The organism is Kitasatospora sp. NPDC048194, from assembly GCF_043202455.1.
GTDB lineage: Bacteria > Actinomycetota > Actinomycetes > Streptomycetales > Streptomycetaceae > Kitasatospora.
The window spans coordinates 178,533-234,431 of record NZ_JBIDAK010000008.1; the positions used below are offsets into that span (position 1 = coordinate 178,533).

The 55,899-nt window shown below is 73.6% G+C and carries 55 protein-coding genes (1 of these 55 cut by a window edge); 27 read left to right on the forward strand and 28 right to left on the reverse strand.

Annotated elements, in window-relative coordinates; translation table 11 throughout:
* Positions 1-135 precede the first annotated feature (135 nt).
* From ACGF07_RS13375 to ACGF07_RS13385, 3 genes are all read right to left on the reverse strand, one after another.
* Positions 136-1,731 (reverse strand): hypothetical protein, encoded by a 1,596-nt coding sequence (locus tag ACGF07_RS13375; RefSeq protein ID WP_392898123.1) that lies wholly within the window; start codon positions 1,729-1,731, stop codon positions 136-138.
* Positions 1,732-1,818: 87 nt separating this feature from the next.
* Positions 1,819-2,595 (reverse strand): leucyl/phenylalanyl-tRNA--protein transferase, encoded by a 777-nt coding sequence (locus ACGF07_RS13380; RefSeq protein ID WP_392898125.1) that lies wholly within the window; start codon positions 2,593-2,595, stop codon positions 1,819-1,821.
* Positions 2,592-6,065 carry an amino acid adenylation domain-containing protein gene (locus ACGF07_RS13385; RefSeq protein WP_392898127.1) on the reverse strand — a complete coding sequence of 1,158 codons (3,474 nt, stop codon included), beginning with the start codon at positions 6,063-6,065 and terminating at the stop codon, positions 2,592-2,594. The genes ACGF07_RS13380 and ACGF07_RS13385 overlap by 4 nt, the downstream gene beginning before the upstream one ends.
* Positions 6,066-6,369: 304 nt before the next feature.
* On the opposite strand from ACGF07_RS13385, the gene ACGF07_RS13390 reads away from it, so the two are divergent.
* The 6 genes from ACGF07_RS13390 (at position 6,370) to ACGF07_RS13415 (ending at position 12,071) form a co-directional block, all read left to right on the forward strand.
* Entirely contained in the window at positions 6,370-9,741 is a 3,372-nt protein-coding gene (locus ACGF07_RS13390; RefSeq protein ID WP_392898130.1) for a putative bifunctional diguanylate cyclase/phosphodiesterase, read from the forward strand.
* Between the two features lie 258 nt (positions 9,742-9,999).
* Positions 10,000-10,191, forward strand: a complete 192-nt coding sequence (locus ACGF07_RS13395; protein ID WP_392898132.1) for a hypothetical protein — start codon at positions 10,000-10,002, stop codon at positions 10,189-10,191.
* 159 nt (positions 10,192-10,350) lie between these two features.
* On the forward strand, positions 10,351-10,830 hold the full coding sequence (locus ACGF07_RS13400) for a hypothetical protein (RefSeq protein ID WP_392898135.1): 480 nt from the start codon (positions 10,351-10,353) through the stop codon (positions 10,828-10,830).
* Positions 10,831-10,874: 44 nt separating this feature from the next.
* Positions 10,875-11,186 carry a hypothetical protein gene (locus ACGF07_RS13405; protein WP_392898138.1) on the forward strand — a complete coding sequence of 104 codons (312 nt, stop codon included), beginning with the start codon at positions 10,875-10,877 and terminating at the stop codon, positions 11,184-11,186.
* 70 nt (positions 11,187-11,256) lie between these two features.
* Positions 11,257-11,622 (forward strand): hypothetical protein, encoded by a 366-nt coding sequence (locus tag ACGF07_RS13410; protein ID WP_392898141.1) that lies wholly within the window; start codon positions 11,257-11,259, stop codon positions 11,620-11,622.
* A gap of 41 nt (positions 11,623-11,663) precedes the next feature.
* A complete protein-coding gene (locus ACGF07_RS13415) occupies positions 11,664-12,071 on the forward strand; it encodes a hypothetical protein (RefSeq protein WP_392898144.1) in 408 nt (135 codons plus the stop codon).
* A gap of 111 nt (positions 12,072-12,182) precedes the next feature.
* Here the strand turns inward: ACGF07_RS13415 and ACGF07_RS13420 are convergent, their stop codons facing one another.
* The gene (locus ACGF07_RS13420; RefSeq protein WP_392898147.1) at positions 12,183-12,494 is read right to left on the reverse strand and encodes an ArsR/SmtB family transcription factor; all 312 of its coding nucleotides are present in this window, start codon (positions 12,492-12,494) and stop codon (positions 12,183-12,185) included.
* 130 nt (positions 12,495-12,624) lie between these two features.
* On the opposite strand from ACGF07_RS13420, the gene ACGF07_RS13425 reads away from it, so the two are divergent.
* Positions 12,625-14,205 carry an MFS transporter gene (locus tag ACGF07_RS13425; RefSeq protein WP_392898149.1) on the forward strand — a complete coding sequence of 527 codons (1,581 nt, stop codon included), beginning with the start codon at positions 12,625-12,627 and terminating at the stop codon, positions 14,203-14,205.
* 130 nt (positions 14,206-14,335) lie between these two features.
* Entirely contained in the window at positions 14,336-14,698 is a 363-nt protein-coding gene (locus ACGF07_RS13430; RefSeq protein WP_350746539.1) for a hypothetical protein, read from the forward strand.
* Positions 14,699-14,823: 125 nt separating this feature from the next.
* Here the strand turns inward: ACGF07_RS13430 and ACGF07_RS13435 are convergent, their stop codons facing one another.
* Positions 14,824-15,099 carry an AAA family ATPase gene (locus tag ACGF07_RS13435; RefSeq protein WP_392898152.1) on the reverse strand — a complete coding sequence of 92 codons (276 nt, stop codon included), beginning with the start codon at positions 15,097-15,099 and terminating at the stop codon, positions 14,824-14,826.
* Between the two features lie 44 nt (positions 15,100-15,143).
* A complete protein-coding gene (locus ACGF07_RS13440) occupies positions 15,144-15,326 on the reverse strand; it encodes an AAA family ATPase (protein WP_392898155.1) in 183 nt (60 codons plus the stop codon).
* A gap of 133 nt (positions 15,327-15,459) precedes the next feature.
* On the opposite strand from ACGF07_RS13440, the gene ACGF07_RS13445 reads away from it, so the two are divergent.
* A complete protein-coding gene (locus ACGF07_RS13445; protein WP_392898158.1) occupies positions 15,460-16,737 on the forward strand; it encodes an alpha/beta hydrolase family protein in 1,278 nt (425 codons plus the stop codon).
* A 72-nt stretch (positions 16,738-16,809) separates the two neighbouring features.
* On the opposite strand, the gene ACGF07_RS13450 is transcribed toward ACGF07_RS13445, so the two are convergent.
* Positions 16,810-17,544, reverse strand: coding sequence for a hypothetical protein (locus ACGF07_RS13450; protein ID WP_392898160.1), 735 nt, complete (start codon positions 17,542-17,544; stop codon positions 16,810-16,812).
* 294 nt (positions 17,545-17,838) lie between these two features.
* The gene (locus ACGF07_RS13455; RefSeq protein ID WP_392898162.1) at positions 17,839-19,881 is read right to left on the reverse strand and encodes an FAD-dependent oxidoreductase; all 2,043 of its coding nucleotides are present in this window, start codon (positions 19,879-19,881) and stop codon (positions 17,839-17,841) included.
* 360 nt (positions 19,882-20,241) lie between these two features.
* On the opposite strand from ACGF07_RS13455, the gene ACGF07_RS13460 reads away from it, so the two are divergent.
* Complete coding sequence (locus ACGF07_RS13460; RefSeq protein WP_392898164.1) at positions 20,242-21,534, forward strand: monooxygenase; 1,293 nt, start codon at positions 20,242-20,244, stop codon at positions 21,532-21,534.
* 123 nt (positions 21,535-21,657) lie between these two features.
* Here ACGF07_RS13460 and ACGF07_RS13465 read toward each other — a convergent pair whose 3' ends face one another.
* Positions 21,658-22,233 (reverse strand): TerD family protein, encoded by a 576-nt coding sequence (locus tag ACGF07_RS13465; protein ID WP_350746556.1) that lies wholly within the window; start codon positions 22,231-22,233, stop codon positions 21,658-21,660.
* 289 nt (positions 22,234-22,522) lie between these two features.
* Here ACGF07_RS13465 and ACGF07_RS13470 point away from each other — a divergent pair, with 289 nt between their 5' ends.
* The 3 genes from ACGF07_RS13470 to ACGF07_RS13480 all read left to right on the forward strand — a co-directional run bounded on the left by ACGF07_RS13470 (position 22,523) and on the right by ACGF07_RS13480 (position 23,474).
* Entirely contained in the window at positions 22,523-22,816 is a 294-nt protein-coding gene (locus tag ACGF07_RS13470; protein WP_350746559.1) for a hypothetical protein, read from the forward strand.
* Positions 22,817-22,933: 117 nt separating this feature from the next.
* On the forward strand, positions 22,934-23,122 hold the full coding sequence (locus tag ACGF07_RS13475) for a CopG family transcriptional regulator (protein WP_392898168.1): 189 nt from the start codon (positions 22,934-22,936) through the stop codon (positions 23,120-23,122).
* Between the two features lies 1 nt (position 23,123).
* Entirely contained in the window at positions 23,124-23,474 is a 351-nt protein-coding gene (locus ACGF07_RS13480; protein WP_392898171.1) for a VOC family protein, read from the forward strand.
* A gap of 121 nt (positions 23,475-23,595) precedes the next feature.
* Here ACGF07_RS13480 and ACGF07_RS13485 read toward each other — a convergent pair whose 3' ends face one another.
* Together ACGF07_RS13485 and ACGF07_RS13490 are read right to left on the reverse strand one after the other, a co-directional pair.
* On the reverse strand, positions 23,596-25,269 hold the full coding sequence (locus tag ACGF07_RS13485) for a glycerol-3-phosphate dehydrogenase/oxidase (protein WP_392898174.1): 1,674 nt from the start codon (positions 25,267-25,269) through the stop codon (positions 23,596-23,598).
* Complete coding sequence (locus tag ACGF07_RS13490; protein ID WP_350746000.1) at positions 25,266-25,865, reverse strand: helix-turn-helix domain-containing protein; 600 nt, start codon at positions 25,863-25,865, stop codon at positions 25,266-25,268. The genes ACGF07_RS13485 and ACGF07_RS13490 overlap by 4 nt, the downstream gene beginning before the upstream one ends.
* 20 nt (positions 25,866-25,885) lie before the next feature.
* On the opposite strand from ACGF07_RS13490, the gene ACGF07_RS13495 reads away from it, so the two are divergent.
* From ACGF07_RS13495 to ACGF07_RS13505, 3 genes are all read left to right on the forward strand, one after another.
* Positions 25,886-27,508 carry an FAD-binding oxidoreductase gene (locus ACGF07_RS13495; protein ID WP_392898177.1) on the forward strand — a complete coding sequence of 541 codons (1,623 nt, stop codon included), beginning with the start codon at positions 25,886-25,888 and terminating at the stop codon, positions 27,506-27,508.
* Positions 27,505-28,413, forward strand: a complete 909-nt coding sequence (locus ACGF07_RS13500) for a diacylglycerol kinase (RefSeq protein ID WP_392898180.1) — start codon at positions 27,505-27,507, stop codon at positions 28,411-28,413. Before ACGF07_RS13495 ends, ACGF07_RS13500 begins: the two co-directional genes overlap by 4 nt.
* A gap of 400 nt (positions 28,414-28,813) precedes the next feature.
* Positions 28,814-29,284 carry a hypothetical protein gene (locus ACGF07_RS13505; protein WP_392898183.1) on the forward strand — a complete coding sequence of 157 codons (471 nt, stop codon included), beginning with the start codon at positions 28,814-28,816 and terminating at the stop codon, positions 29,282-29,284.
* On the opposite strand, the gene ACGF07_RS13510 is transcribed toward ACGF07_RS13505, so the two are convergent.
* Entirely contained in the window at positions 29,253-30,005 is a 753-nt protein-coding gene (locus tag ACGF07_RS13510; RefSeq protein WP_392898185.1) for a helix-turn-helix domain-containing protein, read from the reverse strand. The two genes, ACGF07_RS13505 and ACGF07_RS13510, sit on opposite strands and share 32 nt — an antisense overlap.
* Before the next feature lie 86 nt (positions 30,006-30,091).
* Here ACGF07_RS13510 and ACGF07_RS13515 point away from each other — a divergent pair, with 86 nt between their 5' ends.
* Positions 30,092-31,063: an LLM class flavin-dependent oxidoreductase gene (locus tag ACGF07_RS13515; protein ID WP_392898187.1), complete on the forward strand. Its 972-nt coding sequence runs from the start codon at positions 30,092-30,094 to the stop codon at positions 31,061-31,063.
* 63 nt (positions 31,064-31,126) lie between these two features.
* Here ACGF07_RS13515 and ACGF07_RS13520 read toward each other — a convergent pair whose 3' ends face one another.
* The 4 genes from ACGF07_RS13520 to ACGF07_RS13535 all read right to left on the reverse strand — a co-directional run bounded on the left by ACGF07_RS13520 (position 31,127) and on the right by ACGF07_RS13535 (position 34,503).
* Positions 31,127-31,579 (reverse strand): DUF2252 family protein, encoded by a 453-nt coding sequence (locus ACGF07_RS13520; RefSeq protein ID WP_392898190.1) that lies wholly within the window; start codon positions 31,577-31,579, stop codon positions 31,127-31,129.
* A gap of 69 nt (positions 31,580-31,648) precedes the next feature.
* Positions 31,649-32,437 (reverse strand): aminotransferase class IV, encoded by a 789-nt coding sequence (locus tag ACGF07_RS13525; protein ID WP_392898192.1) that lies wholly within the window; start codon positions 32,435-32,437, stop codon positions 31,649-31,651.
* A complete protein-coding gene (locus tag ACGF07_RS13530; RefSeq protein WP_392898194.1) occupies positions 32,430-33,371 on the reverse strand; it encodes a GNAT family N-acetyltransferase in 942 nt (313 codons plus the stop codon). The genes ACGF07_RS13525 and ACGF07_RS13530 overlap by 8 nt, the downstream gene beginning before the upstream one ends.
* A gap of 91 nt (positions 33,372-33,462) precedes the next feature.
* Positions 33,463-34,503, reverse strand: coding sequence for a DMT family transporter (locus ACGF07_RS13535; protein WP_392898196.1), 1,041 nt, complete (start codon positions 34,501-34,503; stop codon positions 33,463-33,465).
* Positions 34,504-34,642: 139 nt separating this feature from the next.
* Between ACGF07_RS13535 and ACGF07_RS13540 the strand changes: the two genes are divergently transcribed.
* From ACGF07_RS13540 to ACGF07_RS13550, 3 genes are all read left to right on the forward strand, one after another.
* Positions 34,643-35,533, forward strand: a complete 891-nt coding sequence (locus ACGF07_RS13540; protein WP_392898198.1) for a LysR family transcriptional regulator — start codon at positions 34,643-34,645, stop codon at positions 35,531-35,533.
* Positions 35,534-35,752: 219 nt separating this feature from the next.
* Complete coding sequence (locus tag ACGF07_RS13545) at positions 35,753-37,069, forward strand: carbohydrate-binding protein (RefSeq protein WP_392898201.1); 1,317 nt, start codon at positions 35,753-35,755, stop codon at positions 37,067-37,069.
* A 159-nt stretch (positions 37,070-37,228) separates the two neighbouring features.
* Complete coding sequence (locus tag ACGF07_RS13550; RefSeq protein ID WP_392898204.1) at positions 37,229-37,537, forward strand: hypothetical protein; 309 nt, start codon at positions 37,229-37,231, stop codon at positions 37,535-37,537.
* Positions 37,538-37,544: 7 nt separating this feature from the next.
* Here ACGF07_RS13550 and ACGF07_RS13555 read toward each other — a convergent pair whose 3' ends face one another.
* The gene (locus ACGF07_RS13555; protein WP_392898207.1) at positions 37,545-38,387 is read right to left on the reverse strand and encodes a hypothetical protein; all 843 of its coding nucleotides are present in this window, start codon (positions 38,385-38,387) and stop codon (positions 37,545-37,547) included.
* A gap of 194 nt (positions 38,388-38,581) precedes the next feature.
* Positions 38,582-40,024 carry a glyceraldehyde-3-phosphate dehydrogenase gene (locus tag ACGF07_RS13560; RefSeq protein ID WP_392898210.1) on the reverse strand — a complete coding sequence of 481 codons (1,443 nt, stop codon included), beginning with the start codon at positions 40,022-40,024 and terminating at the stop codon, positions 38,582-38,584.
* 341 nt (positions 40,025-40,365) lie between these two features.
* On the opposite strand from ACGF07_RS13560, the gene ACGF07_RS13565 reads away from it, so the two are divergent.
* Both ACGF07_RS13565 and fdhD read left to right on the forward strand, forming a co-directional pair.
* Positions 40,366-40,833 (forward strand): GreA/GreB family elongation factor, encoded by a 468-nt coding sequence (locus tag ACGF07_RS13565; protein WP_392898212.1) that lies wholly within the window; start codon positions 40,366-40,368, stop codon positions 40,831-40,833.
* Between the two features lie 121 nt (positions 40,834-40,954).
* Positions 40,955-41,779, forward strand: coding sequence for a formate dehydrogenase accessory sulfurtransferase FdhD (gene fdhD / locus ACGF07_RS13570; protein ID WP_392898215.1), 825 nt, complete (start codon positions 40,955-40,957; stop codon positions 41,777-41,779).
* Between the two features lie 161 nt (positions 41,780-41,940).
* Here fdhD and ACGF07_RS13575 read toward each other — a convergent pair whose 3' ends face one another.
* From ACGF07_RS13575 to ACGF07_RS13605, 7 genes are all read right to left on the reverse strand, one after another.
* Positions 41,941-43,242: a YhgE/Pip domain-containing protein gene (locus tag ACGF07_RS13575; RefSeq protein WP_392898218.1), complete on the reverse strand. Its 1,302-nt coding sequence runs from the start codon at positions 43,240-43,242 to the stop codon at positions 41,941-41,943.
* A gap of 181 nt (positions 43,243-43,423) precedes the next feature.
* Positions 43,424-44,080, reverse strand: coding sequence for a LuxR C-terminal-related transcriptional regulator (locus ACGF07_RS13580; protein ID WP_392898221.1), 657 nt, complete (start codon positions 44,078-44,080; stop codon positions 43,424-43,426).
* Positions 44,044-45,387: a sensor histidine kinase gene (locus ACGF07_RS13585; RefSeq protein WP_392898224.1), complete on the reverse strand. Its 1,344-nt coding sequence runs from the start codon at positions 45,385-45,387 to the stop codon at positions 44,044-44,046. Before ACGF07_RS13585 ends, ACGF07_RS13580 begins: the two co-directional genes overlap by 37 nt.
* Positions 45,388-45,730: 343 nt before the next feature.
* A complete protein-coding gene (locus ACGF07_RS13590) occupies positions 45,731-46,198 on the reverse strand; it encodes a protease inhibitor I42 family protein (protein WP_392898226.1) in 468 nt (155 codons plus the stop codon).
* Positions 46,195-46,566, reverse strand: a complete 372-nt coding sequence (locus ACGF07_RS13595; protein WP_392898229.1) for a hypothetical protein — start codon at positions 46,564-46,566, stop codon at positions 46,195-46,197. The genes ACGF07_RS13590 and ACGF07_RS13595 overlap by 4 nt, the downstream gene beginning before the upstream one ends.
* A gap of 31 nt (positions 46,567-46,597) precedes the next feature.
* Positions 46,598-48,175, reverse strand: a complete 1,578-nt coding sequence (locus ACGF07_RS13600; RefSeq protein WP_350747767.1) for a hypothetical protein — start codon at positions 48,173-48,175, stop codon at positions 46,598-46,600.
* 2 nt (positions 48,176-48,177) lie between these two features.
* Positions 48,178-48,438, reverse strand: coding sequence for a hypothetical protein (locus ACGF07_RS13605; protein WP_350747765.1), 261 nt, complete (start codon positions 48,436-48,438; stop codon positions 48,178-48,180).
* Positions 48,439-48,871: 433 nt separating this feature from the next.
* Between ACGF07_RS13605 and ACGF07_RS13610 the strand changes: the two genes are divergently transcribed.
* Positions 48,872-49,084 (forward strand): DUF6269 family protein, encoded by a 213-nt coding sequence (locus tag ACGF07_RS13610; protein WP_392898233.1) that lies wholly within the window; start codon positions 48,872-48,874, stop codon positions 49,082-49,084.
* A gap of 66 nt (positions 49,085-49,150) precedes the next feature.
* Here ACGF07_RS13610 and ACGF07_RS13615 read toward each other — a convergent pair whose 3' ends face one another.
* A complete protein-coding gene (locus ACGF07_RS13615; protein WP_350747760.1) occupies positions 49,151-49,915 on the reverse strand; it encodes a TrmB family transcriptional regulator sugar-binding domain-containing protein in 765 nt (254 codons plus the stop codon).
* A gap of 78 nt (positions 49,916-49,993) precedes the next feature.
* On the reverse strand, positions 49,994-50,743 hold the full coding sequence (locus tag ACGF07_RS13620) for a LuxR C-terminal-related transcriptional regulator (RefSeq protein ID WP_350747757.1): 750 nt from the start codon (positions 50,741-50,743) through the stop codon (positions 49,994-49,996).
* 583 nt (positions 50,744-51,326) lie between these two features.
* On the opposite strand from ACGF07_RS13620, the gene ACGF07_RS13625 reads away from it, so the two are divergent.
* The 4 genes from ACGF07_RS13625 (at position 51,327) to ACGF07_RS13640 (ending at position 55,829) form a co-directional block, all read left to right on the forward strand.
* On the forward strand, positions 51,327-54,098 hold the full coding sequence (locus tag ACGF07_RS13625; protein WP_392898236.1) for an AMP-binding protein: 2,772 nt from the start codon (positions 51,327-51,329) through the stop codon (positions 54,096-54,098).
* Complete coding sequence (locus tag ACGF07_RS13630) at positions 54,095-55,066, forward strand: NAD-dependent epimerase/dehydratase family protein (protein WP_392898239.1); 972 nt, start codon at positions 54,095-54,097, stop codon at positions 55,064-55,066. Before ACGF07_RS13625 ends, ACGF07_RS13630 begins: the two co-directional genes overlap by 4 nt.
* Positions 55,063-55,467 (forward strand): nuclear transport factor 2 family protein, encoded by a 405-nt coding sequence (locus ACGF07_RS13635; RefSeq protein WP_392898242.1) that lies wholly within the window; start codon positions 55,063-55,065, stop codon positions 55,465-55,467. The genes ACGF07_RS13630 and ACGF07_RS13635 overlap by 4 nt, the downstream gene beginning before the upstream one ends.
* A 206-nt stretch (positions 55,468-55,673) precedes the next feature.
* Positions 55,674-55,829 carry a hypothetical protein gene (locus ACGF07_RS13640; protein ID WP_350750145.1) on the forward strand — a complete coding sequence of 52 codons (156 nt, stop codon included), beginning with the start codon at positions 55,674-55,676 and terminating at the stop codon, positions 55,827-55,829.
* Positions 55,830-55,876: 47 nt separating this feature from the next.
* Here the strand turns inward: ACGF07_RS13640 and ACGF07_RS13645 are convergent, their stop codons facing one another.
* Positions 55,877-55,899, reverse strand: the final stretch of a protein-coding gene (locus ACGF07_RS13645; RefSeq protein ID WP_392898245.1) for a BTAD domain-containing putative transcriptional regulator. The gene runs 1,906 nt beyond the window's last position; the window shows 23 of its 1,929 coding nt (coding positions 1,907-1,929); the start codon falls outside the window, past its right edge; it ends in the stop codon at positions 55,877-55,879.

The following is a 55,899-nucleotide window of genomic DNA, read 5'->3' on the forward strand; positions in this document are numbered from 1 at the left end:
GCCGCCGGGCTTATCCACGAGTTGTGCCCCCCGTTCTACCGGGCGTTGGTGGACTCACCCCGGCGGGGGAGATACGGTATGGGGGGGGGTATGGCGGCCCCGCCGACTTCCCACTCCTCGCGTGTCCTTCTTCGATCAGCTGCTGCTCGGGCGCGGGGACGGCAGCGACGCCGAACCGCTCAGCAGCGGCCATTCGCGGTGGAACGGCGGCAGCGGGAGCCTGCCCTCGATGACCGGGGTGCCGAACACCTTGAGGTGCGCGGTCAGCGCGCCGTTCAGGTCGATGCCGCCGAGCAGCGCCCAGGTGCCCTGCACCTGCGGGCCCTTGCCGGGGACGTCGACGGCGAGGGAGCCCTCCACCTTGGCGCTCAGGTACGGGGCGACGGTGGTCTCGACGCCGACGGTGTCGTACAGGCCGAGGCTGATCTCGGCGCCGAGGGCGGCGCGCACGCCGGCCTTGCCGTTGAGACGGACGTGGACCGGGGAGACCTTGGTGTCGGCGTCGGTGGCCGAGGTCCAGCCCTTCCCGCCGGTGTAGTCGGCGCGGACGGCCCAGGTGCCGGTGGCGTCCTGCTCGGTCTCCAGGTGGACCTGGCCGTCCGCGCTGACCTCCAGGTAGCAGGTGAGCCCGAGGTTGACCACCACGGGCAGGCCCGCGACGGTCAGCACCGGGCTGGCCTGCAGCTTGGCGAAGGGCACCCGGATCGGCGCGGCGCCGGTGGTGCGGGTGACGTCCCCGGTGACCTTCCACTGCGCGTGGGCGCCCAGGTCGAAGCCGATGGAGGCGGTGCGCGGGCTGGTGGCCTGGGCGCCGTGGTAGGCGAAGTGGACGGCGGGGTGCAGCTGGAGGGAGCCGGAGGCGTCCAGGCTCGCGCCCTCGGGCAGCGGCACGGGGGCCTTGACGTCGACCTCCAGCGTGCCGGAGGCGTCGGCCTTCACGCCGTTGAGGTCGGCGCCGACGGACGCCGTGAGGTCCTTGACCAGCGGCGTCACGGTGATGCCGTGGACGTCGACCGGGACCTGGCCGTCCGCCTCGGTGCCGCCGAGGAGTTCGGCGAGGGTGGCCGGACGGGTGGTCAGGTTGACGGTGTTGCCCGCGCCCGGGTGGACGCCGGTGACGGCGACCAGTGCGCCCTGCGGCGCGGCGGCGGTGGGCGGGCTGGCGAGCAGCTGGCCGGGCTGGACGGCGGCCGCCGCCGCGGTGGCGCTCGCACCGGGCGTGGCGCCGGCGGTGGGAGTGGCCGTGGGAGCGGCGGTGGCCGTTGCGGTGGGCGTTGCGGTCGGCGTGGCGCCCGGGGACGTACCGGGACCCGGCGCGGCGAGCACGGCGGTGCCCTTCGCCGGGTCGTAGGCGGCGAGTTGGAGGGCCTTGGTCGCGGCCGTGACCGCGCCGCCGTCCTTGCCGGGGCTTCCGATGGCGGCCAGCTTGTCGCCGGCCGGCGCGACGGTGACCGGTGCGCCGGCACCGGTGGCGGCGGGGCTGCTCGGGGCGGCCGCTCCGGCCCGGGCCCGCGGGGCGCCGCCGGCCGCTGCGGCTGCCGCCGGGCTGCCCCCGGCGGCGGACGCACCGGTGCCGACGGCGGTTCCGGCCGCGGTTCCGGTGGCGGCGGCCGGTTCGACGGCGGCCTGCGGGGCACTGCCGGGGCCGGTCGGTCCGCAGGCGGCCGTTCCGGCGAGGATCAGGGTGAGCAGGGCGACGGGTGCGGCCCTGCCTATCGAGGGTTTGAACACGCGGCGCAATGTTACTGACGGGGAATTAATTTGTCGAAGACAGGCCAAGGGCGCACGAAGCCGCAGCTCAGGCCGGGTCGGAGCGGCTCAGGTCAGGTCAGGGAGGACCAGCCGCGCGACGGGCAGCCGCTCGCCCGGCAGGGCGCCCGTCGGGGCGGCCCCGGCCAGTTCCGCGAGGTAGCGGGAGCGTTCCATCGGCACCGCCCCGAGGCTGCGGATGTACGGCCCGTCCCACTGCGCGTCCAGCAGCCGTCCGCCCGCCGCGCCGAACCGGGAACCGAGGTCGGCCACGGCGACCCGGGCGGCGTCCGGGCGGCGGTGGAACATCGAATCCAGGCTCAGCACCGGCCCGACGGCGACGCCGAACACCCCGCCGACCAGTTCCCCGCCCTCCCAGACCTCCCCGCTGTGAGCCGCGCCCCTGGCGTGCAGCTCCAGCAGAGCGGCCGCCAACTCGTGCGTCAACCAGGCCGGTTGGCGCCCCTCGGCGCAGCCGGCGAGCACCTCGCCGAAGGCCCGGTCGACGGTGGTCGACCACGGCGCGCGCCGCAGCCGCCGGGCGAGCCTGCGGGGCAGCCGTACGGCGTCCGGGCGCAGCACCGGCCGGGGGTCCGGTGACCACCACGCGAGCGCGTACGGGTCCTCGCCGCCCGGCAGCACCGGCAGTTCGCCGGACTCGACCGCCTCCCCGTACAGCGCCTCGTTGTAGGCGCCGGCGTACAGGTCCGCCGCCGGCATCGGGAACAGGCCGCGCCGGTAGGCGGCCAGCAGTTCGTCCGGCCCGAGGGCGCCGCCGAGGGCCACCGGCCGGTCGCCGGGGCCGAGTCGGGCTCCCAGCCGGTCGAAGGGACTCGCCGACGTCACAGGAACCCCTCCGCCTCCAGCCGGTCCAGGTAGTGGTCCAGCAGCCCGGCGTCGACGTCCGGCAGCTCGATCCCGCTGCCCTCCAGCGCGTCCTCGGTGTTCGCCCGGTCGAACCGCGGGAACAGGGGCTGGAAGTACAGCTCGCTGATGGACAGTTCCGTCCCCGGCGCGCGGTCGACGAACAGCGGCACGAAGGGCGTGATCGGGTGGGTCGGGTGCGCGGCGGCGAACCGGACCAGGCGCTGCACCCATTCCCGGTACGGGAGTCGGACGATCCGGTGGCCGCGCGCCCGGAGCCGGTCGGCGAGGTCGGCGAGCCCGGCCGGGCGGGGCGAGGTGAGGTGGTAGACCTCCCCGTCGGCGGGCGCGTGGGCGGCGATGTGGGCGATCGCGCGGCTGAAGCGGTCGGCGGGCACGAAGTCCAGCGGGAGTTGTGCGTCCGGGTACGTCCCGCTGTCGGCGAAGTACTTGATCAGTGCGCAGAGTTCGGTGCCGGTGTTCATCACCCCGGCCTCGAGGTCGCCCGTGACGTCGTTGGTGCGCAGCACGGTGACCGGCAGTCCGCTCGCCGCCGCGTTGTGCAGCAGCTGTTCGGCGACCCACTTGCTCTCGACGTAGCCGACGCCGAGCCGCTCGGGGTGGGCGAGCGGCGTGCGTTCGCTGACCTCCCGGACTCCGGCGGAGCCGAACCCGGCGAGGACCGCGAGGGTGGAGAGGTAGTGCACGGGAACGCCCCGGCTGTGCCCGGCGAGCCGCACCACCTCCCGGGTGCCGCCGACGTTGGGTGCGCGCAACTGGTGGTAGGGGTAGAGGAAGTTGACCAGACCCCCGAGGTGGTGGATGGCATCCAGGTGCTCGGCCAGCCAGTCGAACTGACTGCCCGTCATCCCTAGGTTCGGTGCGGCGAGGTCGCCGACCAGCGGCACCACCCGGGCGTCCACGAGGTCGTGCCGCAGGAAGCGCTGCTGGGTGGCGCGCAGCCGCTCCATCGCGTGTTCGGCGTCCGGGGCGCGGACCAGGCAGTGGATGCGCGCCCCGGTGGTGGCGAGCAGGGCGTGCAGCAGGTGGGCGCCGCAGAAGCCGGTGGCGCCGGTGAGCAGGATCTCGGCGGGCTCCGCCCGACTGGGGGCCGGGCTCCACGACTGCCCCACCGGGTGGGTGAGTCGGGCCTCGGCGTACCAGTCGACGGCGGTTTCGCCCGGAGCGGCCCCACCGGTACGGGCGGACTGCAGCGCTGCCGTGAAGTCGCGCAGCACGGGCGAGCGCAGCAGCGCCCGGGTGAGGGTGCGGACGTGGCTGACGTCCAGGCCGAACATCAGCCGGGCCCGGGCGAGCAACTCCATGGCGAGCAGGGAGGTGCCGCCGAGGGCGAAGAAGTCGTCCTCCGGACCGATGAGCCGGGCGCCGAGCAGTTCGGCCCAGAGGTGGCCCACGGCGGCTTCCACGGGGTTCGGCTCGCCGGTGGCGGCCGGCGCGCCGGGCGGGGCGGCGCCGGGGGGCGCGGCTTCGGGCGCGGCGGCGCCGCCGGGCGGTGGGGCGTCGGGCGGTGGGGCGCCGGGCGGTGCGGCGCCGGGCGTTCCGGCCTCGGGGCGCGCGGGGCGGACCGTCCGCACCGGGGCGTCCGGCAGCCGGCGGCGGTCGACCTTCCCGGCCGCCGTCAGCGGCATCGCCTCCAACGGCACGAACGCGGCCGGCACCAGGTACTCCGGCAGCCGGTCGGCGAGGAACGCCCGGATCGCCTCCGGCCGCACCGCCGGGTCGCCGGACGTGTAGTAGGCGGTGAGCGTCCGGCCGCCGTCCGGCGAGGTGCCGGCGGCCGCGACCCTGGCCTGCCGAACGGCCGGGTGGGCGGCGAGGACCGCCTCGATCTCGGCCGGGTCGACCCGGTGCCCGCGCACCTTCACCTGGTCGTCGAAGCGGCCGAGGATCTCCAGCTGCCCGTCCGCGCGCCAGCGCCCGGCGTCGCCGGTGCGGTACATCCGCTCGCCGGGCATCGGGGCGTACGGGTCGGGCAGGAAGCATTCCGCGGTGAGCCCGGGGCTGCGCCAGTAGCCGCGGGCCAGGCCGGGCCCGCCGAGGTGGATCTCGCCCCGCTCGCCGGGCCGGACCGGTCGCAGCCGTTCGTCCAGCACGTGCACCCGGACGCCGGGCAGCGGCCGTCCGATCGGCACCGGCGCGGCCGGGGCGTCGAGCAGGTCCGGGCCGACCTCGCAGAGCAGGGAGGTCACGGCGGCCTCGGTGACGCCGTACGCGTTGAGCAGCCGGACGCCCGGCAAGCGCCGCAGGCAGGCGCGGCAGTCGTCGGCGTGCACCACGTCCCCGCCGACGACCACCAACCGCAGGCCCTGCGGGGCGGGGCCGTCGGGCGGCAGCAGGTCGAGCAGGTGGTGCCAGTACGCGGGCGTGAAGTCGGCGACGGTCAGGCCCAGCTCCGGCAGCCGCTGCACCAGCTCGGTGGGTGCCCAGGTGCCGCCGTCACCACCGAGGACGACCGTGGCCCCGGCGAGCAGCGCGGAGAACACCTGCTCCAACGCGGTGTCCGAGCCGAGCGCGGCCAGCTGCAGCACCCGGTCGCCGGGCGCCAGCCCGTAGGCGTGGACCACCCGGTCGAGGGTGAACACCAGCGCACGGTGGGTGACCGCCACGCCCTTGGGGCGGCCGGTGGTACCGGAGGTGTAGATCAGGTAGGCGAGGTCGTCGGGCGCGGCGTCGGCGCCTGGGCGGGCGGGGTCGTCTCCCGCGTAAACGGCATCGGCGCGTGCGTGGGCGGGGTCGTCTCCCGCGTACGGGGCGTCGCCGGCTGATCGCCCGGCGGGACCGTCGGCGTCCGCCGGCAGCGACTCCACGCCGTCGAAGGAGCGCCCGTCCGCGACCGCCACCCGCGCCCCGCAGTCCGCCACCAGTCCGGCGAGCCGCCGTTGCGGGTGCGCCGGGTCCAGCGGCAGGAACGCCCCACCCGACTTGAGGACCCCGAGCCAGGCCACCACCAGCGGCACTCCGCGCCCCAGGCAGACCGGCACCACCTGCTCCGGCCCCACCCCGCGAGCCCGCAGCGCGGCCGCCAGCCGGTCGCTGCGTTCGTCCAACTCGCGGTAGGTCAGGGTGACTCCGCCGCCCAGGACGGCGACCGCGTCCGGGTCGTGCGCCGCCCGCGCCCGGAACAGCCCGTGCGCCGTCTGCGCGAATCCTGCGCGGGCCGGCGGGGTGCCCGGCCCGGGCCAGTGCCGTTCCACCCAGGCCCGGCAGTCGGCCCGGTCCGCCGGGCCGTACACCGGCTGCCAACCGCCCGGCACGGTCAGGCCCCAGGGCCAGATCGCATACTGACCGTCATCGTTGCGCACCACGGCGTGATGTCCGAAGCTCACATCCGCTCGTACGCCCCGTGCGCTGTCGGCTGCGTCATCCACCGGCTTGACCTCTTGCTGAAGCGGCAGAATGCTGGGAGGTGCGACAATTCCGACTATACGCACTCATGGCACACCGTGAACGTCCGTCGCGGACATCGCCGGACGCCGTTGGCTCGTGGGCGGATTCGCCCGGGTCGACAGCCGGTCGACGCCGGTCCTCCCCTGTGGTCCCCGCCGCCCCTGTCGACGTCCCTGGAGGTCCTGTCCAACCCGAGCCCCGGCCCGACAACGATCCGCCCGGCGATCCACCTCCGCCCGACTCCCGCTCAACTCGAGCCCGACCCCGACCGATCCGCCCCGCACCGCCCGCCCTCGCCCGCACTCCCCCGCCCGACCGGCGGGTGATGCCGTGGAGGAGGTAGCCTCGTTGACTCACCGGCGCCGACGCCTGATGGTCTGTTACCTGATCTGGATGGTGCTGTTCACCGGCATCTACTTCGCCGACCCCGGGCTGCGGATCATCTGGTGGACGGGCATGGGCCTCGGCGGCGTGGCCGCCATCGTGGTCGGCGTCCGGCTCAACCGCCCCCGGCACCCGCTGTTCTGGTACCTGCTGGCGCTCGCCAACCTGTGCTTCACCACCGGTGAGGCGGTGCAGGCCCTCCAACTGGACATCCTGCACCTCAACAACCCGTTCCCGTCCGTCGGGGACGGCTTCTACCTCGCCGAGTTCGTGCTCTACGCGGTCGGCCTGCTCGGCTTCATCCGCTGGCGCACGGCCCGTCAGGACCGCGCCGGAATGCTGGACGCGCTGATCATCACGCTCGGCCTGGCCCTGCTCGTCTGGATCTACCTGATCCTCCCGTACGCCCGGAACCCGGACCTCACCTGGCTCCAGAAGGCCGTCTCGATCGCCTACCCGCTCGGCGACGTGGTCGTGCTGGCCCTGCTGCTGCGCCTGTTGACCCCGCGCGGCGGCAAGTCCCGCTCGCTGCAACTGCTCACCGTCGGCGCACTCGGCCTGCTCACCTCGGACATCCTCTACGGGCTCATCCAACTGCACGGCACCTGGCGGATCGGCACCGGCGTGGAGCTCGGCTGGGCGGCCTTCTACGCCGCCTGGGGCGCGGCCGCGCTGCACCCCTCGATGGTCGAGCTGACCCGGCCCGTGCCCACCCAGCACCCGGACCTGTCCGCCGGCCGGCTCGTCCTGCTCACCCTGGCCTCGCTGATCGCCCCCGTCATCCTGATCATCGAGTCGCTGGCCGGGAACACCGACAACGCGGGAGTGATCGGCGCCTTCTCCGGCCTGCTCTACCTGCTCGTCCTGGCCCGGCTGGCCGTCGTCGTGGTCGCCCGGCGCCAGGCGGTGGCCCGGGAACGCACGCTGCGCGAGGCGGGGGCCCGGCTGACCGCGGCCGTCACCGTCTCGGAGGTCGCGGACGCCGTCCAGGCCGCCGCCTCCCTGCTGATGCCGGCCGAGCGCGGTCACGTCGCCCTGCTCGCGGTCGCGGAGTCCGGCGGCGAGCAGAGCGGCGCCGGGGCGGGGGGAGGTGCGGGGGGAGGTGCTGGGGCTGGGGCTACTACAGGCAGAGGTGCGTCGCCGGGAGGCGTCGCAGCGGGAGGCGCCACGGCGGAGGGTGCTGCGCCGGGCGGCCCTTCGGCCGGCAGCCCTTCGGCGGACGGCGCTGCGGCCGACGGCGCTGCGCCGGGCAGCGCCGCGCCGGGCAGCGCCGCGTCGTCCGGGCCGGGCGTGCTGCACGTCCGGCGCGCCGGCCAGGGTGCGGCGCACCCCCACCCGGCTCCGACGGGGGCCGACGACGAGGTGCTCGCCCTCGCGGCCGACCGGGAGACCAGGCTGCTGCCCGTCGGGTCCATCAGCCTGCCCGACCACCTGGGCCGGATGCCGTGCGCCCTGGTCTGCCCGCTCACCCTCTCCGAACGCCCCTCCGGCGACCCGGCGATCGGCGTCCTGGTGGTCACCGGCACCGAACAGGAGCTGACCAGCCTCTGGGGCTCGCTGGAGATCCTGGCCGCCCAGGCGGCACTGGCCGTGGAACGGGTGGTGCTGAGCCAGGAGGTCACCCGGCGCAACAGCGAACTGTACTTCCGCACCCTGGTGCAGAACGCCAGCGACGTCATCCTGATCATCGACGCGGACGACTGCGTGCGCTACGCCTCCTCCTCCGCCGAGCGGGTGCTCGGCTACCCCGAGCTGAACGGCACGCTGCTCACCGACCTCGTGCCGACCGAGGACAGCCGGGCGGTCGGCAAGGCGCTGGCCCGGATGCGCGGCCCGGCCGACCCGCCGCGGGGCGACCAGCCGCGCGAGCACTGGCGGCTGCTGCGCCAGGACCGCACCCCGATCGAGGTCGAGGTCCGCTCCACCGACCTGCGCGACGACCCCACGGTCGGCGGCCTGGTGCTCACCCTGCGCGACGTGACCGAGCAGCGCCAGATGGAGCGCGAGCTGACCCACCGGGCGTTCCACGACTCGCTGACCGGGCTCGCCAACCGGGTGCTGTTCCAGGACCGGGTCGGCCACGCGCTCTCCCGCAGCGAGCGCAGCGGGGCCGTCACCGGGGTGCTCTTCATCGACCTGGACGACTTCAAGATGGTCAACGACACCCAGGGGCACGCGGTCGGCGACGAACTGCTGGTCGCCGTCTCCCTGCGGATCTCCACCGCACTGCGCAGCTCGGACACGGCCGCCCGGCTCGGCGGCGACGAGTTCGCGGTGCTGGTCGAGGACGCGCTCCGCCCCGGCGACGTCGACACCATCGCGGGCAACGTGCTGGCGGTGTTCGCCGAGCCGTTCAAGCTGAGCGCGGGCGCCGTCCGGGTCAGCGCCAGCATCGGCGTGGCGACCACCGAGGACAGCGTGGACGCCGCCGAACTGCTCACCCACGCGGACCTCGCCCTCTACTCGGCGAAGGCGGCGGGGCGCCGGCAGTGGTGCCACTACCGGCCGGCCCTGCAGGCCGGGCTGGTGGAGCGGCACGAGCTCAACGAGAACCTGGACCTGGCGATCGCCGAATCGGCGTTCCAGCTGTACTACCAGCCGATCGTCGACCTGCGCACGGGCGACCTGGTCGGCTTCGAGGCCCTGGTGCGCTGGCCGCGCGACCGGCGCGGCATGGTGCTGCCCGACGAGTTCATCGCCCTCGCCGAGGAGAGCGGCCAGATCGTCCCGCTCGGCGCCTGGGTCCTCGAACGCGCCGCGCAGGAGGCCGCCGTCTGGCACGCCGCCAGCTCCGCGGCCCGCGCCGCCGCCGGACGCCCACCGCTGCGCGTCAACGTGAACGTCTCCGCCCGCCAGTTCCGCGACGCCGGCTTCATGGAGGTCGTCCGCCACGCCCTGGACACCTCGGGCATCGACCCCCGCACCCTGGTCCTGGAGCTCACCGAGTCCGTCCTGATGCGCCACGACGACCGCCTGCGCGCCGACATGGCCACCCTCGGCAACCTCGGCGTCGGCCTCGCCATCGACGACTTCGGCACCGGCTACTCGTCCCTGTCCTACCTGCGCGAGTTCCCGATCTCCATCCTCAAGATCGACAAGTCCTTCATCGACGGCCTCGGCCACTCCGCCCAGCAGTACGCCCTGGTCGAGGGCATCACCCGGATCGCCGACACCCTCGACGTCCAGGTCATCGCCGAAGGCATCGAACACCCCGACCAGCGCGACCTCCTCGCCGCGATGGGCTGCCCACTGGGCCAGGGCTACCTGTTCGCCCACCCGATGGACGGCACGCAGGCCCGGGCGCTGGTCCGCAGCACGACGTTCGAGGCGGCCTGAGCCGAGGGCCGCATGTGGCAATGCCGCGGAAAAGTCACGGCAATACGACCGCATTCCACCGAGCTGGATCCGCACAGTCCTGAGCGCTGGTGATGGCCGCCCTTTTGCCGTCGCTGACCAGGGAGAAGTCCGGCTCGGCTTGCCGATTCGGCCCCGACCATCCACCAGCCTGACGTACGGGTTGGCCCGGGTACACTGCACCGCTGAGTACCCACAGGTGGATGAAATGAATTTCGAACGAGACGTCAGCTTCGGCGAGTGGACCGACCCCGCCAAGCCTCCGCGCGACGGCGCGTCCGGAAGACCGTCCACGGCGAGTCCTCCGGCGCCCCCGCGACCGTGTACGGACGGGACTCACTGCTGCCGAGCCGCCGGATCGTCACCGTCGCGACGACGACCGGGACGATCCGCTTCCGGACCCATCGGTTCGCGGTCCTGCAGTTCGTCTGACTCGGCCTCCCACACCGAGCCACGCACCGCAGCCCGCCATTCAGCCGTCGGAGCCGGTATTCGGCGGATACACCGTCGCCACCACCGTCCCTGCGGCGCTGAACTCGCCGGGTCGCCGTCCGATCTCCGGACGGCGACCCGATGCCCAACGAAACTGGGGTGACCATGCAGAAGCAGCGCAGTCCCTGGGCAGTCGTCCATCTCGTGATCGGACTGGTCCTGGTACTGGTCTCCGTCTCGTCCGCGGCCTTCGCCAGCAGGGTGGACGACCTCATTCCCATCGTCCTCACCGGTATTCCGGGGCTGGTGCTGGTGGTCCGAGCCCCGATGTTCGGCGTCTCCTTCGGAGCGGCCGGCGTCATGTACTCCGGCCTCCTGCGAGCGCGGTCCTACACCTGGCAGGAGGTCGAGGCAGTGCGATCAGCCACCGTGTCCGGGACGCTCTTCTCGTCCGACGTACCAGAGCTGGTGCTGACCGACGGAAACTCCGACCAACTCTCGTTGCTCGCCGGATACGGCCGGGGGGGGAGAAGGTCAACGAGCGGGTGCGATCCCTCGTCGCTGACCTGGAGAAGGCCCGGACCGCAGCGCTGCCCTCCTGACACCCGTCGATTCAGGGGCGCGGCATCGAAGACATGACGGAGAGGGCCGGTCCCCGTCCTCTCCCACCCAGGAAGGGAACCATGGGCGACAGGGCGCTCTGCAGTACAACGGAGCACGTCATCGTAGAGGCGGATCAGCGGGAGGCCAGATCAGGCCACGTCTCCATCCTCAGGACGCTCCGTCAGGCGGGCCTGGGCATGGCCGCCCTGGCGGCGCTCTCAGCCGTTCTCTTCGTACTCGTCGGCCCTGTTCCGGGAGCCGGTCTGCTCGCCGCCGCAGCCGCCGTGGTGCTCGCTGCTTCCTGCTGCTTCGCATTCGCCGGGCACTCACCGATGTGCGCAGGAAAGAAGGCGCTGATCCTGGTCTTCGGATGGGTCGAATACGCCTTCTGAACCGCACATCACCCCGCACTGGTCCAAGCCGTGTAGCCGGCCATCGGCGCAAGTACCAGGAGACCGAGACATGGGGCTTTCCATCCAACTCGTGGACACGACGCTCACTGCGGACACGAACCACCAGGCGAGACAGAAACGGAGATCCGGCCGGAGCGCCGTTTCCGACATCGTCGCCTTCCTCCTCGAGGACGGAGAACTCGCAGCCGCGATCACCGCGGTCGGCCGAGACGCCCTTCCCACGTTGGCGCGGGTCGATCCCCACCGCGACTCCGAGTTCGACCACTACTTCTGCGCGTTGGCCCTTGCCGAGTTGGACCGGACCGCCGGTCACCCCGCCTCGGCGGCCCAGCGGGACTTCCTCGACGAACTTCGCGCGCTGCTCCAGCGTGCCTTGGCGGAGCCCGCGTACATCGTTCGCTTCATCGGGGACTGACCCGTTTCGCCGATCTGTGGAACGGACCGTGGAGGTAGTGGATGGCCCAGAATGAAGTGCCCCGTACGGTGTCGGCGGAGGAGATTGTGGCGGCGGCCGGCAGCTCCGGCGTCTTCTCCTCGATCACGGTGGAGGAGGTCGCCGACGATCCGCGACTCGTCGACATCCGGTTGGAGAGCCCGGTCGGGCACACGTACCTCGTGATGCTGAGGGAGGATCTCGGCGAGGCCAGGGTGCTCTTCGCGGACTATATGTTCGACGACGTTCCCGCCCACCGGCTCCTGCGCTTCGTCGAGCTCCTGGAGCGGGGGGAAGTCCACCTCTCGTTCAGCAAGTTCGGGAGGCACCTGGTCTTGCAGGTCCCTCTCCCCGAAGGGACGTGGCTTGATCGGCGCAGCACCGCCAACGGCGACCTCTCGGATTGGGCGGAGGGTGTGCTCAGGCGCTGACCGCCCAGGAGGAATGCCTCGCTCGCAGGAGGCACTTCGAACGGGGGAACGGACGCGGTGAAGCGGCGGTCGAGGGTTCTCGGCCGCCGCTTCGGTGTTCTCCGGCGGGCCTCAGGGGTTGGCGCGGAGCAGGTCGAGGAGGCCGGGGAAGCGGGTGTCGAGGTCGGTGTGGCGGAGGGTGGCGGCGCGGGAGTTGCCGCGGTCGACCTGACGGACGAGGCCGGCTTCGCGCAGGACGCGGAAGTGGTGGGTGAGGGTGGATTTGGAGACGGGGAGGTTGAAGGAGGCGCAGGTGCGGGCGGTGTCGGCGGGTTCGCGGAGCAGCGCGGTGACGACTCCGTAGCGGAGGGGGTCGGCGAGGGCACTCATGACGGTGCGCAGGTCGAGTTCGTCGACGGCCGGGTGGCCTTCTTCGTCGGGCATCGGTGCCGGTCCTCCCTGGGCGGGGCAGAGGTATGGGTTGCATCGTACCTCGGGGGCATGGCAGCTTAAGGTTCGATCAAATCCGTACCTGGCCACACCGTGGCCGGTTCGAGCCTGGAGTGCTGCCCTGATGAGCCCAGCAACCACGATCCCGTCCACCGCACCGGACGCGCCGCCGCGTTCCCGCCGCCCGCTCACCCTCGTGGCCGTGCTGCTGGCGGTGTTCGTCGTACCGATGTCGATCTCCGGCACCGCCGTCGCGCTGCCCGACATCGGCGCCGACACCCACGCCGGGCTGGCCCCGCTGCAGTGGGTGGTGAACGCCTTCAACGTGGCGTTCGCCTGCTTCACCCTGGTGTGGGGATCGGTCGCGGACGTCGTCGGGCGGGTGAAGGCCTTCGCCGCCGGGGTCACGCTCTACGCCGCCGGCTCGCTGGCCAGTGCCGTGGCCGGCGACGCGCTCCTGCTGGACGCCGCCCGAGCGCTGACCGGGATCGGCGGAGCGGCGATCTTCTCCTGCGGGGCGGCCATCCTGTCCACCGTCTTCGAAGGACCCGCCCGGGCCAGGGCCTTCGCGCTGTTCGGCACGGTCGCGGGCGTCGGCGTCGCCGTCGGGCCGTCGCTGGCGGGCGCGTTGGTGCAGGGCCTCGGTTGGCGCTGGGTCTTCGCCGCTCATGCGGTGGCTCTCCTGCTGGTGCTGCCGGTGGTTCCGGCGATCGCCCGGGCGGTGCCCGTCCACGGGGGCGGCGGGCGGATCGACGTGCCCGGCAGCGCACTGTTCGTGGTCGCCATGGTGCTGCTGACCACCGCCATCGTGCAGGGCTCGCAGTGGGGTTGGGGCAGCCCGGGGGTGCTCGGGCTGCTGGCCGGCGCGCTCGCGGCGCTCGCCGTCTTCGTCGCCGTCGAGCGGCGCAGCGCCCATCCGATGCTCGACCTGGGCGTGCTGCGCGAGCGCCGCTTCCTCGGCCTGTGCCTGGTGCCGGTGGCCGCCTCCTTCGGCTTCGTCACCCTGCTCACCTACCTGCCGAGTTACCTGACCGCCGTCACCGGCCGGGACGCCGGCACGGCCGGCCTGCTGATGCTGTTGCTGACGGCGCCGGTGCTGGTCTGCCCGATGGTCGCCGCCAGGCTGGTCGGTCGCGGTGTCCGCCCGCTCACGCTGATCGGACTGAGCCTGGTCTGCCTGGTGCTCGGCGACCTGGCGCTCACCCTGCTCTCCCCGTCGGCCGGGGTGCTGGTCCTGGCCGCCCCGATGCTGGTGACCGGCGCCGGGATGGGGCTCTCGGCCGGGCTGGTGGACGGGCAGGCGCTGGCGCTGGTCGACCCGGCCAAGGCGGGCATGGCGGCGGGCTTCCTCAACACCCTGCGCCTGGGCAGCGAGGCGGTGGCCGTGGCGGTGTACGGCTCGGCGCTGGCGACCGTGCTCGGACGGCGGGTGAGCGACGGCATCGGCGGTGGCGGGTACCCGGTGGCCGGCAACGCCGCGCGGGTCGCCGAGCAGGCGGCCGGGGGCGACCTCGCCGGTGCCGCGGCACTCTCGGGGGCGACCGACCGGACGGGCTTCGCCGGGTTCCTCACCCGCGCCTACGACTCCGCGTTCCACTCGGTGCTGTGGGGGCTGGTGGCCGTCGGCCTGGTGCTGGCCGTGGTGATCGCGGCGCTGCTGCGCGGAGGCCGGGACACGGAGGGAGTGGTCGGAGCGAGTCGCTAACTAGGCCGTGAAGCAGGGGACTTGCGGGCCCAGCGTCACCCGTGTGAGTGATTGCGGACGATCTGTACACTGACCGAAACTCGGATTGTTCGGAGAGCTCCTGACTCTCCCGGCGCAAGGAGTTGCCGCCATGACCGCAACCGGGTCCTCCGCCTCCGAGATCCCGCAGATCGCGCTCCAGTCCCAGCCCGCCCTCCACGGACAGAACCTCGCGGACGTCGCCGGCAACGTCGGCTCCGTGTGGCGGTCCTGGTGGACCTGGACCCCGGCGCACGGCATCTTCAACCTCCAGATCCACTGGAACGTCATCGGCATCGACTCGACCGTCGTCATCACCGCCTCCGAGATCGACTCCAACGGGAACCGGTTCGTCGGCGCCGCCGCCCTCCAGGTGTCGAGCATCGCCCCCGGCAACGGCGTGGTGACCTTCAAGATCAACATCGACTGGGGCAGCTCGCTGCCGATGCGCACCGACGTCCTCGTCTTCAACTGACCCTCAGGAGAAGGACGGAGAGTCATCCGACCGGCGAGGCCCGGGCCTGCGGCACCCGCCGCGCGCCCGGGCCTTCCTCGCGCACCCGGCCGGGCACCGGCGGGCCGTGCAGCGCCCTTGGCCGGCTACCCCGCGGACGGCAGGACGACCCGCTCGCCCTCCCCCACCGGTTCCTCGAACTTGGCGACGTAGCCGGCGAGCAGCTGCTCGTCCACGGTCACGGCGTCGGCTCCGCACTGTTCGTTCCGCACCGCGAGACGGGCTTCGAGGGTCGCGCGGTCGACCTTGAGGTGGACCAGTTCCCAACGACCGCCGTTGCTCTCGACCAGCGCCTTGTAGTCGTCCCGGGCGGCGCGGCTCCAGAAGCTGTAGTCCACCACGACGTCCCGCCCGGCACGCACCGACTCGACGAGCCGGCGGCGCTGTTCGGCCCGGATCTCGTCCTTCAGCCGCTCGAACGCATCCGGCTCAGCACCCGGCCGGCGTCGCGCTGCCCCAGGCGCCGCCACACCACCTCGTCGATGGAGAGCCGCACGTAGCCGCGCCGCACCAGTGCCCTGGCGTAGGTGGTCTTGCCCGCACCCGGGAGGCCGCACATCAGCACCACGGTACTCGATCCGTTCGTCATGTCCGCAGGGCCGGTCCCGGGGTCTGATGGTGCATCAGCCCGGGGATGTAAACCCGTGGGCCAATGCGCGCGGCCGGGAGATCAACCGGTGGACGGATGCCCGACGTTCGCGCCGCGTGACACCGTTCCGCGCATGGACACCACGCCGTTCACCGGCTCCCACGGACTGACCCGCCGCCGCATGCTCGGCTCTGCCATGGCGCTGGGCGCGGCTGCCCCGCTCGGCCTGGCCTCCACCGCCCGGGCCGCAGCCTCCAGCGCCCGGGCCGCGGCCCCCAGCGCCCGGGCCGAGTCCTCCACCACCCGGGCCGAGTCCCCCGCCGCTCCGGGCAGTTCGCCGCAACGGCTCACCCTGCCGCCGCCCACCGGCCCGTACGCCGTCGGCACGGTCGCCCTCCACCTGCGCGACACCTCCCGGCCGGACCCGGCCGCCGGGCCCGGGCGGTACCGCGAGCTGATGGCGAGCGTCTGGTACCCGGCCCGGCAGGCGGACGCCTTCCCGCTCGCCCCCTGGCTCGCCGAGGCCCCGCTGCGGCTCTTCCTGGACGACGTCGGCTTCCCGCTCCCGCTCTCCGTCGCCCCGCTGACCGCCGGGCACGTGGGCGCGCCCGTGCACCGCACCGGCCGCCGGCTGCCCGTCGTCATGTACGCCCACGGCGCGCACAGCCACCGGGGCGACCACACGGTCATCGTCCAGGAGCTCGCCAGCCACGGCTACGCCGTCATCACCGTCGACCTCCCCCACGACGCCTTCACCCAGTTCCCCGGCGGCCCGGCCACCGCCCCGTCCCAGGACCCGGACGTCGACACGGGCGTGCGCGCCTACCTGCCGGACTTCCGCTTCGTCCTGGACTGCGTCGAGGCCCTCGCCGCCGGCCGCAACCCGGACGCCGACCGGCGCGAGCTGCCCGAGGGCCTGCTCGGCGCCCTCGACCCGCAGCGCATCGGCATGTTCGGCTGGTCCAAGGGCGGCAGCGTCACCGCCCAGACCGCGGTCGCCGACCCCCGCGTGCGCGCCGGCCTCAGCCTCGACGGGCCGATGATCCCGGCCATCACCACCGACCTCGCCCGGCCGTTCCTGGTGATGACCGCCGACTGGCCCCGCACCCCGGATTCCGCCGTCGAGACCTTCTGGACCCACCTGCGCGGCTGGCGCCGTACCCTCCGGGTCGAGGGCGCCGTCCACTCCTCCTACGGCGACAACATGACGCTGATCCCCCAGGCGGGCAAGCTGCTCGGCATGACCGAGCAGCAGATCCAGGAGCAGGTCGGCACCCTCGACCCCCGGCGCGGCATCCTCATCCAGCAGGCCTACCCGCTCGCCTTCTTCGACCTCCACCTCCGGCACCGCGGCAGCGCCCTGTTCGACGGCCCGTCGCCGCGCTTCCCGGAGGTCACGTACCTGCCGTGACGCGGCAACCGGGCGGGTGCCACGGGGGTGCGGCCGCCCGGGCCCGGTCGGGTGCGCGCGAGGCCCGCGCTGTCAGACCGACAGGCCCTGGGTGGGGGTGGCCGTGGGCGGGGTGGTGCTGCCGGCGGTGGTGCCGAGGGTGCGTTCGACCTTGGCGACGGCGGTGCGGTACTGCATCGAGGCGGTCTGGGAGTCGGCGCCCTGGCGTTGGAAGTAGCCGAAGGCCATGCCGACGGTGCCGAAGCGCTCGACCCCGATGAAGGCGTTGAGTTGGACGCCGGCGAGGGTGCCGTCGAGGCGGACGGCGGGGGCGTCCTGGCGGTCGCCGAGGGTGACGGGGGTGACGGTGAAGGTCACCGTGTCCGTGTCGCCCGCGGTGAAGGTGATGGTGTGGCAGGTCTTGAAGGCGTCGGTGACGGTGTTGAGGTCGGTGGTGAGCTTGCCGGGGTCCTCGGCGGTGAGGGCCTCGGTCACCATCGGGTTGCCGTCGTCGGGGCCGTCCAGTTCGGTCTCGGCGTGCGGGGTCGCGGGGCTGGACTGACCGGTGTGCATGGTGACCAGGGCGCTGAGCGCGTCACAGCCCGTGACGGGGGTGGGGTTGTCGCTCGGGCCGGGGCTCTCGGTGCTGGCGGGTGCCTCGGTGTAGCCGGGGCCGACGTCGTCCGCGGTGAGCAGCGCCGCCTTCAGCTGGTCGGCGGAGGGCAGGTCCTGGGCCGGTGCCGCCGACGCCAGTCGGGCCGGCCCCAGGACGGCCGTCACGACGACGACCGCGGTGGTGAGGGCGTGGAGAGGCCTCGGGAGGGACATGGCTGGCCCCCGGTCGGGAGTGAGGACAGGGACAAGTCACCAGTGTCCCACCGGGCGCCGGGCGGGGCGCGCGGGCGGGGATCCGCGCAGGTCAGGGGTGGTGGCGGCGCTGCCGGGCGACCATGGGGAGAGCGTCAGGCGGCCCAGGGCGCGCGCCGGGCGATCCCGGGCGAGCGTCAGGCGTCCTCCCGCCGGCCCCAGGAGCCCCGGGCGCCCCGGGCGGCGCAGCGTGATGCGGAGCGGCGCCGGGCGCCGGGCCCGTACCGGGGACCGGCGCCCGGCGGCCACGGGTGGTCAGATGTGCGCGGCCAGCTCCGTGCCCTGCTTGATGGCCCGCTTGGCGTCGAGCTCAGCCGCCACGTCCGCGCCGCCGATCAGGTGGGCGGCCACGCCGCGCTCGCGCAGCGCCTCGTACAGGTCGCGGCGCGGCTCCTGGCCGGTGCAGAGCACCACGGTGTCCACCGGGAGGAGTTGGCGCTCGCCGTCGACGGTGAGGTGCAGTCCGGCGTCGTCGATGAGGTCGTACGCGGCGCCGGCGACCATGGTGACGCCGCGGTGCTTGAGTTCGGTGCGGTGGATCCAGCCGGTGGTCTTGCCGAGGCCGGCGCCGACCTTGCTGGTCTTGCGCTGCAGCAGGTGGAGGGTGCGCGGCGGCTTCGGCCGCTCGGGGGCACGCAGCCCCCCGCGCTCGCGGTACTCCGGGTCGATGCCCCACTTGGCTTGGAAGACGGGCGGGTTGAGGCTGGCCTGGTCGCCCTGGTCGGTGAGGAACTCGGCCACGTCGAAGCCGATCCCGCCCGCGCCGAGGATGGCGACCCGTTCGCCGACGGCCGCGCCGTCGCGCAGCACGTCCAGGTAGCCGAGCACGCTGGGGTGGTCGATTCCCGGGATGTCCGCCGGGGTCCGGGGGGTGACGCCGGTCGCGAGGACGATCTCGTCGAAGCCCTCGGCGGTGAGCTGCTCGGCGGTCACGAGCGCGCCGAGGCGCTGGGTGACGGCCAACTCGGCCAGCCGGGTGCGGAAGTAGCGCAGCGTCTCGTCGAACTCCTCCTTGCCCGGGATCCGGCGGGCGATGTTCAGCTGCCCGCCGATCTCCTCGGCGGCGTCGAACAGGGTGACGTCGTGGCCGCGTTCGGCGGCGGCGACGGTGAACGCGAGCCCGGCCGGGCCGGCGCCGACCACGCCGATGCGCTTGCGCCGCTTGGTGGGTGAGAGCACGAGTTCGGTCTCGTGGCAGGCCCGCGGGTTCACCAGGCAAGAGGTGATCTGCAGGTTGAAGGTGTGGTCCAGGCAGGCCTGGTTGCAGCCGATGCAGGTGTTGATGGCGTCGGCCCGGCCGTCCCGCGCCTTGGTGACGAAGTCGGCGTCGGCGAGCAGCGGGCGGGCCATCGAGACCAGGTCGGCGCAGCCGTCGGCGAGCAACTGCTCGGCGATCTCGGGGGTGTTGATGCGGTTGGTGGTGACCAGCGGGATGCCGACCTTGCCCATCACCCGCTTGGTGACCCAGGCGAAGGCTCCGCGCGGCACGGAGGTCGCGATGGTGGGGATGCGGGCCTCGTGCCAGCCGATGCCGGTGTTGATGATGGTCGCGCCGGCCGCCTCGACGGCCTGGGCGAGCTGGACCACCTCGTCCAGGGTGGAGCCCCCGGGCACCAGGTCGAGCATGGACAGCCGGTAGACGATGATGAAGTCCTCGCCGACCCGCTCGCGGACCCGGCGGACGATCTCCACCGGGAAGCGCATCCGGCGCTCGTACGGGCCGCCCCACTCGTCCTCGCGGCGGTTGGTGGCGGCGACGATGAACTCGTTGATCAGGTAGCCCTCGGAGCCCATGATCTCGACGCCGTCGTAGCCGGCCCGGCGGGCGAGTTCGGCGCAGCGGGCGAAGTCCTCGATGGTCTGCTCGACCTGCTCGGCGGTGAGTTCGTTGGGCACGAAGGGGCTGATCGGGGCCTGGAGGGCGCTGGGGGCGACCAGGTCGCGGTGGTAGGCGTAGCGACCGAAGTGCAGGATCTGCAGCGCTATCCGGCCACCGGCGGCGTGCACGGCGTCGGTGACGACCCGGTGCTGCTCGGCCTCCTCCTCGGTGGTGAGCATCGCGCCGCCCTCCCAGGGCCGACCGGCCTCGTTGGGGGCGATGCCGCCGGTGACGATCAGGCCGACGCCGCCGCGGGCGCGCTCGGCGTAGAAGGCGGCCATCCGCTGGTAGCCGTCGGGGGCCTCCTCCAGGCCGACGTGCATCGAGCCCATGATCACGCGGTTGGGCAGGGTGGTGAAGCCGAGGTCGAGCGGGCTGAGCAGGTGGGGGTAGCTGCTGCTGCCGGGCGTGGAGCTCATCGACGTCTCCTGAAGGGGCGGCGGTGGGACGGGGTCACGAGGCTTTGTTACCGAAGGGTAGGGGACGGCCGGAGCGCTATGCAACTAGTTGCATAGCGGGCTGCGGATGTCCACCCGCGCCCCGGCCCGACGGCGTATCGTCCTGTGGCGGACATCCGGACACCCGGACATCCGGACACCCGGACACCCGGAGACCCGGACGGCCGGACATCCAGACGGCCGGACGACCGGACACCCGGAGACCCGGAGACCCGGCATCCGGACACCTGGACTCCCGGAGTCCTGGACATCCGGTCATCCGGTTCCGGTCGTCGGGACACTTGGTCATCCGGGCGTCGGGGCTCATGGGAGGGGGCGGCCGTGCGCGGTGGCTCGGTGGCGGTGGTCGGGGGCAGCATCGCCGGAAGCGCGTTCGCCGGGGCGGCCGCCCGGCTGGGGGCGGAGCGGGTCGTGGTGCTGGAGCGCAGCCCCGGCCGGCTGGAGGACCGCGGCCTGGGCATCTGCACCCACAACGACCGCTTCGCCGAACTGGTCGACGCCGGGCATCTGGCGCCGGAGACCCGCCGCCACCGCCTCACCGTGCGCAGCTGGCTCACCCGGGGGCCGACCGGAGGACGGCCCGGCGGAGGCGATGGCCCGGACGGGCGCGGGCGGCTGCTGTGGGCCCAGCCCTTCCCGTTCCACTCCCACCACTGGGCGGTGCTCTGGCAGGCCCTGCGCGAGCGGACCCCCGACACCGTGGAGTACCGGCTGGGCACGACCGTCGCAGCGGTCGGCGGCGGTGACGGCGATGCGAGCGGCAACGGTGGCGCCGGCGACGACGGCGGGTGGGTCGAATCGGCCGACGGCACCCGTACGCCGTACGACGTGGTGATCGGCGCGGACGGCTACCGGTCGGTGGTCCGCGCGGCCGTCTGCCCGCAGGCCGTCCCCGAGTACGCCGGGTACGTGTGCTGGCGCGGCAGCTACGACTCCGCGCTGCTGGCCGAACTCCCCGGCGGGGCCGGGGTCTGGCCGGAGGAGGAGTGCGTCACCGTCTGCTACCGGGGCGGCCAGGTCGTGCTCTACCGCATCCCCGGACTGACCCCCGGGAGCACCCAGGTCAACTGGGTCTTCTACAGCCCGGCCCCGGCCTGGCTGCGACTGGACGGCCCGACCGCCGTCGCCGCGGGCGCCCTCGACGACAGCCAGCTGGATGGGCTCCGGGAGTTCGCGGAGCGTCACCTGCCGCCGTACTGGGCGGGCGTGGTCGCGCTGACTCCGCGCGAACGCACCCTGCTCCAGCCCGTCTACGACCTGGCGGCCCCGCGCCGCACGGCCGGCCGGCTGCTGATCGGTGGGGACGCGGCGACGATCGTCCGCCCGCACAACACCAGCGGCGCGGTGAAGGCCCTGCAGGACGCGCACGCCTTCGAGCTGGCGGGACGACGGCTGGGCGGTGGCCCCTGGTCCGCCGTGCTCGCCGAGTACGACCGGGAGACCAGCGCGGCCGGGCGGGCGTTGGTGGACCTGGGCCGCCGACTGGGGCGGGCCCAGGTCACCGAGGCGCCGGACTGGCCGGGCATGGACGAGCCGGCGATGGCCGCCTGGTGGCGGGACCAGGTCACCGGCGGCGGAGGGTTCGGCGGACACGCGCTCGGGCGGTCCGGCTGAGCGGGCTCCCGGCCCATCGACCCGTCAGCCCGGCAGCCGCCGATCCTCCGCCACATCTCTCGAGGTCCTCGAACGTCGCTCGGACGCCGCTCGGACGCCGCTCGGACGTCGGTCAGACCTCGGTCAGACGTTGACGCCGTAGTCGGTGGCGATGCCGCGCAGGCCGGAGGCGTAACCCTGGCCGATGGCACGGAACTTCCACTCGGCGCCGTTGCGGTACAGCTCGCCGAAGACCATCGCGGTCTCGGTCGAGGCGTCCTCGGTCAGGTCGTAGCGGGCGATCTCCTGGCCGTTGGCCTGGTTGACGATCCGGATGAAGGCGTTGCGGACCTGACCGAAGTTCTGCAGCCGGGCGTCGGCGTCGTAGATCGACACCGGGAAGACCACCTTGGCGACGTCCGCCGGCACCCGGGCCAGGTCGACCTTGATCTGCTCGTCGTCCCCGTCGCCGCCGCCGGTCAGGTTGTCGCCGCTGTGCTCGACGGAACCGTCAGGGCTGCGAAGGTTGTTGAAGAAGACGAAGTGCTGGTCGGAGACCACCTTGCCGAGCGCGTTGCACAGCAGCGCACTGGCATCCAGGTCGTAGTCGGCCCCGGTGGTGGTGCGAACGTCCCAGCCGAGGCCCACGATCACGGCGCTCAGACCCGGCGCCTCCTTGCTCAGCGAGACGTTGCCGCCCTTGGCCAGCGAAACTCCCACAATGCCCTCCTCGATCTCTCCCTGTGGACGAATCTACAGCACTGTAGAGATCATGAGGATCCGCCTGCAGGTCGCCCCCGCCCCCGGGATTTCTCAGGGGTGGACGGGCGGACGGGGCGGACAGGGGTGACCCGCTCGTACTCCCCCGCCCACGTGGGACGCCAGCGTCCGGGCACCGGTCAGGCAGCGACCGGGCGCCGAGTCGGCCGGGCCGACCTAGACTGGCCCTGGCCGCTCCGTTCGCCTCGGCGGATTCCGCCCCGGTGCGAGGCTCTCGCGGGAGGTTCCGATGCGCCAGCGGTACAGCTTCCACGTCGACCGGGCCGGGCACTCGGTCACCGTCAACGTCCGCTCCGGCCTGATCACCGAGACCGAGTTGCTGGTGGACGGCAAGGAGTGCGCCTTCCACCGCGTCCACGGCCACGGCGACTACCCGCTGACGCTCTCCGCCCAACTGCCGGAGGAGCCGCCGCAGCCGCTCGCCGTCACCCTCGACCGCACGGGCCGGGCGGAGCACCCGCTGCACTGCGTACTGGCGATCGCGGGGGCGGAGGAGCCGATGCCGGAGCGCACCGCCCGCTGAGACCGGGCCGGGCCGCGCCGCCCCATCACTCCCGAGTCCCTCGCTCCCCTGATCCGGTCTTCTCCGGTCTTTCGCTCGGCTACCTTGCTAGCAAGCTAGAGTGCTAGCATCGTGGCTGTGGGAAACGAGGATGTGAAGCAGTTCAACGTGTACCTGCCGGTCGAACTGATCAAGCAGGTCAAGTACCGCGCCATCGAGTCGGAGCTGTCGCTGTCGGCCCTGGTCGCCGAGGCACTGCGCGCCTACCTCGAGGCGCCCCACCCCCAGCACGAGCAACCGTTCGACGATTCCGTCCAGGAGGACTGAGATGGCGACCGAAGGCATCGAAGCCGTGTTCATCGAGACCCACAACTGGGGCAAATCCGCGAAGTTCTTCCAGAGCCTCGGCTACGAGCTGGAGTTCGAGACCGACCACAACTCCGGCCAGCTGCGCAACGGTGACGGCCCGACGGTCTTCATCGCGGAGGTCCCGGCGGGCCGGGAGACGCCGCTCCAGCTGGTGCTGAAGGTGGCCGACGCCGACGCGTTCCAGCCGGGCGAGGGCGTGGAGGTGGTGAGTCCCTTCGAGGACACCCACTTCGGGACCAGGCTGATGACCGTCCGCGACCCCGACGGGCGGCTCTGGAACCTCCAGGCGCCCGCCAAGGGCCGTTCGTAACGCTCCACTCCCACCGCCGGCCGCAACGGCGACCGCGACGGCCGGTACGGCGAACCAGCCGTACCGGCCGTCGCCGTCCCTCCCGCCGTCCTGCCGTACCGGCCGTCGCCGTCCCCGCCGTCTACCCGGCGTGCTCCGCGACGAGTTCCTCGACCGCCTTCCGGGCCCGCTCGGCGTCGGACCCCACCAGGCCGATCCGGGTCCGGCGGTCCAGGACGTCGGCCGCGTCGAGCGCGCCCTCGTGGGTGACGGCGTAGGCGATCTCGGCCCGGGTGACGTCGAGTTGGTCGGCCACCTGCGTCAACTCCCCCGCCGTCAGTACCTCGTGGGCCGCGCCGCCGTACCGGGCGAGCAGCGAGGCGGGCAGCGGGGCGGCCGGGGCCGGGCGGCTGTCACGGTGGCCCGGGGCGCCGACCAGCGGCAGGCGCGCCGTCCAACAGGTACGGGCGGGCAGACCGCGCAGGCGGACGGCGGTGTCCACCGCGTCCTGGGCCATCCGCCGGTAGGTGGTGAGCTTGCCGCCGACCACGGTGACCACCCCGGACGGGGACTCCAGCACCGCGTGCTCGCGCGAGATGTCCGCGGTGCTGCCGTCCCCGGTGTCGATCAGCGGGCGCAGACCGGCGTAGGCACCCCGGACGTCCTCCCTGGTCAGCTCGGTGGCGAGGGCGGCGTTGACGGTGTCGAGGAGGAAGGCCAGCTCGGCCTCGGAGGGCTGCGGCTCGTCCGGGATCGGGCCCGGGGCGTCCTCGTCGGTCAGGCCGATCGCGACCCGGCCGAGCTGCTGCGGCAGGGCGAAGACGAAGCGGCTGACGGACCCGGGCACGGGCACCGTGAGCGCGGCGGTCGGGTGCCCCAGGGCGGCGGCGTCCACCAGCAGGTGGGTGCCGCGGCTGGGCCGCAGCCTGATCGAGGTGTCCACCTCGCCCGCCCAGACGCCGGTGGCGTTGACGACCGCGCCCGCCGTGACGGTCAGCTGCTGACCGGTCAGGGTGTCCACCAGTCGGGCCGACGAGCCGGTCACGGCCTCCGCCCGCACCCTGGTCAGCACGCTCGCCCCGTACTGCGCGGCGGTGCGGGCCAGGGCCACCACCAGCCGGGCGTCGTCGACGAGTTGGCCGTCGTGCGCGACCAGCGCCCCGCGCAGTCCGGTCGTCCGCACGCCCGGCACCAGTCGGCGGGCGCGGGCGGCGTCGACGCGGCGCACCCGCGGCAGCAGGGTGCCCGGCGTCCCGGCGACGAGGCGCAGCGCGTCACCGGCGTGGAAGCCCGCACGGATCAGCGAGGCCTGGCCGGGGCGCAGCAGGTCCGGGAGGAGCGGTACGAGTTGGGGCAGGGCGTGGACCAGGTGCGGGGCGGTGCGGGTCATCAGCACACCGCGCTCGACCGCGCTCTCCCGGGCCACCTTGATCCGGCCGGAGGCCAGGTAGCGCAGGCCGCCGTGCACCAGCTTGGAGCTCCAGCGGCTCGTGCCGAAGGCGAGGTCGCGGGCCTCCACCAGGACGGTGCGCAGGCCGCGCGAGGCGGCGTCCAGGGCCACCCCGGCACCGGTGACTCCGCCGCCGATCACCAGCAGGTCGATGCGCGGGTCGTCGCCGAGCGCCTGCAGCTCGAACGTCCGGCGGGCGGCGTTCAGCCGGCTGGTCCCGGCGAAGGGGCCGACGGACGGGCCGGCGGAAGGGCCCGCAGAGAGGCCTGGAAGGGCGCCGGCGGACGGAGCCGCCGAGGACGCGGCGGGGACGCCGGCGGACGGGCCCACCGGGCGGTGGCCGGAGGAACCGGCGGAGGTGGTCATGGGGCGAGGTATCCGTTCAGCGCTCTGGCCAGTTCGCGCCGCCAGGCCGCCTCGGGCAGCAGGGAGGCGACCATGCGGTGCGACTGGACGGTGGACTGGGCGATCAGCAGGACCATCGCCGCCAGTTCGGTCGGCTCGCCGGCCCGGATCGAGCCGCCGGCCTGCCCCTGGGCGATGCCGGTGCGCAGCGCCTCCAGCAGGCCGCGTTGGCTGGTGCCGAGCCGCTCGACCACGTACTCGAGCAGCAGGTCGGAGTCGTCGGAGCGGAGCAGGGCGCCGAGCACCGGGTGGTCGCGCAGCCGGACGGAGACCTCGACCACCCGCTCGACGAGGGTCACCCGGTCGTGGACGTCCAGCGCGGCGCCCTCCAACGTGGCCAGGATCTCCCGGGTGAGCAGCGCCCCGATCACCGCCCGGACGTCCGGCCAGCGCCGGTAGACGGTCGGGCGGCTGACCCCGGCGCGGCGCGCGATCTCCGCCAGCTGGGTGCGGCGGACGCCGAGGTGGACGATCAGGTCGGCGGCGGCGTCCAGGATCGCGTCGTCGGTGCTGCGGGGTGGCTGGGCCTCGGCGGGCTCGACGTTACTACTTGACATGATGTGTGAAACTGTAACGCATGGCACCTGAGACGCAAGCGGGACCGGCGAACGCCGCGCTGCCGCTCCCCCCGATGAAGTGGGACGCCTGGGGCGACCCGGCCCTCGCCAAGGAGCTGTCCGCGGACATCAAGGGACTGCTCGCCGCCGCCCTCGGGGTCACCGGCGACGCCACCCCCGGACCCGGCGCCGACGAGGTCGTGCTGCGCCCCTCCCGGATCACCGCCGAGGACCTCGAAGCGCTGGCCTCCGCCGTCGGCGAGGCGCACGTCAGCGCCGCCGACGCCGACCGCCTGCCGCGCGCCGGCGGCAAGTCCACCCCCGACCTGCTGCGCCGCCGCAGCCGGGAGCCGCAGGACGCACCCGACGCCGTCGTCGTGCCGGGCAGCGAGCAGGAGATCGCCGCCGTCCTCGCCCTCTGCGCCGAACTGCGCATCGCCGTCGTCCCGTTCGGCGGCGGCACCAGCGTGGTCGGCGGCCTGGACCCGGAGCGCGGCGCCCTGCGGGCCGTCATCTCGCTCGACCTGCGCCGCCTCGACCGGCTGGTCGAGCTGGACGAGACCTCCGGCGAGGCCGTCCTCGAAGCCGGCCTGACCGGCCCCGCCGCGGAGGCCCTGCTCGCCGAACGCGGCTGGGAGCTCGGCCACTACCCGCAGAGCTTCCGCTTCGCCACCATCGGCGGTTTCGCGGCCACCCGCTCCTCCGGCCAGGACTCCGCCGGGTACGGGCGCTTCGACGAGATGGTCCGCGGCCTGCGCGTGGTCACCCCCGCCGGCGTCCTCGACCTCGGCCGCGCCCCCGCCTCCGCCGCCGGCCCCGACCTGCGCCAGCTCTTCCTCGGCTCCGAGGGCACCCTCGGCGTGATCACCGCCGTCCGGCTGCGCGTGCACCCGCTGCCCGCCGTCAAGTCCCACGAGGCGTGGAGCTTCCCCGACTTCGCCACCGGAACCGCCGCGCTGCGGGCCGTCGAACAGCAGGGCACCGGCCCGACCGTGATCCGGCTCTCCGACGAGGCCGAGACCATGGTCAACCTCGCCATGACCGAGCAGATCGGCGGCGCCCCCACCGTGAGCGGCTGCCTGGCCGTCACCGTCTTCGAGGGCGACGCCGCCCAGGTCGCCGCCCGGCAGCAGCTCACCCGCGCGGCGCTGCTCGCCGCCGGCGGCACCTCGCTCGGCGAGGAGCCCGCCCGCGCCTGGGAGCACGGCCGGTTCAACGCCCCCTACCTGCGCGACTCCCTGCTCAACGCGGGCGCGCTGTGCGAGACCCTGGAGACGGCCGCCGGCTGGAGCGCCCTGCCGGGGCTGCGCACCGCCGTCACCGAGGCGCTGACCGGCGCCCTGCCCGGCGCGCTGGTGCTCTGCCACATCTCGCACGTCTACCCGACCGGCGCGTCGCTCTACTTCACCGTCGTCGCCGCCCTCGGCGAGGACCCGCTCGCCCGCTGGGCCGTCGCCAAGCGGGCCGCCGGGGACGCCATCCTCCGCGCCGGCGGCACCATCACCCACCACCACGCGGTCGGCGCCGACCACCGGCCCTGGATGACCGAGGAGATCGGCGAGTTGGGCGTGCGGATCCTGCGCGCCGTCAAGGCCGAACTCGACCCGGCGGGCATCCTCAACCCCGGCAAGCTGATCCCGTGAACGGCCCGAGAACCGTCCGCAGGGTCGCCGTTCTCACCAACCCGGCGGCGGGCGTCGGCCACGCCGAACCCGCCGCCCGCCGGGCCGTCGCCCGCCTGCGCTCCCTCGGCGTCGAGGTCGAGCCGCAGGCCGGGCGCTCCGCCGAGGACGCCGTCCGGCTGGCCCGCGAGGCCGCGGCGGACGGCGTCGACGCGGTGGTCGTGGTCGGCGGCGACGGCATGATCAACCTCGCCCTCCAGGCCCTGGCCGGCACGCCCGTCCCGCTCGGCGTGATCCCGGCCGGCACCGGCAACGACCACGCCCGCGAGTACGGCCTGCCGATCGCCGACCCCGGGGCCGCCGCCGACGTCATCGCCGCCGGACGGACCCGCCGGGTCGACCTTGGCCGGATCACCGGACCGGACGGCGCCGTCCGCTGGTTCGGCTCCGTCCTCGCCACCGGCTTCGACTCCCTGGTCAGCGACCGCGCCAACCGGCTGCGCTGGCCACGCGGCAGGATGCGCTACAACCTCGCCATCCTGGCCGAGTTCGCCAACCTGCGCCCGCTGCCGTTCCGGGTCACCCTCGCCGACGGCACCGTCATCGAGCGCGACCTCACCCTGGCCGCCGTCGGCAACACCCGCAGCTACGGCGGCGGCATGCTGATGTGCCCCGCCGCCCTCCCGGACGACGGCCTGCTCGACCTCACCCTGGTCGACGCCATGCCCCGGCTGCGGATCGCCCGCTTCTTCCCCACCCTCTTCAAGGGCACCCACGTCACCCACCCGCAGGTCACCACCCTGCGCACGACCTCCCTGCGGATCGACTCGCCGGGCATCACGGCTTACGCCGACGGGGAGTTCATCGCGGCCCTGCCGGTCGAGGTCACGGTGGTACCCGAGGCCCTGCGGCTGCTCGTGCCGTGAACCCGGGACCGGCGCCCCACTCCCGGGGCGCCGGACCGCCGCGCACCGGGCCGCCGCGCACCGGACCGCCGTGCGCCGGGCCGCCGCGCACCGGACCTCCGTGCGCCGGGCCCCGCGATCCCAGGCGGTGATGCGCCGCCTCGGGCCCCTGCTACGCCGCGGGGCTCCTCACCGCCGTCGCCCTGGTGATCGCGGCGGTCCGGCCGGTGCCCAGCTGAGGCCCGTGCCCAGCACCTGCCCGCCACCCGGTACCTGCCTGCCGCGCCGCCGGACGGCCGGACGTTCCGAGGCGGGGGCGGGCCGCCGGACGGGCCGGCCATTCCCGGACGGGAATTGTCCGGTGGTCGCGCCGCTCCGAGGATGGGGCGCACAGACCGACCGAACCGTCAAGGAGCCGGCCATGACCACCGCCACCGCCATCGCCACGACCAGCACCACCGGCACAACGGCCGCAGCCAGCAGCGCCCAGCAACTCGCCGACCGCTACGCCGCCTTGTGGACGGAGCCGGACGCCGGACTGCGGCGCCGCGCGATCGAGCGGCTGTGGGCCGAGGACGGTGTGCACCTGCTCCACCCGCCGGCGGAGATCCGTGCCGAGGCCGTCCGGGTGGGTTTCCCGGAGCCGGTGCTGGAGGCGCGCGGGTATCGGGAGTTGGAGTCCCGGGTCACCCGCGCGCACGAGGAGTTCGTGGCGCCCGGGGAGTTCACCTTCCGGGCCCGGCCGGATGCGGTGCGGCTGCGCGACGTGGTCCGCTTCACCTGGGAGATGGTGCCGGTCGGAGGCGGTGAGGCGGTGGGCGGCGGCGACGAGTTCGTCGTCCTGGACTCCGCCGGCCGGATCACCACCGACTACCAGTTCCCCTGGCTCTGACGAGCAGTTCGGCGGTCCGGGCGTCGGCGGGCAGGAACGCCTCCAGCTTCAGCTCGGCGAGGGTGACGTCGACGGCGGTGGCGAAGGTGGTCACCGTGGTCATCAGGTGCAGTTCGCCGAGCGGGGTGCGCAGTTCCAGCGGCACCGCGAAGCCCAGGTGCTGTTCGCCCACCACCGCTTCCGGTACGTACGAGCTCAACTCCTCGTGCAGCTCGCCGAGGTCGCGGGTCCGCTCGACGATGTGCCGGGCCCAGGCCCCGAAGTTGAGGATGCGCGGGGCGAGGCCGTCCGGGTGCAGGGCCAGCCGGTAGGCGTTGGTGCCGGGCCCGACCAGCCGGGGGTCGGCCCCCGCGGTGATCACGTCCAGCGCGTCGTTCACCGCGACCACGTCCCCGCGCCGGTCCACCACCAGCGCCGGGTACGGCAGGTGGCCGGCCAGGATGTGGTCGATCGCCGCCCGGACCGGCGCCAGCGCGGGCCCGTCCAGCGGCGTCTCCGGGTAGACGGGGGCGTAGCCGGCCGCCAGCAGCAGCTCGTTGCGCTCGCGCAGGGGCAGGTCGAGCGATTCGGCGAGCCGCACCACCATGCCCCGCCCGGGCACCGAGCGGCCCGACTCGATGAAGCTGAGGTGCCGCTGGGTGGTGCCGGCACGGGTGGCGAGGTCGAGCTGGCTGAGCCGGCGGTCGGTGCGGCGCTCGCGCAGCGCCCGGGGGAAGTCCACGCCCCACTTCTACCGCCGGAGCGGACCGGCCCGCCATTCCCCCGGGGGAATTGAGGGCATTCACCGGAGCCCGGAGGATCATCGGCATGGACATCGGTGTTTTCCTCCCCACCGGCCAGGACCAGTGGGCGCCCGGCGGCGGCCCTCGCGACCTGATCGGATTCGCCCGGCGGGCGGAGGAGTTGGGCTTCTCCTCGCTGTTCGTCAACGACTCCCTGCTCACGCCCCGGATCGAGCCGCTCACCATGCTCGCCGCGGTCGCCCCGGTGACCGAGCGGATCGGGCTGGGCACCGGCGCGCTGCTGCCGGTGCTGCGCCGGCCGGTGCAGGCCGCGCAGGCGCTGGCCTCGGTGGACCTGCTCTCCGGCGGGCGGCTGACGGTCGCCGTCGGTGCGGGCTTCCCGGGCCGCTTCGGGCGGCCGCTGCACGAGCTGTCCCAGGTGCCGTGGGAGCGCCGCTTCGCCCGGCTGGACGAGACGGTCGCGCTCTGGCGGGCGCTGTGGGCGGGGGCGACGGAGTTCCACGGCGAGTTCCACTCCTTCCCCGAACTCACGCCCGCCACCAGGACCTTCCGCCCGGGCGGCCCGCCGATCTGGCTGGGCGGCGCCACCCCGGCGGCGCTCGCCCGCACCGGGCGCCGGTACGACGGCTGGCTGCCCTACCCGCCCGATCCGGCCGACTACGCCACCGGGCTCGCCGCCGTCCGGCGGGCCGCCCGCGAGGCGGGGCGCGCCCCGGAGGCCGTCACCCCGGCGCTCTTCGTCAACGTCCGGATCGAGCAGGACACCGAGTCGGCCCGGCGTGCCACGGACGCCTACGCCCGCTCCAACTACGGCCTGCCGCTGGAGGAGGTGGCGCAGATCCAGGCGCTCGCCATCGGATCCCCGGACCAGGTCGCCGCGACCCTGCGCCGCTACACCGAGGCCGGTGCCCGGCGGATCGTCGCCCGGCTCGCCGCGCTCGACCTCGCGGGCCAGTACGAGCAGTTGGAGCGGCTGGCGGAGTTGCTGCCGTCGGCCGCGGAGCCCGCCGGCCTCACACTCCCCGGGCGGCGGTGATCCGGCCCGTCCCGATCGCCGCGAGCAGGTCCGCGTGGTCGGCCGCCGTGCGGTCCGCGTACGTCACGGCGACGTCGGCGACCGCCTCCGCGAAGGTGCCGGCGCTGCCCAGGTAGCCGGCGACGGCCAGGCGGTCCGGTCGCCGGTGCGGGCGTGGGCGCGGGCCCGGGCGCGCCCGCACAGCTCGGCGTAGCCGCGCAGGTCGGCCGGGGTCAGCGAGTCGACGTCCACCGAGCCCTTCGGGTCGCGCAGCCGGCGGCCGTGGAAGTGGCGTCCGGCGGGGCCCGCGGTCCGGCCGAGGAAGAGGTCGCCGGCGGCCTGCATCAGGCGCTGCGCGGTGACGACCCGGCGCCCGCCGTGGTGGACGGCGACCTCGGCGTGCCGCAGCGGCGGCAGGTGGTCCTCGAGCACCGACCAGCCGGCCTCCTTGAGCTGCAGGAGCAGCGGGTCGCGGGTGTCCCGGCCGGTCAGCAGGACGATGAGGCAGCGGGTGCCGACGCTGCCGATGCCGACCACTCCCGGGGGGGCCGCCGTCGGTCGAGCCCGCCCCCCGGGGGCCGCCGTCGGGGAGGGGCCGACGGGCGCCTACACCGTCTCGGCGGCGACTCCCTGGTAGGCGGCGCGCAGTTCGGCGAGCCGGGGGTGGGCGGGGTCGAAGGCGGTGCCGTCCACGGCGGCGATCGGCCGCACGCCCACGCCCGCGTTGACGGCGAACGCCGCGTCGAAGGCGGCCAGTGCGTCGGCGGGGACGGGCTCGCGGGACTGCGGGCCGCCGTACGCGCCCGCCAGCAGCGCCTCGGTGACGCCGCGCAGACCGGGGCCCTCGGGCCACACCAGGCGCTCCCCGGCCAGGAAGCCGATGTTCCAGGTGGCGCCCTCGGTCACCCGGCCGTCCTCGTCGGTCAGCAACGCGTCGTCGAAACCGGCGAGTTGGGCCAGCCGACGGTGGTGGACCAGGCCGAACAGGCCGACGTGCTTCACCTCCGGCAACTCCCGCCGGTACACCGCCGTCCGCACCCTCAGCGGCCCGGGTTCGGCCGCCGCGACCGGGCGGGTGGTCACCAGCAGGGCCGGCACGGCGGGTGCGGCGGGGCGTTCCAGGCCGAGGGCCGGGTCGTAGCAGGTGACCCGGACGATCACCGGCCCGTCGTCGGCGGGCAGGACGGCGCGGATCCGCTCCCGGACCGCCGCCCGGTCCAGGTCTGCGCCGAACAGCGTCCGGCAGTCCCGGACCAGCCGGTCCAGGTGGAGCCCCAGACCGCGCACCCGGCCCGCCTCCGCCCGCATGGTGGTGAAGTGTCCGTAGTTGAGCAGTCCCAGGGCGGCGAGCCGCGCCGGGTCGGCGGGCGTACCGTCGATCTCGATCTCAGCCATCCCCCGAGTCTGCCAGCTGTGCGGTCGCCTCCGGCGCCGGAACCGGGCGGCACCGGCCCACCGTCCGGCGGCCCGTGCCGCGGGCCTCCTGCTCGAACTGCTCGATCCGGTGCGCCAGGCCCTCCGGCTCCCCCGCCTCCGCCCAGCGCCACGCCTCCGCCCACCACTGCGGCCCGCGCACCATCGGCCACCCGGCGAGTGCCAGGTGCAGCGCCAGCGTGGACCGCGCGTACTCGTGCACCCAGGCGTCGCAGCTCCGGTAGTCGGCGGTCTCGTCCAGCCGCAGCCAGCGGCCCTCCCGACCGGCGGCCAGTATCGGCACCCAGCCGCGCTGCCGGTCGGCGACCAGCAGGAGCAGCCGCCCGTCCTCCTCGCGCACCCGGTACGACGGCAGTTGCGGCATCCGGGCGAGCGACAGCGACCGCTTCCAGCCCACCACCCAGAGCCCCCGGCGCAGGTAGTACCGGACCGCCGGCTGCCAGCTCCAGTGCGCTTCCAGCCGGAACCCCGGCAGCCCCTCGGCGGCGGCCGCCGCGTACACCTCGTCCAGCGCGGCGGCCGCCAGCCCTCGTCCGCGCGAGCCCGGCCGGACGTACAGGGAACTGACGGCCAGTTGGCTCGGCCCCTTCGTCCAGTTGTCGACCGCGACGGTGCCGACGTCCTCCCCGTGCTCGTCCCGGATCCAGTAGCGCCGCCGGTACAGCTCCCCGCCGGGCCACTCCCGCCCGCTCTCCCCCAGCCGCTCCCGCCAGCCCCGCTCGGCCTCCGGCGCCAGCCCGTCCGGGTCGACCAGCTCGGCCAGCTCGCCCTCCACCAGGGACGCCAGGTCCCACAGGGCGAACCGCCGCTCCTCCCCCTCCGCCGCCGCCCGCAGCCGCTCTCCCGCCGCCAACCGCCCCTGTGCCCGCTCCACCGCGGCATCCCACGACCTCACCCGCGCCACGATAGCGGGCGATCGGGCACGAGCCGTAATCCGCCGAGCACGGAACGTCAGATAGCGTCGGGCGACCCGCCTCCGGACGGCGTCACGGGCGCGCGGCGGAGGGTGCGGGGGTGCCGGCGGCTGGCGTGTCGGCGGCGGGGGTGCCGGTGATGTGGGTGTCGACGGCGGGCGTGGCGGCGGCGCGGGTGCCGGCGGCGGCCGTGTCCCCGGCGGGGGCGGCACCGGCGGGCGCGATCGGCCGCCTGCCGCCCGGGGGCCGCGGCCGGGCCAGGGCCACCGCGGCGATCACCAGGGCGCCGCCGGCCAGGGCGTTCCAGCCGACCGGCTCGGCCAGGAAGGTCGCCCCCAGGGCCGTGGACCACAGCGGCGTGACGTAGGTGACGGCGGAGGCGACGGCGGCGCCCGCCGCCCGGACCAGGCCCAGGTTCAGCAGGTACGCCAGGCCGGTACCGAGGGCGCCCAGGACCAGCAGGGCGGCGGCCGCCGAGCCGCCCGGCCAGTGCGGCAAGCCCCCGACGAGCGGGGCGACCAGGGCCAACTCGGCGGCCGCGCTGCCGATCTGGAGCGCCGACAGGGCGGTCACGGACTCCGGGCGGCCGGACAGGAAGCGGCGCAGGTAGGCGAACCCGGCGCCGTAGCAGCAGGTGGCGGCCAGGCAGGCGAGGGCGCCGGTGGTCGCGCCGGCGCCGAGGCCGCGCCAGACCCCCAGCACGGTCAGCACGCCGACGAAGCCCAGCGCGAGTCCGCCGAGCCGACGGGCCCCCGGGCGGCGCTCCTCGGGGACGGTCAGCACCGCGAACAGCAGGGTGAACAGCGGGGTGGTCGCGTTCATCACGCCGGCCAGCACCGAACTCACCCTGGTCTCACCGAAGGAGAACAGGGCGAACGGCACGGTGTTGAGCAGCACCGCGACCGCGGCCGAGTGCCCCCACACCGCCCGGTCGCGCGGCACCCGCTCACCGCGCAGCAGCAGGATCGCCCACAGCGTGACCGCGCCCAGCAGGCAGCGCCAGAGCGCCACCCAGACCGGCGGCACCCCCGCGTCGACCGCCACCTTGATCAGGGCGAAGCTCGCGCCCCAGATCGCCGACAGCGCCACGAAGCCCGGCAACCAGCGCCGCACCCCGACCACCTCCCCGTCCGTTCCACTCCGTCGTCCCGAACGGCCGCGCCGCCGGGCGGCCGCCGCTCTGGACAGAGGGTGGCCCGGCGGCGGAGCATGAGTCCAACAAGTGGCGGTACCGGGAGGATGAGGAAGTCTCATGGCGTCGGAGGTGAACGTCGCCCAGCTCAGGGCGCTGGTCGCGGTCGCCGACACCGGCGGCTTCGGCGCGGCCGCCGACGAGCTGGGCATCAGCCAGTCCGCGGTCTCACACGCCGTCGCCGCGCTGGAACGCTCCCTCGGCTCCCCCGTGCTGCACCGCGGCACCCCGTGCCGGACCACCCCGCTCGGCGAGCAGATCCTGCCGCACGCCCGTACCGCGGTCGCCTCCGCCGCCGCGGTGCGCACCATCGCCACCCGGCACACCGGCGGCCTCACCGGCACCGTGCGGCTGGCCGCGCCGACCACCGTCTGCCAGGCCCTGATGCCCGGGCTGCTGCGCGACTGGAAGGCGGCGCACCCGCAGGTCACCGTGCGGCTCTTCGAGGGGGAGGACGCCGAGCTGACCACCTGGCTGGAGGCCGGCACGGTGGACGCCGCCGTGCTGGTGGACGCCGACCCGCTGCCGCCGGGGGCGGTTCCGCTCGGCGCCGACTCGATGCACGCGCTGCTGCGCCGGGACCACCCGCTCGCCGGGCAGGACACTATCCACGTGGGCGAGTTGGAGGACGACGACTTCCTGCTCTCCGAGGGCGGCTGCGAGCACCACATCCGCGAGGCCTACCGGCGGGCCGGCACCCGCTTCAGCCCCCGGCACCGGATCCGCGACCTCAACACCCTGATCGGCATGGTGCACGCCGGCGTCGGGGTCTCGGTGATGCCGGCGCTGGCGCTGACCATGCTGCCGCCGGAGTGCGTCCTGGTGCCGATCCGCCCGGCCGTGCACCGGACGCTCACCCTCACCGGCCCGGCCGGGCGGCCCTGGTCCCCGGCGGTCAGCGGGCTCCTCGCGGGCGTACGGGCGGCCGCGGGCGCACCGGTGCCGGCCTGACCAGCCCTCAGCCCGTCCGGGTCTGCCGCGGACCCTCCGGGGCCCGGCTGCGGGCGGCTTGACCGTTCCGGGGGTTGACCACCCTTCCCCGACAGGTCTATACCAGTGAGGGCCCTCGGCAACATCTCCACGCCGACGGCCCCTTCGGCCGTCACGCCACCCCCACGTCCGGCGTGAGCAGGCCGTCTCCCCCACCGCCGTTTCCTGGAAAGGCCTCCGATGGAACGCGCTGTTCCCCCACAGCTCCCCCCGCTCCCCGCGCAGCGGCCCGCCGCACCGACCTCGCGCAGGTCCCGGGCCGCGCTCGCCGTGGCCGGGGTGCTCGGGCTGGTCGCCGGAGGTGCCGGCGCGCTGGCCGGCTCCGGCGCGGCCTCGGCCGACACCGTCGCCACCACCGGCCTGGGCAGCAACTGGTACGCCTCGGCGCCGTACCTGATGCCCGAGGACAACAGTCCGCCGGACGCCGCCGCCGTGATGGACGCGACCGGGCAGAAGGCCTTCCAACTGGCCTTCATCCTGGCCCAGGGCAACAGCTGTTCGCCCGCCTGGGGCGGCACCTCCTCGATCGACGGCGACACCACCATGCCGGCGGTGATCCAGACGATCCGCGGCAAGGGCGGGGACGTCTCGGTGTCGGTCGGCGGGTACGGCGGCACCAAGCTGGGCCAGGTCTGCGGCACGCCCGAGGCGACCGCCGCCGGGTACCAGAAGGTGATCACCAAGTACAACCTCAAGGCGATCGACTTCGACCTGGAGGAGCCCGAGTACGAGAACACCGCCGCCATCCACAACGAGATCGGCGCCGCCCGCATCCTCCAGCAGAACAACCCCGGGCTCTACGTCTCGATCACCACCGCCGGGACGACCGCCGGCACCGGCTGGTTCGGCACCCAGATGCTGAACGAGGCCAAGTCCCAGGGCTTCACGCCGAACAACTTCTCGATCATGCCCTTCGACGGCGGCTTCAACGGCGCGGCCGCGCAGACCGACGCGCTGGTCAAGTTCAACCAGATCCTCCAGACCACCTTCGGCTGGAACGAGGCCACCGCCTACGCCCACGAGGGCGTGTCGATGATGAACGGCCGCACCGACGCCGCCGAGTACTTCCGCCAGGCGGACTTCCAGACCGTGCTGGACTTCGCCACCGCCCACGGCCTGGCCCGGTACACCTACTGGTCGGTGAACCGGGACCGCCAGTGCCCCGGCACCGTGGACCCGGGCCTGTCCGGCTCCTGCTCCAGCGTGGCGCAGAGCGACTGGGACTTCACCAAGTACACCGTGAAGTTCGCCGGGGCGACCCCGCCCACCACCCCGCCCACCACGCCCCCGACCACGCCTCCCACCACCCCGCCGACCACGCCGCCCTCCAGCCCGGGCACCTGCACCGCCCCGGCGTGGAGCGCGAGCACCACGTACACCACGGGAAACAAGGTCTCGTACAACGGCCGGAACTACCACGCCAAGTGGTGGACGCTGAACGAGGTTCCGAGCGCCAGCGGCCAGTGGGGCGTCTGGGCCGACGACGGCCCCTGCTGACCGGGGAGGAGCAGCCTCGCGGGGGCGGGCGCCCGACGCCCGCCCCCGCCATGGCGGTCGGCCGCCGCCCCCGCGAGGGGGGTGACAACTTGCTGCCTGACAGTTTCCTGACAGTCCCCGAGGTCGCCACGCGCCCGACGATCCGTCAGTCTTGGTACCGTGCACGCGATTCGTTTCCACCTCCGCGCCCCGGACGACACCCCGGGGGTCGAGCAGCCGCCCACCCCGGAGGCCCTCCGCGCCGGACTGGCGCGCGCCCTCGGCGGGGCGGCCCGGATCGACCACGCCCGGATCCTCGTCGGCCCGGGCACGGTGGACGGAGTGGTCTTCGTCCTCGCGGACCACCTGCTCGCCGCCGAGGCCGCCGTCATCACCGGCTGCGCCAACCTGACCGGGCCGGGCAGCCTGCTGCCCGGCTGGCGGGTACCGCACTGCGCGGTGGACACCCTCCTGGCACTCGGACTGTAGGAACCGGTCAGGCCGGGCCGAGCCCGGCGTCCGGCGTCCTCCCCGCCTGGGCCTGCTCGATCCGCTTGACCAGCATCGCCGCGAACCGCCGCGCCCCGGCCACGTCCACCGGCCCGCCCTCGGTGGTCACGCTCGCCACCACGGTGCCCGAACGGACCACGATGCTGACGCCGTCCCCCGCCGAGAGCGGCCCGACGAAGGCCTGGCTCTCGCTGCCCAGCACCGGGGTGTCGACCTTGTGGAACGGCCCGACCGGGTACGACGCGTAGGTCTCCTTCAGCCGGCTCCTCGCCGCGTCCCGGCTCGGCAGGGTGTCCACCAGGAAGCGCGCCACCAGGTCACCCGAGGAGAACCGCACCGACCCGCTGAGCGGCTTGCCGGTGCACGGCGCCGACGCCGTGCAGGTGACGGCGTGGTCCGCGCTGTCGACCTTCCGCTTCTCCTCGTCCCACCCGGCCATCGCCCTGGCGTCCGGCAGCACCTGCCCGACCACCTTGTCGTCCAGCAGCGCCGCCTCCAGATCCGCCCCCGGCGTCGCCCCACCGGCCGACGGCACCGGAGCCGCAGCCCCGCCCGCAGCAGCCCCGCCCGAAGCGGTCCCGGCCGCCGACGGCGCGGCCCCGGACGCGGACGGCACCACCGCCGAGCCCGACGCCGAGGCCGCGCCCGTACCGCCCGTACCGCCCGTCGCACTCGTCACCGCCGGACTCGCCGCCCCCGACGCGCCCTTGGCCCCCTCCGATCCCCCCGAGGAGCACCCGGCCAGCACCCCCACCAGCACCCCGGCCGCCACCCCGGCAGCCATCCGCCGCCCACCCAGCCCCATGCCCATCCCCATGCCCATCCCCATGCCCGCTCCCTCTCACCTGTCCGTGCCCCCTCAAGATAGCGACCACCCCCCACCCCACCCGCCCCGGCCTCCCCGCACACGAACCGCCCCACCCCACCAGGCGCGCAGGGCCGAGTTCCGCAGGCAGCCGGAGAAACGCCGACGGGGCGGCGACCGATCGGTCACCGCCCCGTCGACACCGTGCGGTCGGCCGGTCAGGCCGCCGGAGCCGGGAAGGTCGGGTACTCGACGCCCGAGATGTACTGGACGACCCGGACGACCTGGCACGAGTAGCCGAACTCGTTGTCGTACCACAGGTACAGGATCGCGTTGTCGCCCTCGACCTTGGTCGCGCCGGCGTCCACGATCGAGGCGTGGCGCGAGCCGATGAAGTCGCTGGAGACGGCGTCGGGCGAGTCGATGAAGTCGATCTGGCGCTTCAGCGGCGAGGTGAGCGAGACGTCCCGCAGGTAGTCGAGGACCTCCTCGCGGGTGGTCTCGCGCTTGAGCTGCAGGTTCAGGATCGCGATGGACACGTCCGGCACCGGCACGCGGATCGAGCTGCCGGTGATCTTCGCCTTGAGGTCCGGCAGGGCCTTGGCGACGGCCGAGGCCGCACCGGTCTCGGTGATCACCATGTTCAGCGGCGCGGAGCGGCCGCGGCGGTCGGCCTTGTGGTAGTTGTCCAGCAGGTTCTGGTCGTTGGTGAACGAGTGGACGGTCTCCACGTGGCCGCGGATCACGCCGTACTCGTCCTCCATCGCCTTCAGCGGCGGGACGATGGCGTTGGTGGTGCAGGAGGCGCAGGAGATGATCTGCTCGTCCGGCTTGATCATGTCGTGGTTGACGCCGTGCACGATGTTCGGCACGTCGCCCTTGCCCGGGGCGGTCAGCACGACCTTCGCGATGCCGGGGCGCAGGTGCTTGGACAGGCCCTCGCGGTCGCGCCACTTGCCGGTGTTGTCGATCAGGATCGCGTCCTTGATCCCGTACTCCGTGTAGTCGACCTTGCTCGGGTCGTCGGAGTAGATCACCGTGATCTCGTTGCCGTTGACGACGATCTTGTTGTTCGCCTCGTCGACGGTGATGGTGCCCTGGAACTGGCCGTGGATGGAGTCCCGGCGCAGCAGCGAGGCGCGCTTGACCAGGTCGTCGCCGCCGCCGTTGCGCACCACGATGGCCTTCAGGCGCAGGCCGTTGCCGGAGGCCTTCTCGATCAGCAGGCGGGCGACCAGGCGACCGATGCGGCCGAACCCGTACAGCACGACGTCCTGCGCGGACCGGCGCTCCAGCTTGTTCTCGCCGGTGGCGCCGGCGACGGCCTGGGCGGTGAACTCCTCGACCGACAGACCGCGGTCGTCCGCCCGGTAGGTCGAGGCGAGCATCCCGAGGTCGATCTGCGAGGGGCCGAGGTCCAGGGTGGTCAGCGCCTGCAGGAACGGCATGGTCTCGGTGACCGAGAGCTCCTCGCCGGCTATCTGCCGGGCGAAGCGGTGCGTCTTGAGGATGCTGACCACCGACTTGTTCACCAGGGACCGGCTGTGGAGCAGGACCGTGACGTCCTTCTCCCGGTGCAGCCGCCCGATGATCGGGATCATCGACTCCGCGATCTCCTCGCGGTTCTTCCAGTCCGTGAACACGTCGTCGTTGACAGTCACAAGTCCATCTTTCGAGCTGAGGGTGTTGCCCACATGGTAGCTTCGCCCGCGCCCGCCCCCGCGGCCGGTCCCTCCTCCACCCGCCTCCCTCACCGCTCCCACCTGCGCTTTCCCCCGCGCCCCGGTCGGCGAAGGTGATCACCGCCACCCCCACCGCCCGTTGCCGGCAGCGGATTTGGCCGGGCGGGCCGCGCGTCGCGAGCCCGTCCCGATCCCGTCCCGGGCCCGTTCTGGTCCCGTTCCGGGCCCGCCCCGGCCGAGGATTTGCCCGGGGTGCGGCGGGGTGGGCTAATGGGAGGCGGCCGAGTTCGAGCGTTCCGTGAGAGAGCCGGGAGCCTGCGATGAGCGGTGGGCCGGAACCGATCAGTGCCGAGGGACTGCGCGCCGTACAGGAGGAGCTGGTGCTGCTGCGCAGGGAGCGGGCGGAGGTGGCCGCGACGCTGCGGGGCGGGGACACGGTGGGGGACCGGGCGGATGCGGCGGACGAGTTGCAGCGGGCGTCGGAGGTGACACGGCTGGAGCGGCGGATCGCCGAACTGGAGGCGCGGCTGCGCGAGGCCGGGGCGGCCGGGGCTCCGTCGGCGGAGGTGGTCGGGGTGGGCTCCACGGTCACCCTGCGGTTCGGGGACGGCGCCGAGGAGACGGTCGAGGTCTCGGAGCTGGCGGAGGAGCGGGAGCTGACCCTGGTGACGGCGGACAGTCCGCTCGGGACGGCGCTGCTGGGCTGTCGCGCCGGGGACACCGTGCACTACGAGACGCCGGGCGGCGCGGCCAGCGCGGAGGTGCTGTCGGTGGGGCGCGCGGGATAGGCCCGCGCGGGTACCGTCGGCGACCGTAGAGTCCGTGACGGGGCCAGGACGGCCCGACCGGCGCGGACCGGCCGGCGCGGACCGACGCCACCCGCCCGACACCACCGAGGAGCCGACGACGATGGGCCGAGTGACGATACCGCGCAGGGTGCTGCGGCTGCGCAAGGGCGTGGCCACCCACCGCCCGGACACCCTGGCCGCCGAGGAGCCGATGGAGATCCGGGTCGGCGGGCGGCCGCTGACGGTGACCATGCGCACCCCCGGCAGCGACTTCGACCTGGCGGCCGGCTTCCTGGTGAGCGAGGGCGTGCTGCACGCGGCCGACCACCTGGCGGGGATCCGCTACTGCGCCGGGGCCACCGCAGACGGCGGGAACACCTACAACGTGGTGGACGTCCTGCTCGCCCCCGGGGTGGCCGCCCCGGACGCCTCCCTGGAGCGCAACTTCTACACCACCTCCTCCTGCGGCCTGTGCGGCAAGGCCAGCCTGGACGCGGTGCGCACCACCGCGCCGTGGAGCGTCGCGCAGGACGCGCTGCGCGTCACCCCCGAGCTGCTGTCCGCGCTGCCCGACCGGCTCCGGGCCGCCCAGAAGGTCTTCGACAGCACCGGCGGCCTGCACGCGGCCGGGCTGTTCGACGCCGAGGGGCGGCTGCTGTGCCTGCGCGAGGACGTGGGGCGGCACAACACGGTGGACAAGGTGGTCGGCCACGCACTGCGCGAGGGCTTGCTCCCGGCGCGCGGCACGGTGCTGATGGTCAGCGGCCGGGCCTCCTTCGAGCTGGTCCAGAAGGCCGTGATGGCGGGCGTGCCGGTGCTCGCCGCCGTCTCCGCGCCCTCCTCGCTGGCGGTGGACCTCGCGGAGGAGACCGGGCTGACCCTGGTCGGCTTCCTGCGCGGCGACTCGATGAACGTCTACACCCGTACGGACCGGATCAGCCTCTAGCCGGTCGGACGGGTGGTCGGAGGGGCGACCGGACGGACGACCGGACGGCTGGGCCGGTGGACCCGCCGGACGGACGGCCCGTCGGACGCCCGACCCGCCGGACGGACGGCCCGCCGGACGCCCGGCCCGTCGGACGGACGGCCGCTCGGGCGCCGGGTCGGCTACTCCGACGGCTGAGGCGTCCAGCGGTGCAGGCCCTTGCGGTCGTAGTAGCGGGTCATCGCGAAGCCGAAGGCCAGGGCGAGCACCACACCGATGGCGATCATGGTCCAGCCCCGGGCGAGCCCCGCGTCGCCCCGGGCGTCGAAGAAGAGGATCGCCCGGATGCCGTCGCTGAGCTGGCGCATCGGCTCGAAGATGCCGAGGAAGCGGTAGAACGCGGGCACCGCCTGGAGCGGGACGGTCGCCCCGGAGGAGGGCAGGGCCAGGGCGATGAAGACGAACATCGAGACCAGTTGTCCGATCCCGCCGAAGGCGGCGTTGATCGCCTGCACCCCGAGGCCCACGGCCACGCTCGCGCAGTAGGCGAACAGCCACAGCATCGCCTGGTGCGGGGCGTCCATGCCGAGGATGCCGACCGTGCAGAGCAGCACCAGGGAGGTGGTGAGCAGCATGATCCCGGCCGTCATGACCATCTTGAGCAGCAGGGTCTGGGTGCGGCTGATCGGGACGGTGGGGCGGCGGGTGTGCCAGGGGCCGATCTCGCTGTCGCTGTAGCCGAGTGCGCCGTCGACGCCGTTGTGGATGATGTTGCCGCCGATGAAGCCGGTGAGCACGGCCAGCAGCGCGTAGTAGAAGGCGCTGAGGCCGAGGCCGCTGTGGCTGCCGATCGGGTGGCCGACCCGGCTGGTGACGGTGATCGGGTCGGCGAGCAGCAGCCGGGCGGTGGCGCCGGCGTCCGGGCCGGGGGCGTTGGAGGCCGGGACGGCGGCGAGCAGTTGCCGGCCGGCCGCCATCGAGGCCTGGTGGGCGGCGTTCTGGGCGGTCTGACTGGCCAGCGAGGCGCCGAGGCTGCCGAGGCCCGGATTGGTGAGGACGGTGAGGGTGGGCCGTTGGGTGGCGCCGCCGGCGGCCAGCGCCGTGACGGTGGCGGTGAAGTCCTCGGGCACCAGCAGGGCGGCGTAGACCTTGCCGGAGGCGAGCAGGTCATTGGCCCCCTCGGTGTCGGTCTGCCGCCAGTGGACGGTGTCGTCGGGGGTGCCGGCCACCACCGCCCGGGTCAGCTCGGTGCCGAGGTTCACCGCGCGGCCCGGTGGCGGCGGTCCCTGGTCCGCGTTCACCAGGGCGATCGGCAGCCGGTGCAGGTTGCCGGTCGGGTTGACGATGCCGCCCATGTAGAGGAGCGAGAGCACCACGGCCACCACGGAGCACAGCACGCCCGGGAAGAGCCAGATCTTCGGGTGCCGGGCGAGCGCCAGCGCCCTCGCCTGGCGGGGAGCCTCCTGGGAGCCTGCGGTCGCCATGCCACCCCTCGGTTCCGGGCACCCGCCTGGTGCCTCCGCCGGTACGGCCGGAAGTCGTTCCGTGGCGGCCGGGTCGGCAAACCCGCGTCACCCGGACGGCGAGTCCGCGTCACCCGGGCGGGCGGGCGCCCGTCCTCGGGCCGGACCGCCTCGGGCCGGACCGCCGGGGGCCGGACCGTCCTCAGGCCGAACGCGTCCCGTTCAGGTACGCCAGCACCGCCAGCACCCGCCGGTTGTCGTCGTCCGAGGCGCCGAGTCCCAGCTTGGCGAAGATGTTGGAGGTGTGCTTGCTGACCGCGCCCTCGCTGAAGTGGAGCCGCTGGGCGATCGCGGCGTTGGAGCGGCCCTCGGCCATCATCGCCAGGACGTCGCGTTCCCGGGCGGTGAGCATCGCCAGGGGCTCGTCGTAGGCGTTGCGGGCGAGGAGGCGGGTGATGACCTGGGGGTCCATGACCGTGCCGCCGGCGGCGACGGTGCGCACGGCGTCGACGAACTGGTCGGCCTTGGAGACGCGGTCCTTGAGGAGGTAGCCGACGCCGCCGGTGCCGTCGGCGATCAGCTCGCGGGCGTATAGCTGCTCCACGTGCTGGGAGAGGACCAGGACGGGCAGGCCGGGCTGTTCGCGGCGGGCGGCCAGGGCGACCTGGAGGCCCTCGTCGGTGTGGGTCGGCGGCAGGCGGACGTCGACCACGGCGATGTCGGGGCGGTGCTCGGCGAGGGCGGCGGCCAGTTCCGGTCCGCTCTCCACCGCGGCGACGATGTCGTGCCCGTGGGCGCGCAGCAGCAGTTCGAGTCCGTCCCTCAGGAGGACGAGGTCCTCGGCGAGGACAACGCGCACGGTAGCTCCATGATCAGCCTGGTCGGGCCCCCCGGGGGGCTGGTCACGGTGAGCGTACCGTCGAAGACCGCCAGCCTCCGCTGGATTCCCCGCAGGCCGCTGCCCCGGTCCGGATCGGCCCCGCCCCGGCCGTCGTCGGTCACCTCGGCGCGCAGCAGCCCTGCGGCGTGGGTGAGTTCGACGGCGGCGTGACGGGCTTCGCCGTGTTTGACGGCGTTGGTGAGCGCCTCGCTGACGGCGAAGTACACCGCCGACTCGACCGGCGCCTCGGCCCGGCCCCGCAGTTCGGCCCGGACGTCGACCTTCAGCGGCACGTCCAGCGCCAACGCCCGTACGCCGTCGGCGAGTCCGCGTTCGGCCAGCACCGGCGGGTGGATGCCGCGGACGAGGTCGCGCAGTTCCTGGAGGGCCTGGGTGACGTTCTCCTGGGCGTCCGCGACGACCTTCTTGGCGTGCTCCGGATCGCGGTCGATCAGCGCCGCGACCGCGCCCAGCCGCAGGCTCACCGCCACCAGGCGCGCCTGCGCGCCGTCGTGCAGATCCCGTTCGATCCGGCGCAGTTCGGCGGCCTGGGCCTCGGTGGCGTCGAGGCGGATCTCGGTGAGCTGCTCGACCCGCCGGGCCAGCCGGGTGCGTTCGGTCGGGCCGAGCACGGAGCGGGTCCAGCGGCCGTGCAGGTGCAGCGCCGACCTGCTCAGGGCGAGGCCGCCGGCGACCAGCACCGGCCCGAGGAGGACGGCGGGCCACCCGCCGAGCGGCAGGTCGTACGGGACGAGGGGCTGCCCGAGGCCGTAGAGCCCGGCGGCGGCCAGCAGGACGGGCGTGGCGGCGATCGCCCCGCCGACCAGCGGGTCGGAGATCGCCCAGAGCGCGTCCCGCCAGGTCGCCGGGTCGGTCCACATCCAGCGGAGGGTGAGTGCCAGGGCCGCGAACCGGCGGTTCCTGTGGTAGTCGTGGCCGGTCCAGAACCAGCCGTGAAGGGTGCGCTCCAGCGCCGGCCGCGGTTGGTACGGCACGGGTACGGGCACCTGCGACCAGTGGCCGGACGCCCAGCGGGCAGCGCCGGCGGCGGCCCGGAGCATCCGGGTGGCCAGGGGGAAGAGCGGGAAGATCCCGAGGCAGCCCCAGAGCACGAAGGACGCCAGGTACGTCACGCACAGCCCTACCCCGACCGGTACCAGCGCGGTCAGGACGGCGCACCGCCCGAGCGCCCGTGCGGCCGTGCGCAGCGCCTGGACGGCTCGGGGGCGCGGCGCGGACGGGGCGGTCGGGCTGGTCGAGCTGGTCTGGCTGGTCGGGCTGGTCACGGGGCCTCCGGGGGCGGGGTGCGGACGACCGGCCGCCGCCGGCCCCGGCGAACCGGCGGTTCGCGACGGAGCGGCGGCTCGTGGTTGTGCGGCGGTTCGCGACGGGTGCCCCGCGCCCGACCCCGGGTGCGGCGATCCCCGCTCCGCGCCTCCCCGCTCCGCGCCTGCCCGCATCGCGCCTCCCCCGCCTCCGCCGTGCCGTGCCGTGCCACGGCCGTGCCCTGCCGCGGCCGCCCGCTGTTCGGGCGGCTCGTGATCGAGACTAGGCAGGATGGCCGGGCGGCGGAATGCGCCTGAACCCCGGTCGGGGGTGGGCCTGGACCCACCCCCGACCGGGGACGGCTCAGCCGACGTCGACGGTGAACTGGCGCTTGGTCTGCTCCGGGCCGCCCGAGTACGTCATGCCGCCGCGGTCGCGGTAGGCGACGTGCAGGGTGACGGTCGTCCGGCCCGGCTGCGCACCGGCCCGGAACACGAAGTAGTAGTGGCCGCCGGAATCCGAGCCGATCGCGCCGCCCAGGTTGGACAGCTCGAAGTCCCGGACGTACTCGTCGCCGACGGTCTGCACCACGGCGGCGTCGGGCGCCGGCTCGGCCACCGTCCAGACGTCGCCCCAGCCCCGGTGCGCGCTCACCTCGACCGAGAACAACTGGCCGGGCTTGACGGACAGTTCACCCGACGTCGCGGTGAACACGGTGCCGTGGTCGAGCTTGCCGGTGGTCATCCGGTGGACCGCCACCGCGCCCGCCGACCCGGCGACCGCCAGCAGGACCACGGCGACGAGGACGATCCGCTGCCACTTCTTCCTCACGAGTCCGCCTCCCGGTCGGTGACGCGCAGTGCCAGTACGGCGGCGACCGCGTCGAGCCAGCGGGCGACCAGTTGGTCGCCCGTCGGGTCCTGCACGACCGTGGCGGCCGCCGCCAGCCAGTCCCGGGCCGCGGCGGCGGCCGGGCCGGGCAGCGGTTCGGGCAGCTCGGCCGCGAACGCCGTACCGCCGGCGCGGACCACCTCGCCGAGGAACGCCACGGCCCGGGGCAGCACGCCGAGCCGGTCGGCGACGATCGCCGCGGCCACCGCCCCGTCGCCGAACAGCGTGGAGCGGACCACGCCGGGGGCCGGCAGGCCGAAGCGCAGCAGGACCCCGATGTCCAGCTCGGCCAGCCGGTCGTCACTCATGGGCTGCTGGTTGGCACTCAACTCTCAAGCCTCACTTGGGCATCCGGACGCTGTCGGCGATGGGGAGCTCGTCGCCCTGGGTGGCGCCCCCGAGGTGGTTGTGGACGAAGTCGTCCTCACTGACCCAGACGGTGTAGCCCCAGGGATTGTAGATCTCCAGCTGGTCACCGCGGTGCGCGATGATCATCATCTGGTGGCCGTCCGGGAAGAACTTGTCGTTCTTCACGGAGATCGGCACCGGCTTGCCCTGGTCCACCGACGACTCGACCTGGGCCAGCACGTCCCGGCGCTGGTCCGGCCCCTCGAGGTCGACGTTCTTGTAGCCGGCCCCGGTGTGGTCGCCGATCTCGGAGTTGGCGATGTCCTTGGACTCCCAGTCCCACATCCCGTCCCCGCCCAGGTGCATCCAGGAGCGGGAGTCGTAGACGCGGTTCGTCTCCTTGTCCCAGCGGTCCTTGGCGGCCTGCCCGTTGTCGTACGCCGGGTCGCCGGGGTGGCCGCCCGTGGTGAGCTGGAAGGCGAACAGCGGGTCGACCATCGCCCGGGCGGTCACCGTCGAGGCGGCCACGCAGGTGCTGTGCTGGCCCTGGTCCCAGGCCACCCCGTCGTAGCCGGTCGGGCTCTGGCCGGGCGTGGACGAGGCCAGTTGGACCGGCGAGATCCGCGTCGCCAGCCACCCGGGGTCGTCCGCGTGGTCGTGGATCTGGTCGTCGAAGGCCTTGATCTCGTCGTAGCTGTGCCCGGCGGCCAGCGCCTTCATCAGGTAGGCCCGCTCCTCCGGGGACTTGCTGCCCGCGAGCAGTTGGTCGAACCGGGCCCGGTCCGCGTCGCTCATCTGGTCCATCAGCTGGGAGGCCCGGACCGCGTTGGCCTCGGTCAGGATGGTGCCGTCGCTCTCGTTGCCGGCGACCGAGGCGTCGACCAGCACCAGCTTGTCCTCCGCACCCAGCCCCTTGTTCTTGAACTTGCCGGCCAGCGCCTTGTTCGCCAGGGCGTTCAGCTCGCGGGCGGCCGTCCGGCCGGCCGTCTCGGCCTTCACCGCGGCGTCGTAGATCGACTTGATGCCCTCCTTCGCCTTCGCGTGGGCGGTGTGCATCTTGTCGTCGTCCCAGTTGACCGGGTCCGGCGCCCCGCTGATGGTGATGTCGTGCAGCAGCTTCAGCGCCTCGCTCAACGGAGCCGCGCCCTGCCCGTGCAGGGTCTGCGCCTCGCTCAGGGCGGTCGCCAGCGCGCTCAGCTGCTGCCGCCCCTTCTCCATCGCGTCGCCGCAGCGCGTCAGGTCGTCCGCGGAGGCCCTGACCACCTCGGCGGCCTTCTCGCCGACCTGCCCCGTCCAGGCGTCCGGCAGGTGCTGGGAGCTGACCTGCGCCACCTTCATCTGCACGTGGTCCAGTTGGCCGACCGCCGTCTTGTACGCGGCGGCCACCGCGGCGATCTTGCCGGAGTCGCCCTTGGGCGCGGGCAGCTGCAGGGCGTCGTGCACCGCGTACTTCAGATCACCGGCGCCCCACATGCCGTGCGACTCGTCGATGGTCTTCTTCAGTGACGCGACCTGCTCCATCGGGGTGCCCGGGTCGATGCCGAGCGGGTTCATGTCGTGGTCGGGCACGGTCAGGCTCCCGGCTTCTGGTACTGCTTCTCGACACCGTGGTCCGTCGTGGCGTAGTTGCTCGCCGTGGTGTGCACCTTGCCGCCGAGGTCGATCAGCGCGTCGAGGTTCACCCCGAGCTCGTCCTGCCAGGCCGACCAGAAGGTCTTGACGGCGTCACCCGCGTGATCGCCGAACACCGCCGGGTCCGACACGTTCAGTTTGCCGAGCGCGTCCTTCACCGACCGGACGTCCTGCCCCGCGGCGATCAACCGGTCCCCCACGTCCCCGAGTTTGTCCGGATGCGCACTGAACCCCGTCCCGGCACCGTCGCTGCCCATACCCGCTCCCCCGTTCCCCGTCGACCGTCCGAAGATCGCCGGACAGCATAGCGGCAGTTCCGCCACCTCCCGCCGGGAGGAACGCCGGGTCGGACGGGTGTGCGCACAACCCGTCGGATCTGTACGGAACGGACACAGGATCGAGGGGAAGTCTTGGGGGAAGCCGGGGCGGCCGCGGCCGTCCCGGCACCGGTCCGACCGACGTGGATCCAGCCACTTTCGGTGCCGGGGTGAGAAATGTGCGACGGCGTACGCAACGATGTGTGGCGAATCGGTGACTCATACAGGTCGGTTCAAGGCGCCGCATAGGTGGATTACCGATACTGATTCACAACGGGGGCCGTACCAAGGACAAGCGCCGCATCCAGGAGGAGCTATGGACAACGATCGGCTCGACCGCGTTCGAATCCCCCACCCGCTGTCCGTGCTGGACCAGATAGAACAGGACCACGAGGCCGAGGACTCGGCCTACCTGCAGTCCTGTGACACGCCGTGGGGTGAGGTCCTGGCCGCGTACATCGACGTCCTCACCGAGCTGATCACCTCGCAGGCCGAGGGCGACGAGCCGGGCGAGCAGACCGACGCGTGACGGCGCCGCCTCGGACGGCGTCCTGAGGAAAGCGCGGCCGACCGCCCTGCGCCGCCCTCGGTCCGATCACTCGGAGCCGGAGCGGCTCGGGGGCAGCAGGCCGAGTTCGGCAGCCCGGACCCCGGCCTGGAAACGGGAGTTGGCGCTCAGCAGGGTCATGATCTCGGCGACGTACCGCCGGTAGGTGCGCACCGAGATGGCGAGCTCACGCGCGGCGACCTCGTCGGTGACCCCGGCGCGCAGCGCCCCCAGGATCTGGCGGGCGAAGGCCGCCCGGGCACGGTCACCGAAGACGATGCGCTCGTTGGCGGGCACGGAGCCCCGCCAGACGTTGTCGAAGAGGATGTGCAGGGTGTGGATCACCTCCGGCACCCGGATCACCGCGGCCCGCCGGTTGACCCCGGTGCCGGTGACCACCAGGGCCGCCTCCCGGTCGACCATGACCGCCTGGAGCGGGGGGACCCGGGCCACCCGGATGGCCACCGGGTGCGGCAGGTCGATCTGTTCCCGGACGAAGGTCTCGTCGAGCAGCTCCGGCGAGCTGAGCAGCTGGACGGTGACGGACGGGTCCGCCTTGTAGAGGAGCCCTCGTTCGGACCGCTCGGAGCGCTCCTCCTCCTGGATCCGCCTGGCGTGCACGATGTCGATGCTCGAACGCGCTCCGGTGATCATCGCCTCCGCCGTTGCGAGGACGTCCCGGTAGGGTCCGCTGATCGCGGTGATGAGCCGATCGGTGGAATAGCGGTCGCGGTTCATCGCGACCGTCGACTCGATCAGCGCGCTCACCCCGAGCAGCGCCTCCTCCAGTTCGTCCACGGCCCGATCCGGCACTGCTCCAACCCTCTCCGTCGCCTTGCTGACAGTCCCGGCGGTCCCCACCCGGTGTGGGCGGGCGGGGACCGGCCCCGATCACCCCTGGCTGGCCAGCAGCCCCAGCTCGACCGCCCGGAAGCCCGCCTGGAAGCGGGAGTTGGCGCCGAGCTCCCGCATGATCTCCGCCACGTGGCGACGGTAGGTGCGCAGGGAGACGTTGAGCTCCTGCGCGGCGACCTCGTCGGTGTGGCCCTCCCGGAGCATCTCCAGGACACGCCGCGTCTGGGCGGTGTCGAGGCGCGGGCTCAGGGTCACGTGGTGGACCAGCGGCCTGGCACGCGACCAGGCGCCCGCGAAGAGGAGGTCGAGGGCGCGGACCACGGCGGGATCGTTGACCGTGACGGCGTCCCGGCCACCACGCCCCGCCGCCCCGGAGCGGACCAGCGCACCCCGGCCGTCGACGATCAGCACCTCGCGCAGGTCCGTCTCGGACACCCGCACCTCGACCTGAGGCATTCTCAGGTTCGCGAGCAGGTCGACGGCGCCTTCGGTGGCGGCACCCACGCAGAGCACCCGCACGACGGGGCCGCCCTGGGCATGCTCCGCCCGTGGCGGTCTGGAGAGCACCCGACGGGCCTCGACGGCGAACTTCCCGTTCGAGACGAGCGCCAGGCTCACCGAGCGACGGGCGCCGGCGATCAACTGCTCCACGGTCTCGCTGAACGCCTCCGCGTCGGTGCGCGACACCGGTGCGGGACCGTCGGCGCGCCGACGGTGCAGCGAGACCGTCGACTCGATCAGCGCCCTGGCCTGTAGCAGAGCCTCCTCGACGTGCTCCGCGTGCACCTTCGGAAGTTCGGCTCCCGGTCCGGTCGTTAAAGTCCTTACACCCACTGTTCCTAGCCCCCGTTGATCCATCCCGCGCTCATCCGTTGCGCACGCTCCAGGCTCAGCTGGAAGCACCTGCCGTTCGGAGCGGAAGACCCCCTTCTGGTGGGAGGCGTGCGAACGGGACAGAGATCAACCACACCCTAGTTCGACGCCCATCGCCCGTCAACGAAACGTCTCCGGGCTTGGTTTGCGCGCATATAGCACAGCGGGTCGGCTATGCAGCGCCCTACGGCCATCGCGACAGCAAGATGTCGATCAGCGGCCGAACCGACGGCCTCACCTTCCGCTTCCGGCACCCGGGGCTACCCGTCCGTCACCAGCCGTAGCACCGCGCGGCTCTTCAGGCCAGCGCCCGTCCCGTCAGGCGAGACACGGCCTACGGTTTCGACCGCACGGCCCCACGGACAACAGGGGCCCCACGCTTCCCCTTATTCGGTCCTTACCCAATGGTTCGCCGCCCCTACACCCGCCAGTCCGGGCTAGGGCCTTCTCCCTGCTCGTCCCCCCGGCTCCACCAGAGCCACGCCTAGGAGAAACCATGACCACACCACCCACGACCATCGTCGATCTCCTACTGAGAGCGGCCGAACGGCAGCCGTCGAGCGGTCTGCGCTACTGCACCGGCGGTTCCGGCGCCGGCCACCGCGACCAGAGCCACGTCGAACTGCTCGCCGGGGCGCGCCGGCTGCTGACCGGACTGCGGGCGCACGGGCTGCGGCCGCAGGACAAGATCGTGCTCCTGCTGGAGGACCCGGCGGAGTTCCTCACCGCCTTCTGGGCCGCGCAGTTGGGCGGCTTCGTGCCCTGCCCGATGGCGCCGCAGCGTGGCGACCGGAGCCGCTGGGCGGCGCAGCTCGAGCACGTGGACGCGCTGCTGGACAGGCCGCTGGTGGTCACCGATGCGGCACTGGCGGCCGAACTGCCGCCGGTGGAGGGCCTGGTGGTCACCACGACCGACACTCTGGGCCGGACCGCCGACGGGCACGACGGTGAGCCCGCCGGCGAGCCGCACCGGGCCGCGCCGGAGGACGTCGCGGTGCTGGTCCTGACCTCCGGATCGACCGGGAACTCCAAGGCCGTCGAGCTCAGCCACGTCAACCTGCTGGCGTCCATGGCCGGGAAGAACGGCTACCACCGGCTCACCGCGACGGACACCTCGCTCAACTGGGTCTCCTTCGACCACGTCGCCGCGCTGCTGGAGTGCCACCTGCTGCCGCTGTCCGTCGGCTGCCGCCAGGTCCACGCCTCGGCCCAGGTGGTCCTCGGGGAGCCGCTGGAGTTCCTGCGGCTCGTCTCCGAGCACCGGGTGACCATGACGTTCACCCCCAACTTCCTGCTCGGGCTGCTGAACACCGCCGCCGAGCGGATGCCCGCGGCCGACCGCGAGCGGCTCGACCTGAGCGGGCTGCGGCACATCGTCAGCGGCGGTGAGGCGGTGGTCTGCGCGACCGGCCGCACCTTCCTGGAGCGGTACGCGCCGTACGGTCTGGACCCGGCGGTGCTGTGGCCGGCCTTCGGGATGACCGAGACCTGCGCGGGCAGCATCTACTCGCTCGGCTTCCCGCAGGCGGACGAGGGGCGGGAGTTCGCGAACCTGGGCACGCCGGTGGAGGGGCTGCGGATCCGGGTCGTCGACGCGGAGGACCGCGCACTGCCCGAGGGCGAGGTCGGTGAGCTCCAGCTGAACGGCCCGATGATCACCCGTGGTTACCACAACAACGAGGAGGCGACCCGGGAGGCGTTCACCGCCGACGGCTGGTTCCGCAGCGGCGACCTCGGCCGGATCGACGAGGGCCGGCTCTCCCTGGTCGGGCGCAGCAAGGACAGCGTCATCGTCAACGGCGTCAACTACTTCAGCCACGAACTGGAGACGGTGCTGGAGCAGTTGGACGGGGTGAGCCCGGCGTACGTCGCCGCGTTCCCCACCCGCGCGGCCGACGGTGACACCGAGCAGCTGGTGGTCGCCTTCCACTGCCCGCTGCCCGCCGAGGACGAGGCGGGTCGCTACCGGACGCTGGCCGCCATCCGCAGCACCACCGTGCTGACCTGGGGCTTCCGGCCCGCCCTGATCCTGCCGCTGCCGATGGACGCCTTCCCGAAGACCAGCCTGGGCAAGATTCAGCGGGCCCTGATGCGCAAGCGGCTGGAGTCCGGCGCCTACGCTCAGGAACTGCGCGTGGTCGAGGAGTTGACGACGCGCCGTCTCGGCGGGTACACCGCTCCGGAGGACGGGACGGAACGGATCGTCACCGAGATCTACGCCGAACTGTTCGACACGGAACCGGACCGGATCAGCGCCACCGCCAGCTTCTTCGACCTGGGCGGCACCTCGCTGGACATCCTGCGGCTGCGCGGCAAGGTCGCGGAGCGGCTGGGCCTGGCGGACCTGCCGATCATCACCGTGCTCACGGCGCCGACCGTCCGCACCCTCGCGAGCCGTCTCACCCAGCTGCGGGGGCTGGGTGAGACGGAGTACGACCCGATCGTGCCGATGCAGGTGAGCGGTGACAAGACGCCGCTGTTCTGCGTCCACCCCGGGGTCGGCGAGGTGCTGGTCTTCGTCAACCTGGCCCAGTACTTCGTGGGGGACCGGCCGTTCTACGCGCTGCGCGCCCGGGGGTTCAACGAGGGCGAAAAGCCGTTCCGGACGTTCGAGGAGATGGTGGACACCTACGTGACCGCCGTCCGGGCCCGGCAGCCGCACGGCCCGTACGCCCTGGCCGGCTACTCCTTCGGTGCCGCGGTGGCCTTCGAGATGGCCAAGGTGCTGGAGGGGCAGGGCGAGCGGGTCGACTTCGTCGGCAGCTTCAACCTGCCGCCGCACATCAAGTACCGGATGGACGAGCTGGACTTCATCGAGACGGCCGTCAATCTGGCGTTCTTCATGGCGCTGATCGACAAGAAGCAGTCCCTGGAGCTGCCCGGGCAGCTGCGCGGCCTGCCGCGGGAGGAGCAGCTGGCCAGGTTGCTGGCCCTGGCGCCGCCCGCCCGGATCGCCGAACTGGACCTGGACCAGCCGAAGTTCGCCGCCTGGGCGGAGCTGGCCGACCGGCTCACCGACCTCGGCCAGTCGTACCGGCCGAGCGGCTCCGTCCGCTCGATGACGGTCCTCTACGCGGACCCGCTGCGGGGCACCAAGGAGGACTGGCTGGCGAACGAACTGCGCCGGTGGGACGACTTCACCGAGGAGGCCAACCGGTACGTCGAGGTGCCGGGAGAGCACTACACCCTGATGGGCCCGCAGCACGTGGCGGCCTTCCAGGCGATCCTGCGCAAGGAGCTCGACCGGGCGATGGGAGAGGGCAAGTGAGGGGCAAGAAGATCCTGGTGACCGGCGGCACCGGTCAGGTCGCACGTCCGGTCGCGGAGGCGCTCGCCGCCGCCGGGAACGACGTGTGGTGCATCGGCCGCTTCGGCACCCCGGGCGTGGCCGAGGAGCTCCGGGCGCGGGGCGTCACCACCTGGCGGTGGGACATGGAGGACGACTCCGAGCAGGCGCTCAAGGGCCTGCCGGAGGACTTCACCCACGTCATCCACTCCGCGGTCCGGCGCGGCGACGACGGTGACTTCAACCGGACGATCGACGTCAACACCACGGCCACCGGCCGGCTGATGGCGCACTGCCGCACCGCCGAGGCCTTCCTGTTCGTGTCGACGGGCGCGCTCTACGCCCGGCAGACCCTCGACCACGCCTACACCGAGGACGACCCGGTGGACGGCGTCGCGGACTGGCTGCCGGCCTACCCGGTCGGCAAGATCGCGACCGAGGGGGCCGTCCGCGCCCTGGCCCGGGTGCTCGGCCTGCCGACCACCATCGCCCGGCTCAACATCGCCTACGGGCCCGGTGGTTACGGCGGCGTCCCGATGCTGTACTTCCAGCGGATGCTCTCCGGCCAGCCCATCCCGGTGCCGCGGGAGGGCCAGAACTGGTGCTCGCCCATCCACACCACCGACATCGTCCGGCAGGTGCCCCGGCTGTGGGAGGCCGCCTCGGTGCCCGCGACCCTGGTCAACTGGGGCGGCGACGAGGCGGTCGGCATCACCGACATCGTCCGCCACCTGGAGGAGCTGACCGGGGTGTCCGCCCGGCTGGTGCCGAGTGACGTCACCCGGGAGACCTACCGGTTCGACCCCACGCTGCGCCGCCGGCTGACCGGCCCGTGCGAGGTCGACTGGCGCGAGGGCCTGCGCCTGACCCTCGCCGCCCTCCACCCCGATCGCCTCAGGCCCCGGTACGCCGCATCCGAGCACGTCCAGCACCGAGGAGCCCGCACGTGACCCGGGAGAACGCCAACCTCGACCTCGTCCACGCCGCCTACCGCGCCTTCCACGACCGGGACGTGGCCGCCCTGCTGGCGACCATGGACCCGGGCATCGAGTGGGTCCACCCCGAGGGCCTCGCCGCGTACGGACTGGGCGGCACCAAGAACGGCCACCAGGGGGTGCTGGACTTCCTGGCCAAGGTCCCGACCGTGCTGGGCGGCATGCGGCTCGAACCGCGGGAGTTCGTGCACTCCGGTGACCGCGTGGTGGTGTTCGGCGTCCGCGCCGTCACCTCGCTGAGCGGCCGCACGGAGACCCTGCCGTTCGTCCACTCCTGGACCTTCCGGAACGGGCTGGCCGTCCGGATGGAGGACGTCTTCGACACCGTCGTGTTCACCCGGCTGATCGACGGCTGAGCCCGGACGACCGTCCGACCGCGAGGGGTGCCCACCGGGCGCCCCTCGCGGTGCCCAGGACGCTACCCGAGGCGCCCATAGGACTTCTATAGGGCCGCTCTCGATCCCGGCGACACGACCGCAGGGGACCGATAGGGACGCCATAGCCGCACGTCGGATCCTCGCTCCACGACCAGGAGACCCACGAGTTGGGACCGGAGGCCACCATGGAAACGACGACCACGGACACGGCCGCGCCCGAGCAGGCGCGCCCGGAGTACCTCGACATCGAGCTCATTCTCGACGACCCCGGCCTACTGGCGACGGTAGCGCCGATGCCGGGCCGCAGCCTGGACTTCGGTCACGCGGGCGGTTGCGGCTGACGCCGCGGTCAGGCAGACCGGTCGGCCGCGCCCCGGGGCGGGGTGACTCAGGCCACGAGCGCGGCGGCCG

What these genes read in the sequence shown, in the direction of transcription:
- ACGF07_RS13405 (WP_392898138.1), top strand. Translation starts at nt 10,875, where the DNA reads ATGGGCGACAGGGCGCTCTGCAGTACAACGGAGCACGTCATCGTAGAG.
- ACGF07_RS13410 (WP_392898141.1), top strand. Translation starts at nt 11,257, where the DNA reads ATGGGGCTTTCCATCCAACTCGTGGACACGACGCTCACTGCGGACACG.
- ACGF07_RS13415 (WP_392898144.1), top strand. Translation starts at nt 11,664, where the DNA reads ATGGCCCAGAATGAAGTGCCCCGTACGGTGTCGGCGGAGGAGATTGTG.
- ACGF07_RS13420 (WP_392898147.1), bottom strand. Translation starts at nt 12,494, where the DNA reads ATGCCCGACGAAGAAGGCCACCCGGCCGTCGACGAACTCGACCTGCGC.
- ACGF07_RS13425 (WP_392898149.1), top strand. Translation starts at nt 12,625, where the DNA reads ATGAGCCCAGCAACCACGATCCCGTCCACCGCACCGGACGCGCCGCCG.
- ACGF07_RS13430 (WP_350746539.1), top strand. Translation starts at nt 14,336, where the DNA reads ATGACCGCAACCGGGTCCTCCGCCTCCGAGATCCCGCAGATCGCGCTC.
- ACGF07_RS13440 (WP_392898155.1), bottom strand. Translation starts at nt 15,326, where the DNA reads ATGACGAACGGATCGAGTACCGTGGTGCTGATGTGCGGCCTCCCGGGT.
- ACGF07_RS13445 (WP_392898158.1), top strand. Translation starts at nt 15,460, where the DNA reads ATGGACACCACGCCGTTCACCGGCTCCCACGGACTGACCCGCCGCCGC.
- ACGF07_RS13450 (WP_392898160.1), bottom strand. Translation starts at nt 17,544, where the DNA reads ATGTCCCTCCCGAGGCCTCTCCACGCCCTCACCACCGCGGTCGTCGTC.
- ACGF07_RS13455 (WP_392898162.1), bottom strand. Translation starts at nt 19,881, where the DNA reads ATGAGCTCCACGCCCGGCAGCAGCAGCTACCCCCACCTGCTCAGCCCG.
- ACGF07_RS13470 (WP_350746559.1), top strand. Translation starts at nt 22,523, where the DNA reads ATGCGCCAGCGGTACAGCTTCCACGTCGACCGGGCCGGGCACTCGGTC.
- ACGF07_RS13480 (WP_392898171.1), top strand. Translation starts at nt 23,124, where the DNA reads ATGGCGACCGAAGGCATCGAAGCCGTGTTCATCGAGACCCACAACTGG.
- ACGF07_RS13485 (WP_392898174.1), bottom strand. Translation starts at nt 25,269, where the DNA reads ATGACCACCTCCGCCGGTTCCTCCGGCCACCGCCCGGTGGGCCCGTCC.
- ACGF07_RS13490 (WP_350746000.1), bottom strand. Translation starts at nt 25,865, where the DNA reads ATGTCAAGTAGTAACGTCGAGCCCGCCGAGGCCCAGCCACCCCGCAGC.
- ACGF07_RS13495 (WP_392898177.1), top strand. Translation starts at nt 25,886, where the DNA reads ATGGCACCTGAGACGCAAGCGGGACCGGCGAACGCCGCGCTGCCGCTC.
- ACGF07_RS13505 (WP_392898183.1), top strand. Translation starts at nt 28,814, where the DNA reads ATGACCACCGCCACCGCCATCGCCACGACCAGCACCACCGGCACAACG.
- ACGF07_RS13515 (WP_392898187.1), top strand. Translation starts at nt 30,092, where the DNA reads ATGGACATCGGTGTTTTCCTCCCCACCGGCCAGGACCAGTGGGCGCCC.
- ACGF07_RS13525 (WP_392898192.1), bottom strand. Translation starts at nt 32,437, where the DNA reads ATGGCTGAGATCGAGATCGACGGTACGCCCGCCGACCCGGCGCGGCTC.
- ACGF07_RS13540 (WP_392898198.1), top strand. Translation starts at nt 34,643, where the DNA reads ATGGCGTCGGAGGTGAACGTCGCCCAGCTCAGGGCGCTGGTCGCGGTC.
- ACGF07_RS13545 (WP_392898201.1), top strand. Translation starts at nt 35,753, where the DNA reads ATGGAACGCGCTGTTCCCCCACAGCTCCCCCCGCTCCCCGCGCAGCGG.
- ACGF07_RS13555 (WP_392898207.1), bottom strand. Translation starts at nt 38,387, where the DNA reads ATGGGGATGGGCATGGGGATGGGCATGGGGCTGGGTGGGCGGCGGATG.
- ACGF07_RS13565 (WP_392898212.1), top strand. Translation starts at nt 40,366, where the DNA reads ATGAGCGGTGGGCCGGAACCGATCAGTGCCGAGGGACTGCGCGCCGTA.
- fdhD (WP_392898215.1), top strand. Translation starts at nt 40,955, where the DNA reads ATGGGCCGAGTGACGATACCGCGCAGGGTGCTGCGGCTGCGCAAGGGC.
- ACGF07_RS13575 (WP_392898218.1), bottom strand. Translation starts at nt 43,242, where the DNA reads ATGGCGACCGCAGGCTCCCAGGAGGCTCCCCGCCAGGCGAGGGCGCTG.
- ACGF07_RS13595 (WP_392898229.1), bottom strand. Translation starts at nt 46,566, where the DNA reads ATGAGTGACGACCGGCTGGCCGAGCTGGACATCGGGGTCCTGCTGCGC.
- ACGF07_RS13610 (WP_392898233.1), top strand. Translation starts at nt 48,872, where the DNA reads ATGGACAACGATCGGCTCGACCGCGTTCGAATCCCCCACCCGCTGTCC.
- ACGF07_RS13625 (WP_392898236.1), top strand. Translation starts at nt 51,327, where the DNA reads ATGACCACACCACCCACGACCATCGTCGATCTCCTACTGAGAGCGGCC.
- ACGF07_RS13640 (WP_350750145.1), top strand. Translation starts at nt 55,674, where the DNA reads ATGGAAACGACGACCACGGACACGGCCGCGCCCGAGCAGGCGCGCCCG.